Here is a 57,671-nt window from a genome sequence, read left to right on the forward strand (position 1 = left end):
AGGCATGGTATTCCAGTCCTACGCCCTTTATCCGCACATGACGGTCTACCAGAATATGGCCTTCGCGCTGGAAATGGCGAAGGTGCCGGTGAAGGAGATCGACGAGAAGGTGCGTGAGAGCGCAAGGATTTTGCAGCTGGAGAATCTGCTCGATCGCCGCCCGAAAGATCTCTCCGGCGGCCAGCGGCAGCGGGTGGCGATTGGCCGGGCAATTGTGCGCGAGCCGAGCCTGTTCCTGTTCGATGAACCTCTGTCTAACCTCGACGCCTCCCTGCGCGTGCAGATGCGCATGGAGATAGCGGCTCTGCACAAACGCATCAACGCGACTATCCTGTATGTGACCCACGATCAGGTGGAAGCGATGACGCTGGCCGACCGGATTGTGGTGCTCAACCAGGGCCAGATAGAGCAGGTGGGCACGCCGCTTGAGCTGTACGACCGCCCGGCAAACGTCTTTGTGGCGCAGTTTATCGGCTCGCCAAAAATGAACCTGATCCCCGGCGTGCTGACCCTGGGCAACGCCCAGCGCACCGACGTCCTGCTGGAAAACCGCCAGCAAATCACGCTGCCGATCAACGGCGCAGGCGTGCCGGAGGGGCAGGCGGTCAGGCTTGGCATCCGCCCGGAGCATATCCAGATAACGGAGCTGGCGCAGGCGGACATCGAAGGGGAAATTCTGTTCGTGGAGCAGATGGGCAACGAAACGCTGCTCTACGTCAACAGCGGCTACGGTGACGAACCCCTGGTGATGCGCCAGACCACCAGGCTTGCCGTCCAGCCCGACCGGCGCATCGGCCTGCGGCTGCCGCCGGAGAGCTGCTATCTGTTTAACAGCGACGGGCGGGCGTTTGTGAGGATCTGAATGGTGGATGACGCTTCGCTGAAAGTAGGTCGGATAAGCGAAGCGTCATCCGACAAAAAAGGAGATCGCAGTGGAAAAAAAATGGTGGCACAACGCGGTGGTGTACCAGATCTATCCGCGCAGCTTTATGGACAGCAACGGAGACGGCATAGGGGATCTGGCCGGCATCATCAGCAAGCTCGACTACCTGCAGCAGCTTGGCATCAACCTGATCTGGCTTTCGCCGGTCTACCGCTCGCCGATGGACGACAACGGCTACGACATCTCTGACTACGAAGACATTGCCGCCGAATTCGGCACCATGGCGGAGATGGAAAGCCTGATCCGGGAGGCGAAGCGGCGCGATATTCATATCCTGATGGATCTCGTGGTGAACCACACTTCCGATGAACACCCCTGGTTCCTCGAGGCGCTTAAATCCCCGGATAATCCTTATCGTGACTTTTACATCTGGCGCAAACCGGCGGCGGACGGCGGGCCGCCGAACGATTTTCACTCCTACTTCGGCGGCAGCGGCTGGGCGCTGGACGAAGCCAGCGGTGAATACTATCTGCACCAGTTTTCTAAACGGCAGCCGGATCTCAACTGGGACAATCCGCGCGTGCAGGAAGAGGTTCACGCGATGATGAACCGCTGGCTGGCTAAGGGCATCGGCGGGTTCCGCATGGACGTTATCGATCTCATCGGCAAAGAGGTCGACAGGCAGATCATGGCGAACGGCAAAAACCTGCACGCGCTGATCCGCCAGATGAACCGCGCCACCTTCGGCAAAGGCGATTACGTCACGGTCGGGGAAGCGTGGAGCGCCTCGCCGCAGGACGCCCTGCTGTACAGCGCTGAAGACCGTGAAGAGCTGTCGATGGTTTTCCAGTTCGACCACATCAAATCCTTCTGGGACGACGAGGCCGGAAAGTGGCGCAGCAGGCCGTTTGAGCTGGGGCGCTTCAAGGCGGTTATCGATAAGTGGCAAACGGCCCTTGCCGATAAAGGCTGGAACTCGCTGTTCTGGAGCAATCACGATCTCCCCCGGGCGGTGTCGAAATTTGGCGACGAAGGGGAATACCGCGAAGCCTCCGCCAAAATGCTCGGCACCGCGCTGCACTGCCTGAAGGGCACGCCCTATATCTATCAGGGCGAAGAGATCGGCATGACCAACGTGCGTTTCGCCACCATCGAAGAATATCGCGACATAGAAAGCCTGAATCTTTACCAGGAGCGGCTGGCGGGGGGAATGAGCCACGAGGAAATGATGCTCGGCATCCACGCTAACGGACGCGACAATGCGCGCACTCCGATGCAGTGGGACAGCGGCCCGAACGCGGGGTTTACTACCGGTACGCCGTGGATTGTCGTCAACCCTAACTACCCTGAGATTAACGTAGCCGCAGCGCTCAGCGAGCCGGACTCCATTCTCTGGCATTACCAGAAGCTGGTGGCGCTGAGGAAACAGTATCCGGTGCTGGTCTACGGCGATTTCCAGCAGCTGTTTTCAGAGCATCGTCAGGTGTTTGCCTGGCTGCGAACGCTGGAGGACGAGCGCCTGCTGGTCATCAACAACTTCTCCGCCGATCGCCTGACGCTTGCAATCCCGGAGGCCATGCAGGCCTGGCACGGCGAATGTCTGATTAGCAACTATGCGCCTCGGGATCAGCTGGCGGTGAGTATTGAACTGCAACCCTATGAATCCTTTGCTTTACTAATCGGGAGGTAACGATGGCGAACTGGTGGAAAGAGGCGGTGGCCTACCAGATTTACCCGCGCAGCTTTAAAGACAGCAACGGCGACGGCATTGGCGATCTGAACGGCATCACCGAAAAACTCGACTACCTGAAGGATCTGGGCATCGATCTAATCTGGATCTGCCCGATGTACAAATCCCCCAACGATGACAACGGCTACGACATCAGCGACTATCAGCAGATCATGGCTGAATTTGGCACAATGGCCGATTTTGACCGCCTGCTGGCCGAAGTTCACGCCCGGGATATGCGGCTGATTATCGATCTGGTGGTTAACCATACCTCAGACGAACATCCCTGGTTCCTGGAATCCCGCTCGTCGCGCGATAATCCGAAGCGCGACTGGTATATCTGGCGCGACGGCAAAAGCGAGATGGAGCCGAATAACTGGGAGGGGATTTTCAAAGGTTCCACCTGGGAGTTCGACCCGAAAACCGAACAGTATTTTTTGCATCTCTTTACCCGCCGCCAGCCGGATCTGAACTGGGAAAACAAAGAGATGCGCACTGCGGTTTACGACATGATGCGCTGGTGGCTGGATAAGGGCATCGACGGTTTCCGCATCGACGCCATCGCACACCTGAAAAAAGAGCCGCAGTTCGCCGACGTGCCTAACCCGGACGGGCTGCGCTACGCTCCATCGATGCAAAGCCATCTGAATTACGACGGGCTGCTCGACTACGTGGACGACATGAGCCGCAGCGTGCTTTCGCACTATGACATTGTCACCGTTGGCGAAATGAACGGCCTGTATGCCGATCGCGCCGAGGAGTGGGTGGGCGAGCACCGTAACCGGCTGAGCATGGTCTTCCAGTTTGAACATGTGCGGCTGTGGGAGCCGGAAGAGGGGCTGCGCCCGGAGCCGGGCGTGCTGAAGAAGATTTTTACCGCCTGGCAGGAGGCGCTGGAAGGCAAGGGCTGGAACGCGCTGTACGTTGAAAACCACGACCTGACGCGCATTACCTCGCGCTGGGGCGACACCGAACACCACTGGCGGGAAAGCGCCACCTGCATTGCCGCGCTCTACTTCCTGATGCAGGGCACGCCCTTTATCTATCAGGGGCAGGAGATCGGCATGACCAACACCCGCTTCGGCGGAATAGAAGATTTTGATGACGTGTCAGCGAAAAATATGTGGCGGGAGCTGGCGGCGCAGGGCCGAAGCGAAGAAGAGATTATCGCCTTCCTGACCAACACCGGACGCGATAACTCCCGCACGCCAATGCAGTGGAGCAGCTGGCCGAACGCAGGCTTCAGCGACGGCGAGCCGTGGTTCCCGGTGAATCCCAACTACGAAATGATCAACGTAGCCAGCCAGCAGCAGGATCCCGACTCGGTGCTGAACTTCTACCGGGCGCTGATCCAGCTGCGCAGGCAGGAGCGGGCGCTGATTTACGGACGCTACGTTCTGGAACTGGCGGAACATTCGCAAATCTATGCTTATCGCCGCGTGCTGGCGGGTGAGCAGTTCCTGGTGCTGTGCAACATGTCGTCGAAGTCGACGCGCTGGCCGGAGGAAGAGCTGCCGCTAAACGAGGCGCGCTGCCTGCTGGGGAACTATCCGCAGCCAGACGAGGCTTACCGGCTGCACCCCTGGGAGGCGAGGGTTTATAAGTACGGCGGCTGATGAAGGCTGGATTGGGTAAGGCGGATACGCATCAGCGCCATCCGCCAATAATAAGTTGCGCCGTTAATAACCCACGGCATCCAGGCGGAACTGCTTCGCGCAGCTGCCCGGATTTTTTTGTGGGCTGAAAGAGCGGCCGCCCAGCGGGTCGTTAATGGTTTTTGCCCCGAGCGAAATTTGCATCTCCGTCAGGTAAGCCGGATTACCGTTACAGGTGAGCTTCACGGCTTTTACCGCATCGCTGCCCCAGCTGTTCTCCAGCGCTTTATTGAAGGCTTTGCGGGTCACCACTTTGCCGTAGTTCTGCGCCAGAAACTCCCCAAATTTGCTCTCTTTAAACTCGGTATTCAGACGGACCATGGTGCCAAAATAGGCGTTGGGATCGAAGCCAAAGCAGGCGCCGTGTTTGGCGTATTCATAACGTTCTAAACAGGACTGACTGCCCGCGCCGGGCATCACGCCGGACAGCTTAGAGGCCATTTCTACCGACATGCCGGTTTCCGGTGCGCTGCATTTTTGGGAGCCGCGCACTTCCGCCATGTTCGGCACAGGACGAGTCGCGCAGCCGTAGCGCATCCAGCGTTTTGCATCCACGCCCCTGGCCGCAACGGATTTCGGCAGCCCGGCCCACAAACCGTGAACCGTCAGAAACGCTCGCTTATCCGCCTGTTCATGCTGAACTTTGCACTCATCGGGCTCGTTACGGTTGCGTTCGTGCATATTCTGGCAAAAACCTGTCTGCCAGGATAGCGCCAGCACGTAGGTGTCAAAATCACCGTACCGGGCAGGCTGTAACGGGTCTGCCTGAGCGAGCAGGCTGGTAGTGAGCGTAGTGGTCAGAAGCAGGGCGTTGCGCCACGTCGGTTTCATGCGGGTTCTCGTTCCGTTGGGCAAAAATTTCCAGTAAGTGCGCTATTTAAGCATAAAAAAAGCGCCTCAGAGAGGCGCTTGTTGTTCATATTTAATTTAGGGTACCAGGGCTGCGGAAGGTACCAGGATTTCGGTGGCGATAATCACCACCAGCAGGCCAACGCCAATCGGCACGGAGGTCCGTTTTACCACTTCAAACGGCGAGATTTTCGCCATGCCCGCCACGGCAACCACGACGCCGGAAACCGGGGAGATAGTGCGGCCAAGGTTGGATGCCTGGAGCATTGGAATGGCGAGGTACGCCGGGTTAATGCCGGATGAGTGGGCCAGTTTCGGGATCATCTCGACGAAGGCGTAGAACGGCGCGTTACCGGAGCCGGTGGTCATCGCCGCCAGCATGGTCAGCACGACAAGTACCAGCATCAGTATGATACTAGCCGAACCGAAGGAGGTGGCGAGGGTAATCAGGCTCTGGATAAAGCCGATGGTGCTGAGGCCCTGGGCAAACACGCCCGCCGCAACCAGCAGCATCACCACGTTGGCGAAGGCGTCCGCCATGCCTCGATAGCACACTTCCAGCCCGGAGAAGACGTGCTGGGCGCTGAAGCTGCGGCAAAACTCAATGATGGCCGCCAGCAGGATGCAGACAACCAGAATGGCGATAATATGCAGCTGCGGGCCCCATTTACCGTCGAAAATCAGCACGCCGATAATCGGGGTAAACGGCAGAATCGCGTAGAAAGAGGGCGCGGTGGTCTGGATTTCGCTGACGTCGAGCATCTCGTGGCTGATGTGCTCTTTTTTATCCAGGTAGCGCTGCCAGAAGAAGTGCGCAATGGCCATCGCGATAATCGCCGCTACGGAGATCGGCACCGTGGTTTTAAAGGCAAAATCGACCAGCGACATTTCTGCCGCTTTCGCCGCCAGCACCACGTCGCCGGACGTTGGCGAAAGGATAATGGCCGCCGGAGAGGCGCAGATGGCCGCCGCCGCGCCGCGGCTGATGCCCACGTTCACCATGACCGGGAACAGCGTTGCCATCAGCAGCACGCCGAGGCCGGTTGCGGAGGAGACCGCAAGGGACATCAGGCAGGCCACGAAATAGGCGGCAATCATCAGAATATAAGGGGAGTTGATGAACTTCAGCGGCCTGGAGGCCAGCTTCACCACCATGTCGTTGGCGCCAATGTGCGTCATGTAGGCGGCGAAGCCACAGAGCATCATGATCATCATGCCGAGGTCGCCACCGCGGCTCATCAGCAGGATTTTGACGTATTCGACGATATCCGTCGCGGTATAGCCGGTGCTTTCAGCGCTGGCCGGTAGCACCTGATGGCCCATTAAGGCGCTGACGATCAGTAACAGCAGGCCACCGACGAATAATACGCCGGTCGCGGAGTAGCCTTTGATGATGTAGCGGGCTACACCAACGATCACGACAACCCCAATAAGTAGTTCCAGAAAAGTAAGCATAATATCCCCCGTTGCGCTAAGCCGTGCCTGAACGCAACCGCATGCCTGAAAAATAAACAATAGTGACCTTTGCAGCCTTCTGCAAAGCGGTGGAAATGTGCCTGAGTGAAACGGACGTTTTTCTGATGGGGGTCAACTTTCACTGACTCTCCCTGTCAGCGGTGATGCTTTTGCAGGCGACCCGGCAATTATGACATTTAATGATTGATTGTAGTTATTTATTACAGACTGAAATTATGACTTTATCGCGATAAACGTAGCGACAAGATTATGTTTATGTTGCTGATTTGTTAGAGTAAAGGCGAAAGGTAAAGCAATTTAAAATCCCTTTAAAAGCGCAGGTTTTCGGGCCTATACTTTCGGCTCATTTACAGGGAGTCGTATGCTGCCATCCGCATTCTGGTCGACAAGCCGTTTACGCTTTATCAGAAAGCATCTGCTGATGCTGCTGGTGGCGTTCGGCTGGCTTTTTGTCAACAGCCAGCTCGCGGTTGCCTCCCACGACTGCCAGATTGACGTCACGTCCGAAGCGGTAAGCGTTCAGCACAGCCAGCATATGCAGATGGCTGACCACGGCGCGAAGCTGAAAACCAGCGGGGCGCTGTGCGATAAACACTGCCTGCCGGACGTGATGCAAAAAGATAACGGCCACAGCGAGCTGGTCGCTATCCCGGTGGCGGATTCACTGGCGCTGGTCGTGCCTGAGTGCGCACCCGCGCTGGCGCCTGTCGCCACGCTTACCCCCCCAGCCACCGGCCCTCCCGCCACCATCAGGTTCTGTCGTTTCAGAGAGTAGCTCCAGCACAGTCACGGTATCCGGGCGCTTCAGCCCATCCCTTTGACCTGTGTTCTGGAGTTTTTTTATGTCTACGATTTATGCGCGATGGCTCGCGGCCGTCGCGCTGAGCGCTACCTTACCCGCTTTTGCGGCGCAGCTTAGCCTGCAGCAAACCCTCAGCGCCGCCGAGCGCTATTCCGCTGAGCTGTCAGCCAACCGTAATCAGAGCAACGCGCTGAACGCGATGGCGGATTCCGCCCGCGAGCTTCCCGACCCGAAATTGAAATTCGGCATTGAAAACGTGCCGGTGCAGGGAGGAAGCGGCCATCGTTTTACCCGCGAGGGCATGACGATGCAGCGCATTGGCATCATGCAGGATTACGTAAGCGGCGAGAAACGGGATCGCAAAGCCGAAACCATTCTTGCCCAGTCCGCCAGCAGTAAAGCGAAGGCGGAGACGATCCGCGCCACCCTGCAAAGAACAACCGGACAGGCATGGCTTAACCTGGCGTTATCCACCAAAGCGCTGGAGACGGCCCGGCGGCTCGTTGCTGAAACCGAACGCCAGATTGGCGTGCAAAAAGCGACGGTGGCCAGCGGCAGCTCGCTTGCCTCGGGCGTGGTGGATGCCCGTGTGGCGCTGCTGGCGATGAAAGATAAGGTCACGCTTGCCGAACGTGATGTCACCCTTGCTCAGGCCCAGCTGCTGCGGCTGACCGGGGAGCAGATCGATGCGGTAAGCGGCGCCTTGCCGCGCTATCAGCGCCTGCCCGCGGACCCTCAGGTGCTGGAGCAGGGGGTTACCACTCATCCTGAAGTCATCGAAGCCGCGCGGGAAGCCGACGTTGCCAAAGCGCGCTCGGCGCAATCCGCCGTGGCGGCAAAGCCCGACGTTGGCGTGGAGATTTACTACGCCCATCGCGCAGAAGACTACGACGATATGGCGGGAGTGATGTTCACCGTCGACCTGCCGGTGTTCAGGGCGCGGCGTCAGGATAAGGATTACTCGGCGGAGGTCTCCCGCTCGATGGAGGCGAATGACCAGCTGGCGCTGGCTAAGCGTGAGCACGTTGCGCTGGTGCGCAGCCTGGTGGCGGAATACCAGTCCGCCCGGATCCTCTGGCAGCGCCAGCAGCAGGAGATCCTGCCGCTACAGCGCCAGCGCCTGTCCCTGCTGGAAGCCCAGTACCGTGCCGGAAAGAGCACGCTCGCTGACATCCTCGCCGCTCGCCGCACCCTCCTGGATACCGAACTTACCGCCAACAACGCCGAGAAAGCCGTAGCCCAGGCCTGGGCCGCTATCCGCTATCTGACGCCGCAGGAAAACACATTATGAAAACCACCCATCAATTTTCACTGCTGGCGGCGATTATCGTTGCCGCAGGCACCGGTTATTTCACCGGAAAAGCCGCACACCATGAGCCTGCCGCTGGCGTTCAGGCCGAGCGCAAAGTGCTCTACTGGTACGACCCGATGATGCCGGACCAGCGCTTCGACAAGCCGGGGAAATCCCCGTTTATGGATATGGAGCTGGTGCCGCGCTACGCAGATGAAGCCACGAATGAAGGCGGCGTAACCGTCAGCGCCCGGCAGCAGCAGAATCTGGGGATTAAAACCGCCGCTGCTGAACGAAAAGCGCTGGGTTTTCCATTTACCGCGTTTGCCACCGTGACGACGGATGAGCGTCGCGTGCAAACAGTGTCTGCCAGCGCGAACGGGCTGGTGGAGAAGCTCTATGTCAAAGCCCCCGGCCAGTTTGTGAAAAGCAATGAGCCGCTGGTGCAGCTGTGGATCCCGGAGTGGACAGCGGCACAGCAGGAGTATCTTGCCGTTCGCAAACTCGGCGACGCCGCGCTGGCCGCCGCCGCCCGTGAACGCCTGCAGCTGCAGTTTATGCCGCAGGAGGTGATCCGCCTGGTTGAACGCACCGGCAGGCCGCAAGCCCGCATCACCGTGCGGGCCAAAGAGGCAGGCTTTATTAATAAGCTCGAGACGCGGGAAGGTGCGCAGGTCGCGGCAACCGCCCCGCTATTCGAAGTTGCCAGCCTCCAGTCAGTCTGGCTGGTGATTGACTATCCGCAGTCACAGGCGCAGGCCCTGCAGGTAGGCAGCGAGGTTATTGCGCGCTCCGACAGCTGGCCGGGCGAAAACTTTCACGGAAGGGTGAGCGAGCTGCTGCCCGCGATGGAAACGACAACCCGCACGCTTAAAGCGCGCATCGTGCTCGATAATCCACAGGCCAGGCTGAAACCCGGCATGTATCTGACCGTGAAGCTTGCCAGCCTGCAGCCACGGGCCGCCGTGCTGGCCATCCCGGAGGAGGCGCTGATCGAAACCGGCAGCGAAAGCCGCGTGCTGGTAGCTACGGGAGAGGGGCATTTCAGGCCGGTGAAAGTGGTTGCCGGAGCGTCACAGGATGGCTGGGTTGAGATAAAAGAGGGGCTAAACGAGGGTGACAAGGTGGTGACGTCCGGGCAGTTCCTGATTGACTCGGAAGCCAGCCTGCGCAGCGCGCTGGTGCCTGAGAAAATAGTAGAAAAGCCTGCGGCGCAGGTGATGTCCCACGAACACGACCACGGACATTCTATTTCCGACATGCATGACATGGAGGGGATGCAATGATTGCTACGGTGATTCGCTGGTCGTTAAAAAATCGGCTGCTGGTCCTGCTCGCGGCCCTCGGCATGGCCGCCTGGGGGATCTGGTCTTTACAGCGCGCGCCGCTGGATGCGCTGCCGGATCTCTCCGACGTGCAGGTGATCGTGCGCGTTAATTATCCGGGGAAAGCGCCACAGGTGGTGGAAGATCAGGTGACGTATCCGCTGACTACCACCATGTTATCCGTTCCCGGTGCAAAGACCGTGCGCGGCTTTTCGATGTTCGGGGACGCCTACGTCTACATTCTGTTTGCAGACGGGACGGACCTCTACTGGGCGCGCTCGCGGGTGCTTGAGTACCTGAGCCAGGTGCAGTCCCAGCTCCCGGCGGAGGCGAAGGCTTCCCTTGGGCCGGATGCGACGGGCGTGGGCTGGATCTATGAGTACGCGCTGGTGGACCGGTCGGGCAAGCACAGCCTCGCGGATCTGCGGGCACTGCAGGACTGGACGCTTAAATTCGAGCTGAAATCCGTGCCGAACGTCTCGGAAGTGGCGAGCGTCGGCGGCATGGTTCGCCAGTACCAGATTGTGCTCGACCCGCAGCGTATGCGCGCGCTCAACGTCACTCATGAGCAGGTGATTAACGCCGTGCAGGCAGCAAACCAGGAGGGCGGCGGTTCGGTCATCGAGATGGGCGAGGCCGAATACATGGTGCGCACGACGGGCTACCTGAAAAAACTGGACGATTTTAAGCAGGTTGTCATCACCGCCAGGGAAGGCGTGCCGGTGCTGCTGTCTGACGTGGCGAGCCTGCGCCTGGGACCAGAAATCCGCCGTGGCGTGGCGGAATACAACGGCGAGGGGGAAGTTGCGGGCGGCATTATTGTGATGCGCTATGGCAAAAATGCCCTCGATACTATCAATGCGGTGAAGGCCAGGCTCAAGCAGATCCAGAAGAGCCTGCCGCCCGGCGTGGAGATTGTGCCGGTTTATGACCGCTCACAGCTCATAGAAAGCGCCATTGAAACCCTTTCCCACAAGCTGATTGAAGAATTTATCGTCGTTGCCCTGATCTGCGCTTTGTTCCTGTTCCACTTCCGTTCGGCGCTGGTGGCGATGATTACCTTGCCCCTGGGCATTCTCGGCGCGTTTATCGTGATGCATTACCAGGGGGTGAACGCCAACATCATGTCGCTGGGTGGGATCGCCATTGCCATCGGCGCCATGGTGGATGCCGCAATCGTGATGATAGAAAATATGCATAAGGTGCTGGAGCAGTGGCGGCACGACAATCCGGGCAGGCAGCCGGCCCGCGCGGACTACTGGCGTATTTCGGAGCAGGCGGCGGTTGAAGTCGGCCCGGCGCTGTTCTGTAGCCTGCTGATCATTACGCTTTCGTTTATCCCGGTCTTTTCCCTTGAGGCGCAGGAAGGGCGCATGTTCTCCCCGCTGGCCTTCACCAAAACCTACGCCATGGCGGTAGCGGCGGGCCTGGGCATCACGCTGGTGCCGGTGCTGATGGGCTATTTTATTCGCGGCAGAATACCGGATGAAAAAGCGAACCCCATCAACCGCTGGCTTATACAAGCGTACGAACCGCTGCTGGATAAGGTGCTGGCGAGACCGAAAACAACGCTGGGGCTGGCGGGAGCGGTGCTGGTCGCCACGCTGTGGCCGCTGAGCCAGCTGGGAAGCGAGTTTATGCCGCCGCTGGACGAGGGCGATCTTCTCTATATGCCATCGACGCTGCCGGGGATCTCCGCCCGCGAGGCGGGTCGACTGCTGCAACAAACCGACAGGCTAATCAAAACGGTGCCGGAGGTGGCAAGCGTGTTTGGCAAAGCGGGGCGGGCCGATACCGCGACCGATCCGGCGCCGCTGACCATGCTGGAAACCACCATCCGCTTCAGGCCTCGCGACCAGTGGCGGGCGGGTATGACAATGGACAAGCTGATCGGCGAGCTGGATAGCGTGGTGAAGGTGCCGGGTATCGCTAACGTCTGGGTACCGCCGATCCGCAACCGTCTGGACATGCTGGCGACGGGGATCAAAAGCCCGGTAGGTATTAAGGTAAACGGTAATAACCTTGCGGCCATTGAGCGTGCGGCAGAGCAAATTGAGCGGGTCGTTAAGCAGGTGCCTGGCGTGACGTCGGCGCTGGCAGAGCGGCTGGGCGGCGGGCGGTATATCGATATTGATATCGACCGGCGTAAGGCGGCAAGGTACGGCGTATCGGTGAAAGAACTGCAGTCGCTGGTGGCGACAGTAGTTGGTGGGCAGAACATCGGCGAGACGATTGAGGGACGAGAGCGCTATCCCATTAACGTGCGCTATCCCCGCGAGCTACGCGACAGCGTACAGAAGCTGCGGGATCTGCCCGTGGTCACGGCGAATGGCAGCCAGCTTGCACTTTCCGAGCTGGCCAGCGTGTCGATAGCTGACGGGCCACCGATGCTGAAAAGCGAGAACGCCAGGCTGTCTAACTGGATCTACGTGGATCTGCGAGGTCGCGATTTAAAATCTGCGGTGGAGGAGATGCAACGGGTTGTATCCCAACAGGTTACCTTGCCGGAAGGCGTTTCTCTTTCCTGGTCGGGGCAGTTTGAATATCTGGAGCGAGCGTCGGCGAAATTAAAAATTGTCCTGCCGTTTACCCTCGTAATAATTTTCGTGTTGCTTTACGTGACTTTTTCACGCGTCAGCGACGCCTTGTTAATTATGGGGACTTTGCCGTTTTCATTAATTGGCGGCGTGTGGCTGCTTTACTTCCTGAATTACAATTTATCCGTTGCGGGGGCCGTTGGGTTTATTGCTTTAGCAGGGGTCGCGGCGGAGTTCGGGGTAATAATGGTGCTCTATTTAAATCAGGCGCTTGCGAAACATCAATCCCTCGACCCTGAGGGCGGCAGGCCGATGCTTATTCGGGCTATTCACGAGGGCGCGGTGCTGCGCGTCCGCCCTAAGGTGATGACCGTTGCTACCATTATGGCCGGGCTGTTGCCCATCATGTGGGGCGATGGCACCGGCTCGGAGGTGATGCGCCGCATAGCCGCGCCAATGATTGGCGGGATGGTCACCGCGCCTTTGCTTTCGATGCTGGTCATTCCTGCGGTCTATATTTTATTTAAGAATAAAAGTTAAGAAAATTCGCAAATCTCTGCGGGAGGAATGCCTCCCCGGAGATTTTTTAATTGATATTTTCCTGCAGCGATAAGGGGTTATAGAAGGGACTTTACATTACACAGCTTAACTTTAAGAATTTGCACCGGCTCTATTGAAGATTCATTAAGTTAGAATTTGTTAGGCTTTGTCGCTCATTTTTATGCGGTATGAGATTGTGAACCTGACAAATAAATTGATCGTTATTATTTTATTTTTCGTCTCGGTGGCAGCAGCTTCTGACAGCGCTGCGGCTGAGCAGGGATTTTTTAGTAAAAACTGGCAGATTCTTTCTGACAACGTGTCGCAAACCTGGCACGCCCCCGAGCATTACGACCTCTACGTGCCCGCCGTCACCTGGCACGCCCGTTTTGCCTACGATAAAGAAAAGACCGATCGCTACAACGAACGTCCCTGGGGAGCAGGCTTTGGGCAGTCCCGCTGGGATGAGCACGGCAACTGGCACGGCCTCTATCTGATGGCGTTTAAAGACTCTTACAACAAGTGGGAGCCGATAGGCGGTTACGGCTGGGAGAAGACCTGGCGGCCGCTGGCCGACGACAATTTCCATCTTGGGCTTGGTTACACCCTGGGCGCCACCGCGCGCGATAACTGGAAGTATATTCCTGTGCCGGTTTTACTGCCGCTGGCGTCGGTAGGCTACGGTCCGGCTACCTTCCAGATGACCTATATTCCGGGTACCTATAACAACGGGAATGTCTACTTCGCCTGGCTGCGATTTCAGTTTTAAATGCGTTGAAAAAGAAGCGGTGTAGCCAGAGATTTTACCTACCCCGTTGTAGGTAAGCAGAGACGTCTGGCAGGAGGAAAAATTCGCGACTTTTGTCACTTTTTCGCATTTCCGGACTGGACAAAATGCACCGCAATTGTTGTACTGATCCCCGACACAGCATTTGTGTCTATTTTTCATGTAAAGGTAATTTTGATGTCTAAGATTAAAGGTAACGTTAAGTGGTTTAATGAGTCCAAAGGCTTTGGTTTCATTACTCCGGAAGATGGCAGCAAAGACGTGTTCGTACACTTCTCTGCAATCCAGAGCAACGGTTTCAAAACCCTGGCTGAAGGCCAGCGCGTTGAGTTCGAAATCACTAACGGTGCCAAAGGCCCTTCTGCTGCAAACGTAATGCCTGTCTAAGGCGCTACTGGCAGAATATAAAAACCCGCTAAGGCGGGTTTTTTTTCGTCTGTCGTTTACCCGTTGCCTAAACGAAGAGATATGCCTTCAGAAAACAGAGCACCACGAGCGCGCTTAACAATAATGCACTCCCACCCATAACCCGTTCTTTTATCGCCATGCCCGTACCCTCCAGTAAGATGCTACGGATACTGGCAGACAAAGATTAAGCGAACATTAACCCGGCAACGTTTAGTGGCTGGCCGCCAGGGAAACTAACCAGAATGCGATCGCGGTCATCATAAATGAGCCCAGCATGTTCACCAGCACGTTGAGGCCCGCCCAGGCCAGGCGTCCATCCTGAAGCAGGTAAACGACCTCCGCAGAAAAAGTCGAAAAGGTGGTCAGCCCGCCGCAGAAGCCTGTCGTGATAAGCAGTTTCCAGACGGGGTCAAGGTGGGTAAGGCGGCTGAAGGTTGCCAGGCCCAGGCCAATGATAAAAGCGCCGATCAGGTTCGCCGTCAGCGTGCCCAGGGGCAGGGCGCCGTGCACCGGATTGAGCTTCATGCTCAGAAACCAGCGCAGCACGCTGCCGGTTCCACCGCCAATAAAGACTGCCAGGAGGATCTGTAGCACGGGGTTTTCTCACTCTTTCTGTCTCAGAGACCGGGAGTGTAGCGCTCACCCAATCTGTTTTACACCCTATATACTGAAATTAATCATCACCTTTTGGGAAGCGGATATGAAAGTTGCGGTAGGGCAATTTGCAGTTGGCAAGGACTGGCAGGCAAACGCGCAAACGTGCGTGGGGCTGATGGCGCAGGCTGCGTCGGCGGGGGCAGATATGCTGGTGCTGCCGGAAGCGCTGCTGGCTCGTGATGATAACGATCCCGATCTGTCGGTCAAATCAGCCCAGGCGGCGAAAGGGGAGTTTCTGACCATGCTGCTTGCCGAGGCCAACAAAAATGCGCTGACGACAATACTGACGCTTCATGTGCGGACTACCGAGGGCAGAGCAGCCAATACATTGTTTGCTGTGCGCGGCGGTGAAGTGATTGCCAGCTATCAAAAAATCCATCTCTATGACGCGTTCAGCATGCAGGAGTCGCGGCTGGTGGATGCGGGCGCGCAGATCCCCCCGCTGATTGAGGTTGCCGGCATGCAGGTCGGCCTGCTGACCTGCTACGATCTGCGTTTCCCTGAAATGGCTCTGAGCCTTGCCCTGGCGGGTGCCGAGGTGCTTGTTCTTCCCGCCGCCTGGCTGCGGGGCGCGCATAAAGAGTTACATTGGGCCACGTTATTGATCGCACGCGCCCTTGATACTACCTGTTATGTGGTAGCATCCGGTGAATGCGGCAACAGAAACATTGGTCAGAGTAAGGTCGTCGACCCGCTGGGGGTGACGATTGCCGGTGCTGCGGAGGCACCCGCCCTGTTTTATGCGGAACTGGAGAGCCAGCGCGTCGCGGACGTTCGCGCGATGCTGCCGGTGCTTAAAAACCGTCGCTTCATGAATCCCGTGCTGGGCTGATGTTTTTTTAAACAGCGCTTGATTCACCTTGTTACAGATTGCTATTGTGTTGCGCATGCTTTTGTTCGTTAATTAGCTCAGATTATTTTTCGCCGTCCCCGCGGCAAATTGACTTAAGAAGGTAGGTATGGGAGAGATTAGCATTACTAAGCTGCTGGTAATCGGCGCACTGATTGTATTGTTATTTGGCACCAAGAAGTTGCGCTCACTGGGCGGCGATCTGGGTACGGCAATCAAGGGCTTTAAAAAGGCCATGAATGATGACGAAACCCCTGCGAAGCCAGCCACCGGCGCTGAAGTGCCTGCGGAGCGCATTTCGCACAAAGACTGATTCCGCGACGATATTTTGTCCAGGGAATAAAAAAACCGGCACTCAGTGGCCGGTTTTTTATTGTCTCGACGGTCATGTGTAACCGTCTGTAACGAGTTTACTTCACTTCCATGCCTTTAGCCTGCAGGTCAGCGTGATAGGAAGAGCGAACGAACGGGCCGCAGGCCGCGTGGGTAAAGCCCATCGCCAGCGCTTCCGCTTTCATCTCTTCGAACTCATCCGGGCTGACGTAGCGCTGCACCGGCAGGTGATGGCGGCTTGGCTGCAGGTACTGGCCCAGCGTCAGCATGGTCACGCCGTGGCGGCGCAGGTCGCGCATTACCTCAACGATCTCTTCGTTGGTTTCACCCAGCCCGACCATCAGACCCGATTTGGTCGGAATATGCGGATGGGCTTCTTTGAAGCGCTCAAGCAGCTTCAGCGACCAGTTGTAGTCTGCACCCGGGCGCACTTTGCGATAGATACGCGGCACGTTTTCCAGGTTGTGGTTGAAGACGTCGGGCGGCGTAGCGGTGAGGATCTCTAAGGCGCGATCCATACGTCCACGGAAGTCCGGAACCAGCGTTTCAATTTTAATGGTCGGGTTCTTTTCACGGATGGCCGAAATGCAGTCCGCGAAGTGCTGCGCACCGCCGTCACGAAGGTCGTCACGGTCAACGGAGGTGATAACAACATAACGCAGCGCCATGTCGGCAATCGTCTGCGCCAGCTTGACCGGCTCGTTAGCATCCGGTGCAACCGGACGGCCATGGGCCACGTCACAGAACGGGCAGCGGCGGGTACAAATTGCACCCAGGATCATAAAGGTCGCCGTGCCGTGGTTGAAGCATTCCGCAAGGTTAGGGCAGGAAGCCTCTTCGCAGACGGAGTGCAGACCATTTTTACGCATGGCGGCTTTGATACCCTGAATGCGGGTGGAGTCAGAAGGGAGTTTGATTTTCATCCATTCTGGCTTTCTTAACAGCTCCTGGCGCTCGGTGACCACGTTTTTAACCGGGATCAGAGCCATTTTGTCGGCGTCGCGGTACTTAACGCCGCGTTCCATTACGATGGGTTTACTCATATCGTGCGTGTTCCAGTTGCGGATAACGAAGTCAGGCTGATGGAATTCAAGTTAGTGTTATATTTATCAACTATTTTTGAATTTTCGCGCACGAGTATAGCATCACTCCCGGGGCGAAATCAGCCACGCCGTGCAGGAAACGGGGAAAGAATTGTAAATGAGTTGTTGTTTTCTGTGCCGGGGAGGTTAACAACGGCCTGCCAGCCCCCTGCTGCGTCTGCAAGAGGCCTGCTGTCTAGCTGGTCTGGAACTCGTTTCGCACCGCGTCGATCACTTCCTGCAGCACCGTGTCGCGCATGCTGAGCTTATTGAAGTGCAGATTGTAGTCGATGCTGGTCGTCGTAAAGATTGCGCTCTGAATTTCACGCAGCCCGAAGGTCTCTCTGAACATCTCAAACAGCCTGAACGGCATAAAGCCGATCAGATCGCTTGAGCCCAGTACCGAAGCCACGGTCACGAAATTATAGCTGCCAAAGGTAATTTGCCGCTGCGGGAAGTATTCGCTGACAATCTGACGGATATCGCGCAGCAGGTCATCCTGCAGGATCAGGAAGGTGTGGCCAGCCTCGCGCATATCTTCCAGCGTCTGGTAAGACTGCAGCACTGGATGATCCTTACGGCAAACCGCGATGATTCTGTCTTCAAAGAGCTTCTGCGTGGCGATGCTGCGTCCGGTGTGGTGGTTAACGTCAATCAGCATGTCCGTCTGAAACTGAGCAAGCTGTGTTTCGCCCTCGGTCACAGGAATATTGCGGATGAGCAGCTTGGAATTCACGCGCTGAATAACTGAATATATTTTCGGGATCAGTAAAGCGCCCACGGTGGGCTGAGTAGCAATAGTTATCGTACGCTGTTTGCCAAAAGAATTATTAATATCCAGCGCGCTGAGAATGGATTCCAGCCCCTGGCTAATATATTCGTGCAGATGTGCCGCATAGGCCGTGGGGGCAACGCCTTGTCCCTTCCGAATAAAGAGCGGATCGGGAAAAATAAGCCGCAGCTTCTGAATAGACTGACTGATTGCGGACGGTGTTAAGTTCAGCACTTTCGCCGCGTTGACAATGCCTTTATGCACGTAAACGGCTTCGAATATCGTCAGCAAATTGAGATCTACATTACGTAATGTTTTAAAAACTGGATGATTATTCTTATCGTCTCGATCCATGACTTTATTCTCTGATGTTGGGGGGGTACCCATGCTCAGTCTCCAGATTCATTCGCCTGATGAATGGTTTCTCATGCTTGAAGTTTCTAATCGCTTGCTCCAAGTGTAGCAACTCATCCTCTCTGGAGGATGATAATGTCAAAATGAGAGTGGCCTGTTAAACGACCGGGGAGCCTTGAGCAGGTGTAAATGCTCTGTTGGTAGTGTAGCTGAACAAATCATTAAGCAGTGGATGATAATAATTTGGCAATGAAAATGGAATACGCAAATTCCTAAAGTAATGCGGGGAAGAACTGAAGAACGGCTTATTTTTTCATGGAAATCCCCGTATTCACGGGGAGTCATTAATTATTAATATAATCAAAAGGGGGATTATTCAGCAGCGTCATTAAATGTTTAATAAGCAGCGGCTGAATATCCTTAAGTGAAATCTCTTCGCGCAGCGTTTTGACCTGCGTCATCTCAAGCCCGGCATAGCCACAGGGGTTTATGCGCAAAAACGGGCTGAGATCCATATCCACATTCAGCGCCAGGCCGTGAAACGAGCAGCCTTTACGGATGCGCAGCCCCAGCGAGCAGATTTTACGGCCGTCAACGTAGACACCCGGCGCATCGGCACGGGGATAAGCCTCGATACCCAACTCTGCAAGGGTATTTACTACCGTTTGCTCAAGGACGGTCACCAGATCGCGCACGCCAAGCTTTCTGCGGCGCAGATTCAGCAATACGTACATTACCTGCTGGCCGGGCCCGTGGTAGGTCACCTGACCGCCGCGATCGCTTTGAATCACCGGAATGTCGCCCGGTACCAGAACATGTTCGGCTTTCCCCGCCTGCCCCTGGGTAAACACAGGATCGTGCTCTACAAGCCAGAGTTCATCGGCAGTGGTTTCGTCGCGGGTATCGGTAAAGTCATGCATGGCCTGAGAGACAGGCTCGTAAGGTTGACGGCCAAGCTGGCGGATCAGAATGGTATCTTGAGACAAAGTACTGTCTCCGGCTGGAGGTAAAAGAGAGGGGGAGTATATCACAGCGTAAAAAATTTACCCGGCCGGGGCCGGGTAACGGCATTACAGCACCATACGAACGATTTCGATATTGCCCAGCTCTTCGTACAGCGTTTCAACCTGTTCAATATGGGTCGCTGTGATGGTGATGGAAACCGAGTGGTAGTTCCCTTTGCTGCTTGGTTTGACCTGCGGCGTGTAGTCACCAGGGGCGTGGCGCTGCACCACCTCAACGACCAGATCAACCAGCTCCGGCTTCGCGAGGCCCATCACTTTGTAAGTAAACGGAGTCGGGAATTCGAGCAGTTCTTTAAGGTTGGTTTTCATGGTAGCTCCAGCGTGACGGCATTAAAAAATAAACTCCCGCAGCGGTGTGCGGGAGTTGCAGTGATGAACAGTATATGGGGACGTTCTTCACACTTTCAAGTGTTCAATTATTAACCGAACCAGTGGTGGAACATCAGTTTGATGTAGTCGATGATTCGGCTAAAGAAATTCCCTTCCGGCATCTCCTGCAGCACCACTAACGGACGCTGTTCGATGGTTTTGCCATCGAGCTGGAAGTTGATGGTGCCGACAACCTGATTTTTCTGCAGCGGGGCATGCAGCTCAGGCGTGTTCAGCACGTAGCTGGCTTTCAGGTCTTTCATGCGGCCACGTGGAATGGTCAGGTAGACATCTTTGTCTACGCCCAGCGACGCGTGGTCGTTATCACCAAACCAGGCCGGCTCAGAAGCAAACTCTTTACCTGCCTTCAGCGGGGAAACCGTTTCGAAGAAGCGGAAGCCCCAGGTCAGCAGCTTTTTGCTTTCCGTTTCACGACCTTTATAGGTGTGACCGCCCATGACCGCAGAGATCAGGCGCATCTGGCCTTCGGTTGCGGAGGCGACAAGATTATAGCCTGCGGCATCCGTGTGGCCGGTTTTAATACCGTCAACGTTCAGGCTCTTATCCCACAGCAGACCGTTACGGTTCATCTGGCGGATATTGTTAAAGGTGAACTCTTTTTCCTGGTAAATCTTGTATTCGTTAGGCACGTCGCGGATCAGCGCCTGGCCAATCAGCGCCATATCGCGCGCGGAGCTGTACTGTCCGTCAGCGTCGAGGCCGTGGACGGTCTGGAAGTGGGTGTTTTTCAGGCCCAGCGCAGAGACGTAGCTGTTCATCAGGCCAACAAATGCGTCCTGGCTGCCGGCCACAAAATCGGCCATTGCCACGCAGGCGTCGTTACCGGACTGCAGGTTAATCCCGCGAATCAGCTGCGATACAGGGACCTGCATGCCGGGCTTAAGGAACATCAGGGATGAGCCCTTAAAGACCGGGTTGCCGGTTGCCCACGCGTCGTTGCCGACGGTGACCACGGCGTTTTCATCAAACTTGCCGGCTTTCATTGCCTGGCCGATGACGTAGCTGGTCATCATTTTGGTGAGGCTTGCCGGATCGCGGCGCGCGTCGGCGTTGGATTCCGCCAGCACTTTTCCTGAGTTGTAGTCGATCAGGATGTACGCTTCCGCATCAATCTGCGGGACGCCTGGGATCATCGCTTTAATATTCAGGTCGTCAGCATGGGCGGAAGCCAGAGCCGTAAGGGCGAAGGCCGTGGAAAGCGCCAGGCGCTTAACAAAACGTACAGATAGGGCTGTATTCATGATAAGAACAACGACATCCGTGATGGAATTAAAAAAGTGCCTAACTATAGCAAAAGCGTTTTTTACTGGCATCCGTCTTTGCGCATGATTTGTTAATGGTGTTTACACAAATTTACGCGTGGAGGATGCCGGTTAACTTAGCTTACATAGCAGGTGCGTTTGTAATAAATGACTGCTGCTGGGCTTCGCTCATCAGGCGCTGTTGCAGGGCGGCTGCCTCGCTACGGCTGCCAAACGGCCCCAGCTGTACACGGTACACGGCACCATTGCTGGACACCGCGCCGGGAACGCCAAACTGCTGGCTTAATTTTTGCTGCCACTGCGTCGCCCGAGCTTTATCGCTCACCGCGCCAACCTGCACAACATAGCGGCCAGTGGCTGCTGCTGCTGCTGCGGGAGCGGCTGCTGGCGCGGCTGTCTGCGTGCTGCCTTGCACTGAACCCGGCGCAGTTACAGGAGCCGCCTGCGTGCCTGCCGCTACGGGAGCGGCACTCTGCGTGGCAGCCGGGGTGGCCGCTACAGGCGCCGCCGCGGCTGGCGTCGCTTCAGGTTCGTTAGTTTCCACGACGCCTGAAGCCAGTGGCGTTGCCGCCCCAAGGAATCCGCTGCCGCTGACCGGTGCACCGGTTGCGTCCGCTGGCTGCAGCGTCGAATTGCTGATAGCGCGCACGTCGCCCTGAGGCGCATCGGCAGGGGCTGAAGAAACGCTACCCATGCCGGTGTTTAAGTCCGGGCGAGCGGGCAGGGCGTAGGTTTGTTTAGCGATAGTGGTACAGGCCGTACCGGGACCCGACATTGTGCCGTCCTGCGCGACAATAATGGGATCGATACGGACTTTCGTATTGTTCGAGGTATTCAGACGGTCAGCCGAAGCGCGGGAAAGCGAAATCACGCGATCGTTGCCGTAAGGACCACGGTCGTTAATGCGCACCACAATCATGCGGCCGTTAGCGAGGTTCGTGATACGGGCATAGCTCGGGACAGGCAGCGTCGGATGCGCGGCGGTTATCGCCATCGCGTCAAACGGCTCGCCTGAGGCGGTCAGGTTGCTGCCCGGCTCTGCATCATAGATAGCCGCAAGACCCGTCTGGCTGAAATTTGTCGGGTTTTGCACGATCTTGTAGCTTTTGCCGTTATTTTCATAATCCTGATTTACAGAAGGATTTGGCACTTCATAGCGCGGCTCGGCACCGCTAATCTCAACGATCGGGCCGTTACAGACTGCCGGCTGCGGCTGCTGGGGCACCTGCTGTTGCTCGTCATCACCTGACGAACAGCCAGCCAGAATGGCGGCTGCTACAAAAATCCCTGGCCAGTACTTAACCATTGCGCACCTCGTTACACGCTTTTCGACAACATCTTCCTGTGGGTGTGGATCGACATCACGATACCAAACCCGGCCATCAGAACGATCAGGGCTGAACCCCCGTAGCTCACCAGCGGCAACGGCACGCCGACCACCGGTAAGATACCACTAACCATGCCAATATTTACAAATACATATACGAATAAAATTAGCATCAGGCCGCCAGCCATAACCCGGCCAAATGTCGTCTGCGCCCGGGCGGCAATATACAACCCGCGCATGATGAGCAGCAGATAAAGCGCCAGCAGCACCAGCACGCCCACCAGCCCCAGCTCTTCGGCCAGTACCGCAAAGATAAAGTCGGTATGGCGCTCGGGAAGAAACTCAAGCTGCGACTGGGTTCCGTGCAGCCAGCCTTTGCCGCGCAGCCCCCCTGAGCCTATGGCAATTTTAGACTGAATAATGTGGTAGCCCGCACCCAGAGGATCGGTTTCCGGGTCAAGCAGCATCATTACGCGGGCCCGCTGATAGTCGTGCATCAGGAAGAACCACAGAATCGGGATGAAGGCGGCAACCAGCAGCACCGCAACGCCAATCAGGCGCCAGCTCATGCCCGACAGGAAGAGGACAAACAGGCCGGATGCGGCCACCAGGATGGATGTGCCCAGGTCAGGCTGAGCGGCAACCAGCAGGGTTGGCATGAAGATCAGCACCAGCGCGATCCCGGTATTCTTCAGCGTTGGCGGGCAGACGTCGCGGTTAATAAAGCGCGCCACCATCAGCGGGACGGCAATTTTGGCAATTTCGGAAGGCTGGAAACGCACGATACCCAGATCGAGCCAGCGCTGTGCCCCCTTCGAGATGGCGCCAAAGGCATCTACCGCAATAAGCAGAATGATACAAATAATATACAGATAGGGTGCCCAGCCTTCGTACACGCGAGGCGGGATTTGCGCCATGATGACCATGACCACCAGGCCCATCAGGATCTGACCGATTTTACGCTCCATCATCCCCATGTCCTGACCGCTGGCGCTCCAGACGACCAGCGCGCTGAACACCAGCAGGGCGAGCACGGTAATCAGGAAAAGCGGGTCGATGTGGATTTTGTCCCAAATCGACCTTTTGTTTGGATTATCAGTCATGGTTATTGATCCTCAGAGCCGGGTGCGGCGGGCGCCTCAGCCGGCAACTCCGTATTGTTATCCCCTAACATCAGGTGGTCGAGGATTTGACGCATTATTGTTCCCACTGCCGGTCCGACGCCGCCGTTTTCCAGGATGATGGTCACGGCGTACTGCGGTTTGTCGTAAGGAGCAAATGCGGTCATCAGCTTGTGGTCGCGCAGGCGCTCGGCAATTCTGTGCGCGTTATAGGTTTCGTTGGCCTTCAGACCGTAGACCTGCGCAGTACCTGACTTAGCCGCGGCTTTGTACGGCGCGCTGGCGAAGTATTTATGGGCGGTACCGTTCGGACGGTTGGCTACACCGTACATCCCGTCCTTCGCAATTTCCCAGAAACCGGAGTGGATGTCGCCCACCGGCGCTTCTACCGGCTGCTTCCATGGCACCTGCCTGCCGTTTTCCGTGGTGCTCATCAGCAGGTGAGGGACGCGGACGATACCGTCGTTAATCAGGATCATCATCGCCTTGCTCATCTGAATCGGCGTAGCCGTCCAGTAACCCTGGCCGATACCCACCGGAATGGTGTCACCCTGATACCACGGTTTTTTAAAGCGTTTGAGCTTCCAGTCGCGGGTTGGCATGTTGCCCGAGCGCTCTTCAGAGAGGTCGATGCCCGTGTAGTGGCCGTAACCGAATTTGTTCATCCACTCGCCGATGCGGTCGATGCCCATGTCGTAGGCGACCTGATAGAAGAAGGTATCCGCTGACTCTTCCAGCGCCTTGGTGACGTTCAGGCGGCCGTGGCCCCAGCGTTTCCAGTCGCGGTAGCGTTTTTCGGAGCCTGGCAGCTGCCACCAGCCCGGGTCAAACAGAGAGGTGTTGCGGTTGATGACGCCCGCGCTCAGTGCCGACACGGCCATGTACGGCTTAACCGTGGATGCAGGTGGGTAGATGCCCTGGGTGGCACGGTTGATAAGCGGCGTGTTGGGGTCGTTCAGCAGGCCAGAATAATCTTTCGAGGAGATGCCATCCACGAACAGGTTCGGGTTGTAGCTCGGCATCGACACCAGCGCCATAATCCCGCCGGTACGGGGATCTGTCACCACCACGGCGGCACGGCTGCCCGCAAGAAGCGTCTCAATGTAATTTTGCAGCTTAAGATCGATGGTCAGGGTGATATCGTGCCCGGCCTGCGGCGGCACCTCTTTCAGCTGGCGGATAACGCGGCCCCGGTTGTTAACTTCAACCTCTTCATAGCCGGTCTGGCCGTGCAGCACGTCTTCGTAATAGCGTTCGATGCCCAGCTTGCCGATGTCGTGCGTGGCGGCATAGTTGGCGGTTTTTCCGTCTTTATCCAGGCGCTCTACGTCTTTATCGTTAATTTTTGATACGTAGCCGATGACGTGGGTCAGTGCGGAGCCATAGGGGTAATAGCGGCGTTTGTAACCTTTAACTTCGACGCCCGCAAAACGGTACTGGTTAACGGCAAAGCGCGCCACCTGCACTTCCGTTAGGTTGGTTTTAACGGGAATCGAGGTGAAGCGGTGCGAGCGGGCACGCTCTTTTTTGAAGTTGGCGATGTCCTCATCGGTAAGGTCAACCACCGGACGCAGCGCCTCAAGCGTGGCCTGCACATTGTCGACTTTCTCCGGCATCATTTCAATCTGGTAAATGGTGCGGTTGAGCGCGAGGGGCGTGCCGTTGCGGTCATAGATGATCCCCCGGCTTGGTGCGATCGGGACCAGCTTAATGCGGTTTTCGTTCGAACGGGTCTGGTAGTCGGTAAAACGGACGATTTGCAGATTATAAAGGTTGGCGATAAGGACGCCGGTTAGCAGCAAAATGCCGACAAAAGCGACCAGCGCCCGGCGCACAAAGAGCGCAGACTCTGCCGTATAGTCGCGAAAGGAGTTCTGTAGTTTCATCCGCAGGTCTGTTCTACCAAGGTCGTTGTTTACTCACGGTGATAGGGGTGATTGGTCGTGATGCTCCATGCACGATAGAGGCTCTCCGCGACTAACACCCTTACCAGCGGATGGGGAAGCGTTAACGTCGAAAGCGACCAGCTCTGTTCCGCTGCGGCTTTACACGCGGGAGCGAGGCCCTCAGGCCCACCAATCAGCAAACTGACATCACGACCGTCCTGCTTCCAGCGCTCAAGCTGCGTGGCGAGATGCGGGGTATCCCACGGCTGACCGGGGATATCCAGTGTGACGATGCGGTTGCCTTTGCCCGCAGCGGCCAGCATCATTTCGCCTTCTTTTTCAAGAATGCGTTTGATATCGGCGTTTTTGCTGCGTTTTCCTGCCGGGATCTCAACGAGTTCAAAAGGCATATCTTTAGGAAAACGACGCAGGTACTCGGTAAAACCGGTTTGTACCCAGTCCGGCATTTTGGTTCCGACCGCCACCAGTTGAAGCTTCACGCATTAACCCCAGAGTTTTTCCAGTTCGTACAGCTGGCGGCTCTCTTCCTGCATGACGTGCACGATCACTTCGCCCAAATCGACGACGATCCAGTCAGTGGCGGTGATGCCTTTTACGCTCAGCGCATCAATGCCTTCTTTACGGGAAGCTTCTACAACGTGTTCAGCAATGGACATCACGTGGCGGTTGGAGGTACCGGTGCAGACGATCATGCAGTCGGTGATGCTTGATTTGCCCTGAACGTCAATTTTGATGATGTCCTGGCCTTTGAGGTCGTCGATCTTGTCGACGATGAAATCCTGGAGTGCTTTACCCTGCAAGTGTGTTCCCCCTGGGAGAATTAAAGTGTTCGATGTCGCCCGTAGCTAAAGCCAGTATACCTGTCAGGCGTGGCGTTAGTTTCCGAAAAATGGTCATGGGGCGCTCAAGGTGGGCTATCATCCCACCGAGTGGCCTGCTTTGCATCGCCATTTTTGTAAAACTGTTTTTGGTAAGTCATGCATTCGGGCAGGAAATTATGGCAGCGGAGCATAACAGCCTGAGGGGAAGAGTCAATGGCTGACAACTTTAACTCACGCGGGGTTTTGTCAACGCCGGGCATTCTGCACGATTGTTGAGGGTTTTCAGCGTAGCGAAGCCTTCATGAATATCGACGGTGCTCCATGCCCCCTGCTCAATGGAAAAATGCCACAGCGATGCGGCAGGCATATTAAGCAGCGTGGCGAGCATCAGGCTCAGCACGCCCTGATGGCTGACTATCAGAATATTTTCGTTGCTGGCCTGCGACTTTATCTCATCGCAAAATGCCGACACTCGTTTTGCAAAAGCCTGAAAGCCTTCTCCGTTGCCGGGAACCACGTTCTGCCAGTCCGCGCACCAGGCGGCGTAGTTTTCTGCGTCCGCAAGCTGGAGTTCGCTGTGGTGGCGCATTTCCCAGTCGCCGAAGTTCATCTCATTCAGACGCGGGTCGACTATCGCTGGTGTGTTTAGCTGCTGCACTATCAGCTTTGTGGTGTGCTGTGCGCGGCCAAGCTCGCTGCAAAGAATTTTATCGAAGGAAACGGCCTGTAGCATTTTTCCGACGGCCTGCGCCTGGCTTACGCCCAGAGCCGTGAGTTCGGTTTCCGATATGCCGCTATAGAGGCCCGCCAGGTTGGCGTGCGTTTGCCCGTGACGAACCAGCCATAATGTTGTCATGTTGCCTCCGGCATGCCGCAATTAGCGGTAGAGATGGTGCTGGTTGATGTATTCGAGGACGGGTTGGGGCACGAGATCGTCGCATGACAAACCTTGCTCCAGCCGCTGGCGAATCGACGTGGCGGAGATGTCGTACAGCGGAGTTTGTGCCAGGAAAATCTTTCCGGCGGGCGCGCTGTGTAGCGCTTCCGGGCAGGTGGTGACGTGGCTGTCCAGCCAGTTTTGCTGTTCTGCATTATCCATCGCGATCGGATATCCCGGACGCTGGCATACCAGCAGGTGGCATAAATCAAGCAGCGCTTCCCAGCGGTGCCAGCGGTGCAGGCTCAGCAGCGAGTCCTGACCAATAATAAACGCCAGCGGCTGCCGATCGCCCCGTTCGGTGCGAACCTGCTCAAGCGTTTCAACGGTGTAAGAGGGCGTTGAACGCTGAAGCTCGCGGTCGTCCAGGCTGAACAAAGGCAGTCCGGCAACGGCAAGTTCAACCATTTCCTTACGCTGCTGGCTGCTCGCTTCGGGCTGTGGGCGATGGGGAGGAACGTTGTTCGGCATAATCGTCACCTGATGAAGCGCGACCTGTTTTGCCAGCGCCTCAACGGGTTTCAGATGCCCATAGTGGATGGGGTCGAAGGTGCCACCGTAAATGGCGCACAGCGGAAGGCGCGGTTCAGCCATCGATAAAAATTTCCGGCAGCGCTTTGTGGCAAAGCAGCAGCGAAAGCCCTTCCAGATCCGCCCACACCGACTGGCCGTAATCCTGTTTTAACGTCAGCTCAATCTGGCTTAGCAGGCGTACGGCCTGGTAGAGCTGCTCTTCAGAAAGCCTGTTCAGCGCTTCGGTCACCATCGCGCGGCGGTTTTGCCAGACGCGCTGCTGGTCGAACAGCGTGCGCAGAGGCGTGGTCGCCGACTGGCGCTTGAGATTGACCAGCTGCATCAGCTCGCGCTGGATGGTGCGCAGCAAGATAACCGGCTCGCTTGCCTCGAGGCGAAGCTGCTGAAGAATGTGTATCGCGCGCTTGCTCTTGCCGCCCAGAATGGCATCCACCCAGTGGAACGGGGTGAAATGGGCCGCATCGCTTACCGCCTGCTCCACTCGGGGCAGCGTCAGCTTGCCGTCCGGCCAGATAAGGGACAGCCGTTCCAGCGCCTGAGCCAGCGCCAGCAGATTCCCTTCGTAGCAGTAACAAAGCAGCTGGTTAGCCGCATCATCAAGCGACAGATTAAGCTGTTTAGCCCGCTGAGCAACCCAGCGTGGCAGCTGCGCGTGCTCCGGCGTCTGGCAGGTCACGACGACGCTTTTGTCCGCAAGGCTGGTGTACCAGGCGGCGTTTTCCTGCGCTTTGGTGAGCTTGTTGCCGCGCACGATGAGCAGCAGGTCGTCATGCAGCAGGCCAACCAGCGTTTCAAGCTGGCTGTTGATTGCCGCATTTGGGCCGTTTTCAGGAAGCTGGAGCATAAGCGTTTGCCGGGAGGCAAAAAGGCTCAGCGCCTGGCAAACGGCGAAAACCGCCTGCCAGTCCGTACCGGCATCAATTTGTACCGTGTGATGTTCTTCGAAACCGTGGGAAACAGCCGTCTGGCGGACCGCATCCTGGCTTTCCTGCAGCAGCAGCGGATCGTTACCGAGCAGCAGATACGCCGCGCGCAGCCCTTCATTGAGCTGCGCGCGGAGCTGTTCCGGGTACAAACGGATCATTGGCTACTGGTTGTTGATGGCAACGTTGTGGTGACGCGGCCAGAGGTTGCATCCGCAGCCGGTGCCTTTTTAGCAGCGGCTTCTTCAGCTTCTTTGGTTTCGGCAACGTCAGCCGTGTGGACCGCCATCAGTTTACGAATCAGCTGCTGGGCCGAGGTGGCGTACATCTCTTTGATAAGCAGATCCTGCTCGGCATCTTTTGCCAGCGCCGTCAGCGGGTTATCGAAGAACGATTTGTACACTCTCGTGCTGATTGGGTAGATATCGTGGTTCGGGATCAGCACCTGGGCGTTGACCGTCATCACCATTTGATACTCTGCGGTACGACCATCCTGGAAGATCGAGGCGGTATCCTGGCTGTTGGTACTGCTTATGATACGCAGGGATGGAATATCTTTGCGCACGCCAGTACCGGTGTCTTCCACAATGGTTACGCCGTTAAGACGCAGCTGAGAGCGGATTTCACGCGTTAGCGGCCCGTTAGGGTCGCTGGAGTTCAGGATCAAAGTTTTCATTTCACTGGGTACCTGCGTGTTGCCACGCAGGTGAAAACCACACCCGGCGGTGACCAGCACCGCCACAGTAACTAACAAGGTCACAAAGGGATGTCGCACGGTTCCTCCTGCGCTTAGCCCACTACCAGGTTGAGCAGCTTACCCGGAACGTAAATCACTTTACGCACGGTGACGCCTTCAAGATATTTCGCGACCAGATGTTCCTGGCCTGCACGTTCACGAACCTGTGCTTCAGTGGCGTCCGCCGGGACGGTGATTTTGCCACGGACTTTGCCGTTAACCTGAACCACCACCAGCAGAGAGTCTTCCACCATCGCCTTTTCGTCAGCCTGCGGCCACGGCGCGTTGTCGATTTCGCCTTCGCCGCCCAGCGACTGCCACATGTCGAAGCAGACGTGCGGGGTAAACGGATAAAGCATACGCACCACCGCCAGCAGCGCTTCGCCCAGCAACGCACGATCCTGCTCGCTTTCCTGCGGCGCTCTCGCCAGCTTGTTCATCAGTTCCATAATCGCGGCGATGGCCGTGTTAAAGGTCTGACGACGACCGATATCATCGGTGACTTTAGCGATAGTTTTATGAACGTCGCGGCGCAGGGCTTTTTGATCTTCATTTAATGCGGCAACATCCAGCGCCGGCGTAGCGCCACGGCTGGTATGTTCGTAGGCCAGTTTCCAGACGCGTTTCAGGAAGCGGTTAGCCCCTTCCACACCGGATTCCTGCCATTCCAGCGTCATGTCCGCAGGCGCTGCAAACATCATAAACAGACGAACGGTATCCGCGCCGTAGCGCTCAACCATCACCTGCGGGTCGATGCCGTTGTTCTTCGACTTCGACATTTTGCTCATGCCAGCATAGACCAGTTCGTTGCCCTGTGCGTCAGAGGCTTTGGTGATGCGGCCTTTTTCGTCGCGCTCTACGATGGCGTCGGTTGGGGAAACCCAGTTGCGCTCGCCGTTCACGCCGGTGTAGTAGAAGGCATCTGCCAGCACCATACCCTGACAAAGCAGCTGTTTCGCCGGTTCGTCAGAGGTCACCATGCCCGCATCGCGCATCAGCTTGTGGAAGAAGCGGAAGTAGAGCAGGTGCATGATGGCGTGTTCGATGCCGCCGATATAAATATCAACCGGCAGCCAGTAGTTTGCCGCTTTGGAATCGAGCATGCCTTTGTCGTACTGCGGGCTGGTGTAGCGCGCGTAGTACCAGGAGGACTCCATAAAGGTGTCGAAGGTGTCGGTTTCGCGCAGCGCAGGCTTGCCGTCAACGGTGGTTTTTGCCCACTCAGGATCGGCCTTGATCGGGCTGGAGATGCCGTCCATCACGACGTCTTCCGGCAGAATAACCGGCAGCTGGTCTTCCGGGGTTGGCATAACGGTGCCGTCTTCCAGGGTCACCATTGGAATCGGCGCGCCCCAGTAGCGCTGGCGAGAGACACCCCAGTCGCGCAGACGGTAGTTAACTTTACGAACGCCCACGCTTTTAGCGGCCAGTTTGTCCGCGATGGCGTTAAAGCCATTCTGGAAGTCCAGGCCGTCGAACTCGCCGGAGTTAAACAGGGTGCCTTTTTCGGTCATTGCGGAGGCGGACAGATCCGGCTCGCTGCCGTCGGCATTCAGAATAACCGGCTTGATCTGCAGGCTGTATTTAGTGGCAAATTCCCAGTCGCGCTGGTCGTGACCCGGAACGGCCATCACGGCGCCCGTGCCGTATTCCATCAGCACGAAGTTCGCAACCCATACTGGAACGGCTTCGCCGGTCAGCGGGTGAATCGCGTTAATGCCGGTGGCGACGCCTTTTGTCTCCATGGTTGCCATTTCTGCTTCGGCAACTTTGGTATTACGACATTCGTCGATAAATTCGGCAAGCGCAGGATTATTAACCGCAGCCTGCTGCGCCAGCGGGTGGCCCGCGGCGACCGCCAGGTAGGTCACACCCATAAAGGTGTCCGGACGGGTAGTATAGACAGTCAGCTTTTCAGCGCTGTTCTCAACGTCGAAGGTGATTTCCACGCCTTCAGAACGGCCAATCCAGTTACGCTGCATGGTCTTAACCTGATCCGGCCACTGGTCCAGCGTGTCCAGATCGTTAAGCAGTTCGTCAGCGTAAGCGGTGATTTTGATAAACCACTGGGGGATCTCTTTGCGCTCAACTTTGGTGTCGCAGCGCCAGCAGCAGCCGTCGATAACCTGCTCGTTGGCCAGCACGGTCTGATCGTTCGGGCACCAGTTAACGGCGGAGGTTTTCTTATAAACCAGCCCTTTGTTGTACAGCTGGGTGAAGAACTGCTGTTCCCAACGGTAATATTCCGGGGTACAGGTCGCCAGCTCGCGGCTCCAGTCATAGCCAAAGCCCAGCGTTTTCAGCTGGTTCTTCATGTAGTTAATGTTGTCGTACGTCCACGGCGCAGGGGCAGTATTGTTTTTTACCGCGGCACCTTCGGCAGGCAGGCCGAATGCATCCCAGCCGATAGGCTGCATGACGTTTTTGCCCAGCATACGCTGGTAACGTGCGATGACGTCGCCGATGGTGTAGTTGCGGACGTGGCCCATATGTAGTCGGCCAGAAGGATAGGGGAGCATGGACAGGCAGTAGTACTTCTCTTTGCCTTCGTCTTCGGTGACCTCAAAGGTACGCTTCTCTTGCCAGTGTTGCTGGACGGTGGATTCTATCTCTTCCGGGCGGTATTGCTCTTGCATGGCAGCCAGTGGTCCTGTAATGAAAGACAGCTACAAGTTGTAGCCTGTAACGTGTTAGGTTTCAGATCCGCATAGCATAGCTGATATGACAGCGGCAAAACAGCCTTTCGACACCCCGGCCGCCCATTTCTCCTTTGCAGTTTTTTACCTTGCCTGTGGGCAATCTAACAAAGCGATGCCCGATTAAGGTCTACTATTAGAGTAGGTTACATGACCTAAGAATGCAGGATTCTCTTCAAGGAGGCAGGCAGACGATGAATAAGGTGGCGCAATATTACCGTGAACTGGTGGCTTCGCTCACCGAACGGTTACGCAACGGAGAGCGCGATATCGACGAGCTGGTCGCCAGCGCGCGTCAACGCATGAACGAAACCGGGGAGCTGACCCGCACCGAAGTCGACGAGGTCACGCGCGCGGTGCGTCGCGATCTCGAAGAGTTTGCCCGCAGCTACAGCGAAAGCCAGGATGAATTTACCGACAGCGTGTTTATGCGGGTGATAAAGGAGAGCCTCTGGCAGGAGCTGGCTGATATCACGGATAAAACGCAGCTCGAATGGCGGGAGGTTTTCCAGGATCTTAACCATCACGGCGTTTACCACAGCGGCGAGGTAGTGGGGCTTGGGAATTTAGTCTGCGAGAACTGTCGTTTCCACCTGGCGGTCTATACGCCGGATGTGCTGCCGGTCTGCCCGAAGTGCGGGCATAACCAGTTTCACCGTCGGCCGTTTGAACCCTGATAAAACGAGCCTTCCTTGCGGAAGGCTCGCTGTTTTTAGAGCTTAGTGCAGTATTTTGGCGAGGAAGTCTTTCGCGCGTTCAGACTGAGGGTTATTAAAGAAGTCTTCTTTATTAGAATCCTCAACGATTTTCCCTTCATCCATAAAGATCACGCGGTTGGCCACTTTGCGGGCGAAGCCCATTTCGTGCGTCACCACCATCATGGTCATCCCTTCCTGAGCAAGCTCGACCATCACGTCCAGCACTTCGTTAATCATTTCCGGATCCAGTGCCGAAGTCGGCTCATCGAAGAGCATCGCAACCGGATCCATGCAGAGCGCACGTGCGATAGCCACGCGCTGCTGCTGGCCGCCCGAGAGCTGGGCCGGGTACTTATCTGCGTGGGCGGTGAGGCCTACGCGTTCGAGGAGTTTAAGCCCTTTTTTACGCGACTCCTCTTTGTTGCGCCTGAGGACTTTAACCTGCGCCAGCGTCAGGTTTTCAATGATCGACAGGTGCGGGAACAGCTCAAAATGCTGAAACACCATGCCCACATGCGAGCGCAGCTCGGCCAGATTAGTCTTTTTGCTGTTCACCTGGGTGCCATTAACGACAATTTCGCCTTTCTGCACCGGCTCCAGGCCGTTAACCGTTTTAATCAGCGTTGATTTGCCGGAGCCTGAAGGCCCGCACACCACCACCACTTCACCCTTTTTTACTTCGGTTGAGCAGTCGGTTAGCACCTGAAAGTGACCATACCATTTAGAAACATTTTTCAGGGAAATCATGACACTGTCCTTTTCTTCAAGTAGCTGACCAACAGCGAGGCGCTAAGACTGATAACAAAATAGACCAGACCGGCAAACAGGATCATTTCGACCTGGGTTCCGTCACGCTCGCCAATGGTCGAGGCGGTGCGGAAGAAGTCGGCGAGGCTTAATACGTAAACCAGCGAGGTATCCTGGAACAGCACGATGCCCTGGGTTAACAGCAGGGGCACCATGGCCCGGAAGGCCTGGGGCAAAATAATGAGCTTCATGGACTGCCAGTGGGTCATCCCCAGCGCCAGGGCGGCGTTTGACTGCCCGCGTGAAACGCTCTGAATACCGGCGCGAATAATTTCCGAATAGTAGGCGGCTTCGAACATCGAAAAGGCGACCATGGCGGAAATTAAGCGGATATCAGTTTGCGGCGACAGGCCCAGCACTTTTTGCAGGAAGCCCGGCACCACGAGATAGAACCACAGCAGCACCATGACCAGGGGCACGGAGCGGAAGACGTTAACGTAAGCGCTTGCAAACCAGGCGACAGGCTTGAAGGGTGACAGACGCATAACGGCAAGCAGGGTTCCCCAGATGATGCCGAACACCACCGCCGTAACGGTGATTTTCAGGGTAATGACCAGGCCCTGCATCAGATACGGCATGGCGGGAAGAATTGAAGTCCAGTCAAATTCGTACATTATTTGCCTCCCATATTGCCAGGCAGGCGAACCTTACGCTCAACCACATACATGATCAGCATAATGACGGCGTTGATCAGGACGTAGGCGAGGGTTATCGCGGTGAAGGATTCATAGGCGTGCGCGGAGTAATCCAGCAGTTTTCCCGCCTGCGCGGCCATGTCCACCAGGCCGATGGTCGAGGCGATGGCGGAGTTCTTCACCAGGTTCATCATCTCGGAGGTCATTGGCGGCACGATCACCCGGTAGGCGTTGGGCAGCAGAACGTAGCGGTAAGCCTGCGGGAGCGTCAGCCCCATCGCCAGTGCGGCATTTTTCTGACCGCGTGGCAGAGACTGAATGGCAGCGCGCACCTGCTCGCAGACGCGGGCGGCGGTGAACAGCCCAAGGCATATCATCGATGACAGGAAGAACTGCACGTTGGGATCGAGTTCGGATTTAAACCACATGCCGAGGTTTTCGGGCAGCAGCTCCGGCATCACTAAATACCAGGTAAAGAACTGCACGATAAGCGGCACGTTGCGGAAGAGTTCGACGTACAGCGTACCGATGCCGGAAAGCCAGCGGTTAGGAACGGTGCGAAGAATGCCAAACAGCGAGCCGACGAAGAAGGCGATGATCCAGGCGGTGACGGAAAGGGCGACGGTGACCTGGAAACCATTCCAGATCCAGCCCAGATAGGTGGTGTTGCCGAACGGGGCGGGCTGTAGAAAGATTCCCCAGTTCCAGTTTATAGACATAACGTACTCCGAGAAAAATTGAGGGTAGCAAGCAGCGCTACCCTCGAAGATTGATGAGAAGCTTATTTTTCACGCCGGATGGGGAACGGCCATCCGGCGCTTAGTCTGTCCGGGCTTCAGTTCGTCAATCGGGAGGGCGGGTTATCCCGGCCCCTTAGTTCTAATTAGTTCAGTGCTTTGTCGTTCGGCTCTTTGAACAGCGCTTTCATGTCGTCAGAGAGGGCAAAGTTCATATTGATGTTTTTTGGTGGGATCGGATTCATAAACCATTTATCAAACCATTTGGCCGCTTCGCCTGAGGTCTGGGCTTTGGCGATGGTTGCATCCACCAGCTTTTTGAATTCCGGGTCGTCTTTACGCAGCATACAGCCGTAGGCTTCGTGAGACTGCGGCGTACCAACGATATCCCAGTTATCCTGTTTCTTCGCTTTAGCGCGCTCGCCCGCCAGCAGGGCATCATCCATCATAAACGCCACCGCGCGGCCGCTCTCCAGCGTACGGAAGGAGTCGCCGTGGTCTTTGGCGCTGATGATGCGCATGTCCATTTTCTTCTCTTCGTTCAGCTTATGCAGCAGTACTTCAGAGGTGGTCCCGGAGGTCACGACCACCGCTTTCCCTTTCAGGTCAGCGAAGTCTTTAATCGCGCCGCCTTTCTTCACAAGTAAGCGAGTCCCTACTACGAAAATGGTATCGGAGAAGGCTGCCTGCTTCTGGCGTTCGAGGTTGTTGGTGGTTGAGCCACACTCAAAATCGAAGGTGCCGTTTTGCAGCAGCGGAATACGGTTTTGTGAGGTAATAGGGATCAGCTTAACCTTTAAATCTGGCTTGTTGAGCTGCTTTTTCACGGCTTCAACAATGGCGTTTGAGTAGTCCTGTGAGTAGCCGACAACCTTTTGCTGATTGTCGTAATAAGAGAACGGAACGGAAGACTCGCGGTGGCCGACGACAATCACGCCATTAGCTTTGATTTTGTCCAGCGTGCTTTGCGCGCCCGAGGCAGGTTTAGCGTCTTCAGCGTGTGCAAGACCGGCGCTCATCCCCATGACCAGCAAAGCCGGCGCTAGTTTTCTCAATTGCATTTCCAACTCCTTAATATGAGTGCCGGAAACGGCACCGATACCCGATGTGTGTTGTGTATTGTTTTTGTATCAAGCCGAATTAAACGGGCGAAATGTCGCCTTTTGTTAACATTTAACCTAGCTGAATGTAAAGAATTTGCTATGGAAATGTTTATTTTTGCGATGCGCGCCGCACCGTTTAGAGGCAAAAATCCGTCGTTGCACCATGCTGGTGCTGACGATGTCCCCCGATGGTGCAGCCGCACGTGACGGTTAACCGTCACGCCGCGCTACGGCGTTTTAATCAGGCTTGTCGTTGTTTTAACTTAGCAATTGATGTGCCAGAAATGAAAAAGGCCAGCGGGTTAGCTGGCCTTCTGGCTGGAGGGGGGATGGTTAATTCTTTTTGCGACAGCGCAGGCTGACGAGCACGGCACCGAAGGCGAAGACCAGCGTGAGGATCCACAGCGGCCAGTTGCCAAACCGGGCGTAAGGCGTCAGGCCCGTCGTTGGCGTGACCTTCGCTTCCAGCACTTCACGCCTGAACTGCGGGATCATCGCGTCAACGTCGCCGCTGGCGTTAATCACCGCCGTTACGCCGTTGTTGGTGCTGCGCAGCAGCGGACGCCCCAGCTCCAGGGAGCGCATGCGCGCCATCTGGAAGTGCTGCCACGGGCCGATTGATTTACCGAACCAGGCATCGTTAGAAATGGTCAGCAGGAAATCGGTGTCCGGGCGGAAGTTATCGCGCACCTGCTCACCAAGAATGATTTCGTAGCAGATGGCCGGCGTCAGCTTAATGCCGTTAGCCAGCAGCTGCGGCTGGAGATAAGGCCCGCGGCTGAAAGAGGACATGGGCAGATCGAAGAACGGGGCCAGCGGGCGCAGAATAGACTCCAGCGGGACAAACTCGCCGAACGGAACCAGGTGGTTCTTGTTGTAGCGGTCGGTGCTGCCGTAGCTGTATTTATTGCCTTCACCCAGCGTGATAATGGTGTTGTAGGTGTCGTAGCGGTTCTGCTTGTTCAGGCGCGCGTCCACGATACCGGTGATAAGCGAGCTGTGCTTCGAGCGCAGCAAATCATCCATGGTGGTCAGGAACTGCTGCTGGTTGATTTCAAGATCGGGAATGGCGGATTCCGGCCAGATGATCAGCTGGGCTTTTCCCATCTGCGGCTGGGTTTTATCCAGATAGATTTTTAACGTGTTCAGCAGCTGGTTTTCATCCCATTTCAGAGACTGAGGGATATCCCCCTGCACCATAGCCACGTCTACGGTGCGATCTTTTACCGGCTGGAACCACTGGATGCTGCGCAGCGGCCACGGCAGCAGCAGCAGGGCGGCGGCAATAATGGCCGGACGCCATTTGTGCTCATGCAGGGCATAAACAAGCAGGCCGCTGATGATCATCAGCAGGAAGGTGATGGCCTCAACGCCGAAAATGGGCGCCACGCCTTTCAGCGGGCCGTCAATCTGGCTGTAGCCGAACTGCAGCCACGGGAAGCCGGTCAGCACCCAGCCGCGCAGGAACTCTGTCGCCTGCCAGAGCATAGGGGCCGCAATCGCCACGCGCCACCAGGTTGTTTTTGGCCACAGCCTGCTGAGGAGACCGCCAAACAGCCCGGTATAAAGGGAAAGGTAGGCGGCCAGCAGCACGACGAGGAAGACGTTAACGAAGCCGGGCATACCGCCGAACTGCGCGATGCTGACGTAGACCCAGTTGATCCCGCTGCCAAACAGCCCCAGCCCCCAGAAGAAGCCTATCCATGCGCTTTGTATGGCGCGGCGGTTAAGCGTTAATCCTTGCAGACCAGCCAGCGAAACAATGGCAGCGGGCCAGAAATCATAGGGCGAAAAGGCCAGTGTCCCGCAGGCACCAAAAAGCAGCGCCAGCAGCAGGCGAATGCGCTGGCGTTGAAGTTGTAAAGCGATAGCCATCTTTAAATTAATCTTCCAGTTTCGGTTGCGGCGAATCGTCCGGCATTCTGACGTGAACCTGAATAATACGGCGGCTGTCGGCCATCGCGACCTTGAACTGGTAACCATCTATGTCGATGGTTTCGCCGCGCGCCGGCAGATGGCCGAACGCCTGCATCACCAGGCCACCAATCGTATCCACTTCATCATCATTAAAATGGGTGTCGAAGGTGTCGTTAAAATCTTCGATAGAGGCCAGGGCGCGCACCGTCCAGGTATGGCGGCTCAGCTGGCGGAAATCGCTGTCTTCTTCGTCGTCGTACTCATCTTCGATTTCACCGACGATAAGCTCGAGGATATCTTCGATGGTCACCAGACCCGAGACGCCACCGAATTCGTCAATCACAATCGCCATGTGGTAGCGCTGCTGACGGAACTCTTTCAGCATGCGGTCAACACGCTTACTTTCAGGGACTACAACCGCCTGACGTAATACCTTTTCCATGCTAAACGGCTCGGTATCGCTGCGCATAAACGGCAGCAGATCCTTGGCCATCAGAATCCCTTCAATATGATCTTTGTCTTCGCTGATCACCGGGAAGCGGGAGTGGGCCGATTCGATGATGACATCGAGGCACTCGTCCAGCGTCTGGTTGTGTTTGAGCGTCACCATTTGCGAGCGTGGGATCATGATGTCGCGGACGCGCTGGTCGGCAATATCCATGACCCCTTCGAGCATGTCGCGGGTGTCCTGATCGATAAGATCGTTTTGCTCAGAATCGCGGATTAGCGTCAGCAGATCGTCACGGTTTTTTGGCTCACCGTGAAATAGCTGGTTGAGAATAAGGGAGAAAAATCCCTTTTTACTGGCAGGCGTGTCACTGTTTTGTGAGTTGTCGTCGCTCATGGCGTTAGGTTTGTGGCCCCTCGGTTATGGATAGATAACAGGCAGCCTGATATTGCGCTACCTGCACCTTTTACGCTGCCGTCATCATGACGTTAGCGGCTATTCTTTCTCGGCAATGTACGGATCGAGGTAGCCAAGAGCAAGCATTATCTCTGTTTCAAGAGATTCCATCTCTTCGGCCTCTTCGTCCTCTATATGGTCATAACCCAGCAGATGCAGGCTACCGTGAATGACCATATGCGCCCAGTGCGCCTCCAGCGGCTTTTCCTGCTCTTTGGCTTCTTTTTCAACGACCTGACGGCAGATGATTAAATCTCCCAGCAGGGGAAGCTCAATGCCCGGCGGCGCTTCGAACGGGAAAGAGAGCACGTTGGTGGATTTATCTTTGCCGCGGTAGGTCAGGTTCAGCTCGTGGCTCTCTGCATCGTCCACCAGGCGAATCGTGACCTCTGATTCTTCCTGAAACTGCGGGATCACCGCATCAAGCCAGACCTGAAACTGCGCTTCTGTCGGCAGGCCTGCGGTCTCTTCACAGGCAAGTTGTAAATCCAGAATGACCTGACTCATTTGCTCTCCTGAGCGGCGTGGTTAATGGCCATAGCTTCACGCTTGCGCTCTGCGGCAAGCTCATCCTTACGGATCTGTTCGGCGCTTTCCCATGCTTCATAGGCGTTAACGATGCGGGCAACGACGGGATGGCGCACAACGTCTTCGCTGTTGAGGAAGTTAAAGCTGATTTCATCGACTTCGGACAGCACCTCAATGGCATGGCGCAGGCCGGACTTCATGTTGCGCGGCAGGTCAATCTGCGTCACGTCGCCGGTGATAACCGCCTTCGAGTTAAAGCCGATACGGGTCAGGAACATCTTCATCTGTTCGATGGTGGTGTTCTGGCTTTCGTCCAGAATGATGAAGGCGTCGTTGAGCGTACGGCCGCGCATATAGGCCAGCGGTGCAACTTCAATGACGTTGCGCTCCATCAGCTTTTCGACGCGCTCAAAGCCGAGCATTTCGAACAGGGCGTCGTACAGCGGGCGCAGATAAGGGTCGACCTTCTGACTTAAGTCGCCCGGCAGGAAGCCGAGTTTTTCACCCGCTTCTACCGCCGGACGGGTGAGCAGAATGCGCCTGACGTCCTGGCGCTCCAGCGCGTCTACCGCGGCGGCAACGGCCAGATAGGTTTTACCCGTACCTGCCGGGCCAACGCCGAAGGTAATGTCATGGTCGAGTACGTTGGCGATGTACTGGGCCTGGTTTGGCGTGCGCGGTTTAATAACGCCGCGTTTGGTTTTGATATTCACCGCCTTGCCATATTCAGGAACGTGCTCTGCGGACTGTTCCAGCACGCGGATCTCTTTGATGGCAAGATGGATTTGTTCCGGGTCAATGTCCTGGGTTTCACCGCGCATCGGGGCGGTGTCCACATACAGGTTGCGCAGGATGTCTGCGGCGGCGTTCACCAGTATGGCGCGCCCGGTGAGCTTGAATTGATTGTCACGACGGTTGATTTCGATACCCAGCCGACGTTCGAGCTGCTTGATGTTGTCATCAAACGGGCCGCACAGGCTCAGCAAACGGGCATTGTCTGCCGGTTCCAGCGTAATTTCACGTGTTTCGATATTCAAACTTATCCTCTGGGTCACTCAGGGCCGGTTGTCATAAAACAGGAGTGGTAAACGGTTATGCCGTGCCTGCTATCGTCAGGCCATAAACTGATTATTTACGGCGAGTGATATTGGCGCAAGCCTCGGTGTGGATATTTGGGTGGCGGCTTCAGAATGCAAGTGCAAACGATGAAATTGCTCATCGGTTCACCACGTTAGCGAACCGACGAGCAAAAGGGTGCGGGATTACGGCTGATAGAGACCGACGCCGATCTCGTTTTCTTTGCGTGTGCGGGCAATCACTGACTCAGGCGCTTCGATAACGCGCAGCCCCATTTCATCCTCGGTGCGCACGACTTTGCCGCGCAGGGAGTTATTAGTCGCCACTTCAGTGATTTCGACGTCCACAAATTTACCGATCATCTCCGGGGTACCCTCAAAGTTTACCCCGCGATTATTTTCGGAACGTCCTGTCAGCTCCATAATGCTTCTGCGCGACGTGCCTTCTACCAGGACGCGCTGAACGGTGCCGACCATCTTACGGCTCCACTCCATTGCCTGCTGGTTGATGCGGTCCTGCAGAATATACAGACGCTGCTTTTTCTCTTCTTCCGGCACGTCATCGACCATGTCAGCCGCCGGGGTGCCAGGGCGGGCAGAGAAAATAAAGCTGTAGCTGACGTCAAAGTTCACGTCCGCAATGACCTTCATCGTCTGCTCGAAGTCCTGCTGGGTTTCGCCGGGGAAGCCGACGATAAAGTCGGAGCTGATCTGAATATCAGGGCGTGCCGCGCGCAGCTTGCGAATAATCGCTTTGTACTCCAGCGCGGTATGGCTTCGGCCCATCAGATTTAATACACGGTCAGAGCCACACTGAATCGGCAGGTGCAGGAAGCTCACCAGCTCCGGCGTGTCGCGATAAACGTCGATAATATCGTCGGTGAACTCGATAGGGTGGCTGGTGGTGAAGCGAATACGATCAACGCCGTCAATGGCGGCAACCAGGCGCAGCAGTTCAGCGAAGGAGCAAATGCCGCCGTCGTACGAAGCTCCGCGCCAGGCATTCACGTTCTGGCCGAGCAGGTGAATTTCACGCACGCCCTGCGCCGCAAGCTGGGCACATTCAAACAGGATGTCATCACATGGACGGCTAACTTCTTCCCCGCGGGTGTAAGGCACCACGCAGTAAGTACAATATTTATTGCAGCCTTCCATAATAGAAACGAATGCCGTCGGGCCTTCCGCTTTTGGCTCGGGCAGACGGTCAAATTTTTCGATTTCCGGGAAGCTGACGTCGACTATCGGGCTACGGTTGCCGCTGACTTTATTGATCATCTCCGGCAGGCGATGCAGGGTCTGCGGGCCAAAGACGATATCCACATAATGGGCGCGTTGACGGATGAGCTTTCCTTCCTGGGAAGCCACGCAGCCGCCGACGCCGATAATTAAATCGGGATTTTTACGCTTCAGAAGCTTCCAGCGGCCCAGCAGATGGAAGACTTTTTCCTGCGCTTTTTCACGGATAGAGCAGGTGTTAAGCAGCAGTACGTCTGCTTCTTTCGGATTATCCGTGAGCGTATAGCCATGCGTGCTGTTCAGCAGATCGGCCATCTTCGATGAATCGTATTCGTTCATCTGACAGCCCCAGGTTTTGATATGGAGTTTTTTTGTCATCGACTTGCCATTGCTCAGTATTAGCCCGTATTCGAGGCCGCGTATTGTAATGCTTTGACGGGGATGTGACCAGCCTACGAAACCTGGGCGAAAATCCGGTAGAATTAGCTTAGACAAATTAAGGAAATGTTCACTATGGCAATTCAACCAATCGACGTCGCAGTGGTGGGTGGGGGCATGGTCGGCGCTGCCGCCGCGCTGGGGCTTGCGCAAAACGGTTTTCAGGTGGCAGTCGTTGAGCACCAGCCTCCGGCAGAGTTTGACCCAGGCAGCCAGCCGGATGTGCGAATTTCTGCCATCAGCAGCGCCTCCGTCGCTTTGCTGAAGTCGCTTGGCGTCTGGGATGTGATTCGCGCCATGCGCAGCCATCCGTACCGCAAGTTAGAAACCTGGGAGTGGGAAACTGCCCACGTTGCGTTTGATGCGCAGGAGTTGGGCTTGCCCGAGCTGGGTTACATGGTTGAGAACAACGTCCTGCAGATAGCGCTGTGGAAGGCGCTGGAGGCGCATGCCAACGTCACGCTGCTTTGCCCGGCGCAGCTAACGCATATGGCGAGTAAAGAGGGGCGCTGGACGCTGGACTTTGCAGACGGTGAAACGCTGACCGTGCCGATGGTTATTGGCGCCGACGGGGCAAACTCACAGGTCCGCCAGTGGGCCGGCATTGGCATCCACGCCTGGGACTATCGCCAGTCCTGCATGCTAATAACCGTCAAGTGCGAGGAAGCTCCGGGTTACAGCACCTGGCAGCACTTCACGCCGACGGGCCCGCACGCCTTCCTGCCTCTGTTCGATAACTGGGCGTCTCTGGTCTGGTACGACTCCCCGGCGCGTATTCGCCAGCTAAAAGCAATGACGATGCCGCAGCTGCAAAAAGCGATAGCGGCCACTTTCCCGCAGCGCCTGGGCACGGTAATGCCTGTCGCATGCGGGGCTTTCCCGTTAACCCGTCGGCACGCGTTGAAATATACCCGGCAGGGGCTGGCGCTGATTGGCGATGCGGCGCATACCATTCATCCGCTGGCGGGGCAGGGAGTCAACCTGGGCTATCGTGATGTGGATGCGCTGCTTGAGGTCATGCTTAACGCGCGCAGCTACGGCGAAGGCTGGGCCGATGCCGCAATTTTGAAACGTTACCAGACGCGCCGCCAGGCGGATAATTTCCTGATGCAGAGCGGAATGGATCTGTTCTACGCAGGTTTCAGCAATAACCTGGGGCCGCTGCGGGTGATCCGCAATCTGGGGCTGATGGCGGCCGAGCGCGGCGGCGTACTGAAGCGTAAGGCGCTGAAATATGCGTTAGGTTTATAACCGGCAATAAGAGTAGGGCGGGAAACCGCCTGCTTTTAGCCTGACGCAGAAAAGCAAAAAGCCCGCATAAGCGAGCTTTTTGAATGTTGGCTGGGGTACGAGGATTCGAACCTCGGAATGCTGGTATCAGAAACCAGAGCCTTACCGCTTGGCGATACCCCAACGGGGTGCGTTCACAAAAGCAAACGTCTTTTTTTTGGCTGGGGTACGAGGATTCGAACCTCGGAATGCTGGTATCAGAAACCAGAGCCTTACCGCTTGGCGATACCCCAATAATATGGTGGCTACGACGGGATTCGAACCTGTGACCCCATCATTATGAGTGATGTGCTCTAACCAGCTGAGCTACGTAGCCGTACTGCGTTCTTCGATGGCTGGGGTACCTGGATTCGAACCAGGGAATGCCGGTATCAAAAACCGGTGCCTTACCGCTTGGCGATACCCCAATAACCTTGCGCTAAGCACAATATATCGAAGAAAAATTGGCTGGGGTACCTGGATTCGAACCAGGGAATGCCGGTATCAAAAACCGGTGCCTTACCGCTTGGCGATACCCCATCCGTGCAACGCTTAAAATGGTGCGGGAGGCGAGACTTGAACTCGCACACCTTGCGGCGCCAGAACCTAAATCTGGTGCGTCTACCAATTTCGCCACTCCCGCGGCGTAAAAAGAATGGTGGCTACTACGGGATTTGAACCTGTGACCCCATCATTATGAGTGATGTGCTCTAACCAGCTGAGCTAAGTAGCCTTCTTTTTATGCGTCACCTTATCGGCGTTGCGGGGCGCATTATGCGTAGTTGGCCGTACAGCGTCAACAAATTTTTTCCCGAAAAGTGGCTGAAATTGTCTGTTTGACCAGCTTGCGAACAGCTTGCTGGAAATATCAGCAACAATCGGTTATTTCGAAGATTTAACCGACAAAAAGCAGGGTAAAACTGGATTTTATTTTGCAGAAATGGCAACGGGCCCGCAGGCCCGTTTTTGAGTCAGATCCGTCTATTTGTAGGCTGACTGGTGAACGCCTACCGCGCGTCCTGATGGATCGTTCATGGTTTTGAACGCTTCGTCCCATTCAATCGCTTTAGCGGATGAACAGGCTACTGATGGGCCACCCGGGACGCACTCGGCCGCACTCGGCAGCGGGAAAAGCTCTTCGAAGATCTCACGGTACAAATAGCCTTCTTTTGAACCCGGCGTGTTGTACGGGAAGCGGTATGCCGCTGTTGCCAGCTGCTGATCCGTCACCTGACCCGCAGCCACTTCTTTTAATGTATCAATCCAGCTGTAACCCACGCCGTCAGAAAACTGCTCTTTCTGGCGCCACGCCACGCTTGCCGGCAGATAGGATTCAAAGCACTCGCGCAGGACGTGCTTTTCCATTTTACCGTTGCCGCACATCTTATCTTTTGGGTTGATGCGCATCGCCACGTCGAGGAACTTTTTGTCCAGGAAGGGCACGCGGGCTTCCACGCCCCATGCGGACATTGCTTTGTTTGCGCGGGCACAGTCGAACATATGCAGAGCCTGAAGCTTACGCACGGTCTCTTCATGCAGCTCTTTGTCGTTCGGCGCCTTGTGGAAGTAGAGGTAGCCGCCGAACACTTCGTCGGAACCTTCGCCGGACAGCACCATTTTGATGCCCATCGCCTTGATCTTACGGGACATCAGATACATCGGCGTCGAGGCGCGGATGGTGGTCACATCATAAGTTTCAATGTGGTAGATAACGTCGCGAATCGCATCCAGCCCTTCCTGCACGGTGAAGTGGATTTCGTGGTGGACGGTACCCAGGTGATTTGCTACTTCCTGCGCGGCTTTCAGATCAGGGGAGCCGACCAGGCCAACCGCGAACGAGTGCAGCTGCGGCCACCAGGCTTCGCTACGCTCTTCATCTTCTACGCGACGTGCGGCAAATTTCTTGGTAATTGCCGAAATCACTGAGGAGTCCAGACCGCCGGACAGCAGCACGCCGTACGGCACGTCGGACATCAGGTGGCTCTTGACCGCATCTTCCAGCGCCTGGCGCAGCTCGTTCTTGTCGGTGACGTTGTCTTTCACCGCGTCGTAGCTGAACCAGTCGCGCTGGTAGTAGCTGCGGATCTCGCCGTCCTGGCTCCACAGGTAGCTGCCCGCCGGGAATTCTTTAATGGTGCGGCACACCGGCACCAGCGCTTTCATTTCAGAGGCAACATACAGGTTGCCGTGTTCGTCATGGCCCATATAAAGAGGGATGATGCCGATGTGGTCACGGCCAATCAGATAAGCGTCTTTTTCACTGTCGTACAGCACGAAAGCGAACATGCCCTGCAGATCGTCCAGGAATTCAGGGCCTTTTTCCTGATAGAGCGCGAGAATGACTTCGCAGTCAGAGCCAGTCTGGAAATCATAGCGATCGCCATATTCAGCGCGCAGTGCCTGATGGTTGTAGATTTCACCGTTCACCGCCAGCGCGTGGGTTTTCTCTTTGTTATAGAGCGGCTGGGCACCGGCATTCACATCGACAATGGAAAGGCGTTCATGGGAGAGGATCGCTTTGTCGCTGGCGTAGACGCCTGACCAGTCCGGGCCACGGTGGCGCATCAGGCGGGACAGCTCCAGCGCTTTTTTACGCAGCTCGACCGCGTCGGTTTTAATATCCAGAACACCAAAAATAGAACACATAGTACTTTCTCCGTCATGCCTGCCTGAGCGGCTTATTCGTGTTGTTGCAGCGGCCGTATTGTCGTTTTTAGCGGCGCTGTTGCGTTGCATACATCGAATTTGCTCAATCAGCCGTGGGAATGCAAGCCATTTAGCTTATCAACACTAAATACTGCAATGGTCGTTGTCGATTGCTAAAAAAAGAGCAGGTATTCACCATGAAAATTAACGGATCGGCAATAATGTTTGCTTTTTATTGACGGGGGGTGGATATGGGAAAGGATAAATGCAGAAGCGATAACTCACGCCCGGCGGTGCCGGGCGCTGGTTGATTAGATAATGTCGATTTCCGCCACCGACGGGTAAATATAAGAGGGGCGGAACGGCATGGCGTCGATATCGTTCAGCGTAGAGACGCCGGACAGCACCAGGATTGTCTCAAGCCCAGCCTGGAAGCCTGCCAGGATGTCGGTGCGCAGGTTATCGCCAACGATAACGGTCTGCTCGGAATGCGCCTGCATTTTATTAAGCGCCGCGCGGATAATCCACGGGCTTGGCTTGCCGACGTAAAAAGGCTTGCGGCCGGATATTTTTTCGATGCCCGCGCAGAGCGCGCCGCAGGCCGGGTAAAAGCCGCGACCGTGCGTATCCGGATTAGTCGCAATGAAGCGCGCGCCGTTTGCCACGAAGTAGGCCGCCTTATGCATCATCTCCCAGTTAAAGGAGCGGGTTTCACCCACGATGACGAAATCGGGATTGATGTCGGTGATGGTAAATCCGGCTTTATATAACTCGTGGATTAACGCGCCTTCACCAACAACGTAGGCCTTTTTGCCTTCCTGCCGACGCAGGAAATCTGCGGTTGCCATCGCGGAGGTATAAAACACGCTGTCCGGCACGTCGACGCCCGCCGAAGCGAAGCGGTTTGCCAGATCCTGGCCCGTTTGCGAAGGGTAGTTGGTCAGCAGAACCAGCGGTAAACCTTTCTCAAGGATGCCGGCCAGAAACGCATTGGCACCCGGCACGGCGACGTTGTCGTGCATCAGCACGCCGTCGATATCACAAATTACATTCTGGATGGTCATTGACTAATCTGGCCCATATTTAAAGAAGGCGTAACTATAGCGTAATTCACCGGCGAATCCCGTTAACTTTCCAGCAGGCGCTGCAGCAGCATACCGTTGAGCATGGAGCGCTTTACCAGCGCAAACGCGCCGATGGCCGAGCGGTCATCAAGGCGGGAACGGACAACGGGGAGGTTTTTTCGAAATGCTTTAAGCACCTGGGTATTGATGCAGCCCTCAATGGCCGGCAGCAGGATTTTTTCCGCTTCGATAATCTCCCCGGCAATCACCACCTTCTGCGGATTAAACAGGTTAATCGCAATAGAGATGGCTTTACCGAGATGGCGGCCAACGTGTTCGATGACTTCACAGGCCAGTGAATCGCCTTTGTTAGCGGCTTTGCAAATCGCCACGATGTCGCAATCTTCAAGGGTCAGGCGGCTGTTGTAGCCGTTCTCCAGCAGATGGCGAACGCGGCCTTCGATGGCGGCGTTGGCAGCAATGGTTTCGAGGCAGCCGAAGTTACCGCAGTGGCAGCGTTCACCCAAAGGATCGACCTGAATATGGCCTATCTCGCCGACGTTGCCGTTACGGCCGATGAAAATTCTGCCGTTGGAGAGAATGCCCGCCCCGGTCCCCCGGTGTACGCGCACTAAAATGGAGTCTTCGCAGTCCTGAGTTGCACCGAAATAGTGCTCGGCAAGGGCCAGGCTGCGGATATCGTGACCAACAAAACAGGTGAGCCTGAAGCGTTTTTCAAGGCTTTCGACCAGCGCCCAGTTGTTAACCTGAATGTGCGGCATATAGCGAATCACGCCGGTATCCGGCTCGACAAGGCCGGGCAGGATCACCGAAATAGCAATCAGCTCACGAATCTTACGCTGCGACTGTTCGATAAACCCGGCAATGGCATTGAGCAGCGCGTGTTCCAGCGTTTCCTGGGTGCGCTCCGGCAGGGGATAGTGCTCTTCTGCAAGGGTTTTTGCGCTGAGGTCGAACAGGGTGATGGTGGCGTCATGACGGCCAAGGCGTACGCCAATAGCCTGAAAATTGCGGGTTTCGGTAATAATGGAGATAGCGCGGCGGCCCCCGGTGGAGGCCTGCTGATCGACTTCTTTGATCAGGCCGCGCTCAATAAGCTGGCGGGTAATTTTGGTGACGCTGGCGGGAGCAAGCTGGCTCTGTTCGGCGATTTGAATGCGCGAAATGGGACCCTGCTGGTCAATCAGGCGGTAGACCGCCGCACCGTTCAGCTGTTTTACCAGATCGACGTTACCTATTTGAGCCTGTCCGCCAGTCGTCATGCCTTATTTACTCAGTTACGACCTCGTTACCATTAACGATAGTCTTGATGATTTTATAATCGCGGTTGAAGGCCGTCAGGTTGGCGACTTTGCCAGCCTCAATGGTGCCCAACTGCTTTTCCACGCCCATTGCACGGGCAGGGTAGAGTGTCGCCATGCGCAGGACTTCATCCAGCGCAATATTGGCATGCTCAACCAGGTTGCGAACCCCTTCGATCATCGTCAGGGCGGAGCCGCTCAGCGTACCGTTCTCATCAACACACAAACCTTCACGGTAGTATATTGTTTTGCCAGCAAAAATGAACTGTTCAATATTAGCGCCTGCCGGAGCCGTCGCATCGGTGACCAGGCAGAGCTTGTCGCCCTTCATGCGTTTAGCGGTGCGGATATTGGCATAGTCTACGTGCAGGCCATCGGCAATGATGCCGCAGTAAACGTCGGGTTCATCGAAGATTGCCCCTGCAAGACCCGGTTCACGGCCCGTGATATAAGGCATCGCGTTGAACAGGTGGGTAGCGAAGCTGATGCCCGCACGGAAACCAATTTTGGCTTCTTTGGCGGTGGCATTGGAGTGACCGGCGGAAACAATGATTCCGGCAGCGACCAGCTTTTTGATCACTTCTGGCTCAACCATTTCCGGTGCCAGCGTCACTTTGGTGATGACATCCGCGTTAGCGCAGAGGAAATCCACTAATTTTGCGTCTGGTTTACGTACGAAACTTGGGTTGTGCGTCCCCTTTTTCACCATGTTCAGCCATGGGCCTTCCAGGTGAAGACCAAGCGCCTGGTTGTCATACTTAGCCAGGTACTCGCGCATTACTTTCACGCCCTGCATCATCAGCTCGTCGCTGGCGGTGATGAGGGTCGGCAGATAGCTGGTGCAGCCCGAACGTTCGTTCGCCTTCTGCATAATTTCCAGCGTTTCTACGGTCACGGCTTCGACTGTGTCGTTAAACTGTACGCCGCCGCAGCCGTTAAGCTGCACATCAATAAAACCGGGGGCGATGACTGCTCCGCCCATATCGCGAGTTTCGATGCCCGCAGGGAGTTCGGCGAGCGGACAAAGGCGCTCAATCAGGCCGTCAGCGATAACAATCGCGTGGTCATCCAGAATTTCATGGCCGGTATAAATCCGACCGTGGGTTAGTGCAAACATAATTACCCCCGGTTAAAAAGTAGTGCTTAAAGACCTTTAATATTTTCTGCTTCGAGCTCGTTGAAATACTTGAGCGTCTTCACTTTCAGCTCCATGGTGGACGGCTCGTCGCAGACCATGATGGCTTTTGGATGCAGCTGCAGGCAGCTGATAGTCCACATGTGGTTGACGTTGCCTTCAACGGCGGCCTGCAGAGCCTGTGCCTTAACGTGGCCCAGAACCAGAATCATCACTTCTTCAGCATCCAGCAGCGTGCCCACGCCCACGGTCAGCGCGTATTTTGGCACTTGATTCACGTCGCCGTCGAAGAAACGGGAGTTTGCAACGCGGGTGTCGTGAGTCAGCGTCTTGATACGGGTGCGGGAAGCCAGAGAAGAAGCTGGTTCGTTGAACGCGATGTGGCCGTCGTTGCCCACGCCGCCCATAAAGAGGTGAATTTTGCCGTAAGAACGAATTTTCTCTTCGTAGCGGCGGCATTCTGCGTCAACATCGTCCGCGTTGCCGTTCAGCAGGTTGATATTTTCTGCCGGGATATCAACGTGGTCAAAGAAGTTCTTGTGCATGAAAGTGTGATAGCTTTCCGGATGCTCTTTTGGCAGGCCAACATATTCATCCATATTGAACGTGACAACGTTCTTAAAGCTAATCTGGCCCGCTTTATGCATCTCAACAAGCGCTTTATAGGCTTCCATTGGCGTACTGCCGGTAGGCAGACCCAGGACGAAAGGACGATCCGCCGTTGGTTTAAAAGCATTAATACGGTTCACGATATGGCGTGCTGCCCATTTGCCTACTTCTGCTGGGGTAGCCAGGGGAATCAGTCTCATTGTTCACCTCATTAAGAGTTAATTGAAAATGGGTTCGGCGGAATGAATAACTCCCTTTAAGGGTAACCCAGAATGCTGGCGATGCCTGAGGGTTCAATCCGTATCGATTTTTTGGATGATAAAATAAGTTTTGCAGGATAGCCAGTCAGAGGGGGTGGTTTTAACGATATTTGGTGACTAAAGTCACAAAAAACGTGCGTTTAATTTGCGATACGAATTAATTTTTTTCACACTTCACCGTGAGATGTGAATCGTCGTCATCAATGTAATGATGACTATCAAATATAAAGCAGCAGTCATGATGATCCTTTCAGGTGATTCAAGGGGGAAGAGAGTGAATATTCTTGGTTTTTTCCAAAGATTAGGTAGGGCGTTACAGCTGCCAATCGCGGTACTGCCGGTCGCGGCACTGATGCTGCGCTTCGGCCAGCCCGATCTTCTTAATATGCCGTTCATCGCGCAGGCGGGCGGATCTATTTTTGACAACCTGGCTTTGGTCTTTGCAATTGGTGTTGCATCGACCTGGTCCAAAGACAACGCGGGTGCAGCTGCACTGGCGGGCGCGGTTGGCTGGTTCATCATGACCAAAGCCATGGTGACGATTAACCCTGTTGTAAACATGGGCGTCCTGTCCGGTATCATTGCCGGTCTGGTCGGCGGTGCTGTTTATAACCGCTGGTCTGATATCAAACTACCTGATTTCCTGAGCTTCTTTGGCGGCAAGCGTTTCGTGCCTATCGCTACTGGCTTCTTCTGTCTGATCCTGGCGGCTATCTTCGGCTACGTCTGGCCTCCTGTTCAGGAAGCGATTCACGCCGGTGGTGAGTGGATTGTGTCTGCGGGTGCGTTCGGTGCGGGCGTCTTCGGTTTCGTAAACCGTCTGCTGATCCCAACCGGTCTGCATCAGGTCCTGAATACCATCGCCTGGTTCCAGATTGGTGAGTTCCATAACGCGGCAGGCGCAGTCTTCCACGGCGACATCAACCGCTTCTACGCGGGTGACGGCACTGCCGGGATGTTTATGTCCGGCTTCTTCCCTATCATGATGTTTGGTCTGCCTGGTGCGGCCCTGGCAATGTACCTGGCCGCGCCTAAAGAGCGTCGTCCAATGGTCGGCGGTATGCTGCTGTCCGTTGCAATCACCGCGTTCCTGACCGGTGTGACTGAGCCCCTTGAATTCCTGTTCATGTTCCTGGCTCCGGTGCTGTATCTCATCCACGCCTTCCTGACCGGCCTTAGCCTGTTTGTTGCAACGGCGCTGGGAATTCACGCTGGCTTCTCCTTCTCTGCGGGTGCGATCGACTACGTGTTGATGTACAACCTCCCGGCGGCGAGTAAGAACGTCTGGATGCTGGTGGTGATGGGTCTGATCGCCTTCGCGGTCTACTTCTTCCTGTTCACTGCGGTTATCCGCATGTTCAACCTGAAAACCCCTGGCCGTGAAGATGCTTCCGATGAGGCTGTTACTGAAGAAGCAAACAGCAATACCGAAGAAGGCATGGCTGAGCTGGCGCGTAAATACGTTGCCGCAGTCGGTGGCTCTGCCAACCTGAAAGGCATCGATGCCTGTATTACCCGTCTGCGTCTGGCCGTGGTGGATTCAGCGCAGGTTAACGATGCAGCCTGTAAGCGCCTGGGTGCTTCCGGCGTCGTGAAGCTGAACAAGCAGACCGTGCAGGTTATCGTGGGGGCGAAAGCCGAATCGGTTGCTGCCGTCATGAAATCTGAAATTGCTAAAGGCCCAATCGCCGCTGCTTCTGCCGTAAGCGCAGTTAGCCCGGCACCAGCGGCAGTAAAACCTCAGGCTGTTGCTAACGCGGCAACCATCGCGGCGCTGGTTTCCCCGGTTACCGGTGACGTTGTGGCGCTGGAGCAGGTTCCTGATGAAGCCTTTGCCAGCAAAGCGGTCGGCGATGGCGTTGCGGTGAAACCAACCGACAAAATGGTTGTTTCTCCAGCTGCGGGGACCATCGTTAAAATCTTTAACACCAACCATGCGTTCTGCCTGGAAACCGAAAAAGGCGCGGAAATCGTTGTCCACATGGGCATTGATACCGTCGCGCTGAACGGACAGGGCTTTACTCGCCTGGTGGAAGAGGGTGCTGAAGTGGTTGCCGGTCAGCCGGTTCTGGAAATGGATCTTGATTTCCTGAACGCTAACGCGCGCTCCATGATAAGCCCGGTAGTCTGCAGCAACATCGATGACTTCAGCGGTCTGGTTATCCAGGCGCAGGGTTCTGTCGTTGCGGGCCAGACGCCTCTCTACGAAATTAAAGGCAAATAGTTGCTCCTGAGTTAGCATTGTGCCTTAAGCGGCTGGGGGAATTCCCCAGCCGCTTTTTTCTGCCTTCAAATACCGCCCCTTTGCTTTCCCTCTCCTGCGCCCCAATTTATTCAACTAAGGGTTGTTTCAAACGCCTGCTTATAAGATCATGTACCGTTAACGAAAGTTTTGTCTTGAGGAATCCGCGATGAGTGAGGCTGAAGCCCGCCCAACTAACTTTATTCGCCAGATTATCGATGAAGATCTGGCTAATGGTAAGCACGACCGTATCTGCACTCGTTTTCCGCCGGAGCCAAATGGCTATCTGCACATCGGCCATGCGAAATCTATCTGCCTGAACTTTGGTATCGCACAGGATTACCGGGGGCAGTGCAACCTGCGTTTCGATGACACCAACCCGGTAAAAGAAGACATCGAGTACGTTGAGTCTATTAAGCGCGACGTGGAGTGGCTGGGCTTCCACTGGTCCGGTGACGTGCGTTACTCCTCTGACTACTTCGACCAGCTGTTTAATTATGCCGTTGAGCTGATTAACAAAGGCCTGGCGTATGTCGATGAGCTGACGCCGGAGCAAATTCGCGAATACCGCGGCTCGCTGACCGCGCCGGGTAAAAACAGCCCGTACCGCGACCGCACCGTTGAGGAAAACCTCGCGCTGTTCGAAAAAATGCGTAACGGCGAGTTTGCGGAAGGCACCGCCTGCCTGCGTGCGAAAATCGACATGGCATCACCGTTTATCGTGATGCGCGATCCGGTTATTTACCGTATCAAGTTTGCCGACCACCACCAGACCGGCAGCAAGTGGTGCATCTACCCGATGTACGATTTCACCCACTGCATTTCCGATGCGCTGGAAGGGATCACCCACTCGCTGTGTACGCTGGAGTTCCAGGATAACCGTCGTCTGTACGACTGGGTGTTAGACAACATCACTATCCCGGCCCACCCGCGCCAGTACGAATTTTCCCGCCTGAATCTCGAATACGCCATCATGTCCAAGCGCAAGCTGAACCTGCTGGTGACCGAAAATATCGTTGAAGGCTGGGATGACCCGCGCATGCCGACCATTTCCGGTCTGCGTCGCCGTGGCTATACCGCAGGCTCCATCCGTGAGTTCTGCAAGCGCATTGGCGTGACCAAACAGGACAACACGGTGGAGATGGCCGCTCTGGAATCCTGCATCCGTGACGATCTGAACGAGAACGCGCCGCGAGCGATGGCCGTGCTGGATCCGGTAAAAGTGATCATCGAAAACTACCCGCAGGGTGGGGAAGAGACGGTGACTATGCCAAACCATCCGAACAAGCCTGAAATGGGCAGTCGCCAGGTGCCGTTCAGCGGTGAGATCTATATCGATCGCGCTGATTTCCGCGAAGAAGCCAACAAGCAGTATAAGCGTCTGGTGATGGGCAAAGAAGTGCGTCTGCGCAACGCGTACGTGATCAAAGCTGAACGCGTAGAGAAAGACGCGGAAGGCAATATCACCACGCTGCATTGCACCTACGACCCTGAAACCCTCAGCAAAGATCCTGCTGATGGCCGTAAGGTGAAGGGCGTTATTCACTGGGTAAGCGCAGCGCATGCCCTGCCGGTTGAAATCCGCCTCTACGATCGTTTGTTCAGTGTGGCAAATCCTGGCAGCGCGGAAGATTTCCTTGCCACTATTAACCCTGAATCGCTGGTAATCAAACAAGGTTTCGTTGAGCCAAGCCTGCAAATTGCAGAAACTGGCAAAGCGTACCAGTTTGAACGGGAAGGGTATTTCTGTCTCGACAGCCGCTATGCAACCGCTACCAAACTGGTCTTCAACCGTACCGTTGGTCTGCGTGATACCTGGGCAAAAATCGGCGATTAAGTCGTTGCCAGGTCTCTGAAAGCGCCGCATTACGCGGTGCTTTTTTTTGCTTATAAATCAGGATGATAATTATTATTTAGCTTTCGCTTCGCGAATTAATTAGCCATTACATTTCATTTCTTAATGATTCCTCCTTGACCTGAAAACGTAATTATTCTCATTTAAATGCATGAGAGCGCTTTCATTAAGTCAAAAACACCGCAAATTGAAAATTATCAGGCGTAAAACTCTACTGGCGCAGTTTGTTACATATTCACACAGAATATGTGCTCTTCGTCATACTATAGGAATTATCTCTTACAAAGTCGTTGATAATTCGCGTCGCGAAAAATAGTCTTACGCGTAGCAGTAACGCGGGTAATTTTAAAAACCGCTTTTTTAGCCGTCAGGCATTTTAATTTTTTTCGCCGTCAGGTGCTTTCCCACCGGGTGAATATTTATACGTCAAAGAGGATTTCACTATGCGTACGTTTAGTGGCAAACGTAGTGCGCTGGCGCTTGCTATCGCCGGTGTGACAGCACTTTCAGGTATCGTTGTTGCTCCGCAGGCTGCAGCAGAGGGCTTTATTGATGATTCAACGCTGACCGGCGGTATCTATTACTGGCAGCGTGAGCGTGACCGTAAAAATGTAGATAATAATAAATACGAAACTAACCTTTCACATTCCACCTGGAACGCCAACCTCGATTTCCAGTCCGGCTATGCGGCAGACATGTTTGGTCTGGATATCGCCGCCTTTACCGCCATTGAAATGGCTGAAAACGGCGACAGCGGCCACCCGAACGAAATCGCATTCTCTTCTTCAAACCATGCTTACGATGAAGACTATTCCGGTGATAAAAGCGGGATCAGCCTTTATAAAGCCGCTGCCAAATTTAAATATGGCCCGGTCTGGGCGCGTGCCGGTTACATTCAGCCGACCGGTCAGACGCTGTTAGCGCCGCACTGGAGCTTTATGCCGGGTACGTATAAGGGGGCCGAGGCGGGCGCAAACTTTGACTATGCGGATGCCGGTGCGCTGAGCTTCTCCTACATGTGGACCAACGAATATAAATCCCCATGGCACCTGGAGATGGACCACTTCTATCAGAATGACAAGAACACCAAAGTTGAATACCTGCACTCTCTCGGTGCCAAGTATGACTTCAAAAACGATCTGGTGCTCGAAGCTGCATTTGGCCAGGCGGAAGGGTACATCGATCAGTACTTCACCAAAGCCAGCTACAAGTTTGACGTTGCCGGCAGCCCGTTGACCACCAGCTACCAGTTCTACGGTACGCGTGACAAAGTTTCTAACGGCGGCGTGAACGATATTTACGACGGTACTGCATGGTTGCAGGCGCTGACCTTCGGGTACAAGGTTGGCCAGGTGGACCTGCGTCTGGAAGGCACCATGGTCAAGGCGGACGGTCAGCAGGGCTACTTCCTGCAGCGTATGACGCCAACCTATGCATCGTCTAACGGCCGTCTTGATGTGTGGTGGGATAACCGTTCGGACTTCAACGCCAACGGCGAAAAAGCGGTGTTCGCAGGGGCGATGTATGACCTGAGCAACTGGAACCTGGCGGGCTGGGCCGTGGGCGCTTCTTATGTCTATGCATGGGATGCAAAACCAAGCTCAACGCCAACCACGGACGGCTACTATGACGCCGATCGCCGTCTGAAAGAGTCTTCATACAGCCTGGATGCGCTGTATACAGTACAGGACGGGCGCGCGAAGGGAACGCTGTTCAAGCTGCACTTCACCCAGTATGACAACCATTCTGATATCCCAAGCTGGGGCGGTGGTTACGGCAACATCTTCCAGGATGAGCGTGACGTGAAGTTCATCGTTATCGCACCTTTCACTATCTTCTGATGTGATTCCGGGCGTGCGAGCGCCCGGCTTTCTTAAGGATATCGACCATGAAAAAAATAATTATGCTGTCCGCGATCGTTCTGGGACTAACGGCCTGCGCGCAGCCAAATACCGCGCCGGAAGATACAAAATTGAAACAGGCTTACAGCGCCTGCATCAATAGCGCGGAAGGGAACCCGGATAAGATTCAGGCCTGTCAGAGCGTGCTGAACGTGCTGGGCCAGGAGAAAGAGCATCAGGACTTCGCGAAGAAAGAGACCGTGCGGACCCTGGATTATCAGAACTGTATTCAGGCGGCCCACACGGGTAATGACCAGGCAGTGAAAGCGAAGTGTGACAAAATCTGGCAGGAGATCCGCAGCAACAACAAATAGCGTTGTTGGGGCAAAAAAAACCGGTGAGCTTTCTCACCGGTTTTTTTGTCTCTGGGTTTCCCCGAGGGGAGCCAGTCAGAACGGATTACTTGTCGCGGGACTCGTGATAAGTTTCGTCAGTGCGGCAGTCACCTTCGGCGCAGTGGCCATACAGGTAGAGGCTGTGGTTGGTCAGACGGATGCCGTGACGAGCTGCGATTTCACGCTGGCGGGCTTCGATAGAGTCATCGCTGAATTCGATAACTTTGCCGCAGTCCAGGCAAATCAGATGATCGTGATGGTGCTGCTGGGTCAGTTCGAAGACTGACTTGCCACCTTCGAAGTTATGACGGGTAACGATACCTGCGTCATCAAACTGGTTCAGCACGCGGTACACCGTGGCCAGACCAATCTCTTCACCCATATCAATCAGACGTTTGTATAAGTCTTCCGCACTGACATGGTGGTTTACCGGTCCCTGTAACACTTCCAGAATTTTCAAACGAGGAAGCGTGACTTTCAGGCCGGCCTTCTTTAATGCGGTATTGTTGTCAGTCATGCGGAATTTGTCCTGTTGCTTAACGTTTTGCTCGGACTAGTTGAGCGTTAAGATTAATGCGTCTCATTATACACCCTTACGCAGGATGCATATAACCACCACGTCTAAATAGAAACTGTAAGTATGAAGCATAACACAGCTAAAAAATCGTGGCCGAATCGCTATTTGCAGATGTTTTAGCAAATGTGACTCGAGGGATATTGTACAGGGATACCAGGAAAAGTTACAAAATTGTAGCAATTATTTTCATTGGTATTAACTATCAATCAGGCGCAGGCGGGGGACCTGCGCCTCTGTTCATCAGGCGTTGATGATGTCAGCCAGGTGCAGTTCATCAGAGATCTGCTTGGTCCATTTCTGCACGCGCTCTGCGGTCAGCTCTGGCTGGCGGTCTTCATCAATAGCAAGGCCGACGAAGTGATCGTCGT

Annotated in this window: 51 protein-coding genes and 7 tRNA genes (2 of these 58 only partly in view); 17 read left to right on the forward strand and 41 right to left on the reverse strand. The window is 55.5% G+C overall.

Translation table 11 applies throughout. The features are described from left to right. The 3 genes from AAE045_RS07800 to AAE045_RS07810 form a co-directional block, all read left to right on the forward strand. Positions 1-862 carry the 3' portion of a sn-glycerol-3-phosphate ABC transporter ATP-binding protein UgpC gene (locus AAE045_RS07800; protein ID WP_271127389.1) on the forward strand. The gene continues 233 nt to the left of window position 1, outside the view, so only the last 862 of its 1,095 coding nucleotides appear in the window; its start codon lies off the left edge, out of view; its stop codon occupies positions 860-862. A gap of 64 nt (positions 863-926) precedes the next feature. Further along, on the forward strand, positions 927-2,573 hold the full coding sequence (locus tag AAE045_RS07805; protein WP_455547664.1) for a glycoside hydrolase family 13 protein: 1,647 nt from the start codon (positions 927-929) through the stop codon (positions 2,571-2,573). A gap of 2 nt (positions 2,574-2,575) precedes the next feature. After that, positions 2,576-4,228 (forward strand): glycoside hydrolase family 13 protein, encoded by a 1,653-nt coding sequence (locus AAE045_RS07810; protein ID WP_455547239.1) that lies wholly within the window; start codon positions 2,576-2,578, stop codon positions 4,226-4,228. 63 nt (positions 4,229-4,291) lie between these two features. Here the strand turns inward: AAE045_RS07810 and rna are convergent, their stop codons facing one another. Together rna and dcuC are read right to left on the reverse strand one after the other, a co-directional pair. Then, positions 4,292-5,098, reverse strand: coding sequence for a ribonuclease I (gene rna / locus AAE045_RS07815; protein WP_455547240.1), 807 nt, complete (start codon positions 5,096-5,098; stop codon positions 4,292-4,294). 96 nt (positions 5,099-5,194) lie between these two features. Then, entirely contained in the window at positions 5,195-6,571 is a 1,377-nt protein-coding gene (dcuC, locus tag AAE045_RS07820; RefSeq protein WP_455547241.1) for an anaerobic C4-dicarboxylate transporter DcuC, read from the reverse strand. A gap of 382 nt (positions 6,572-6,953) precedes the next feature. Here dcuC and AAE045_RS07825 point away from each other — a divergent pair, with 382 nt between their 5' ends. From AAE045_RS07825 to cspE, 6 genes are all read left to right on the forward strand, one after another. Beyond that, entirely contained in the window at positions 6,954-7,367 is a 414-nt protein-coding gene (locus AAE045_RS07825; protein ID WP_455547242.1) for a DUF2946 domain-containing protein, read from the forward strand. Positions 7,368-7,434: 67 nt separating this feature from the next. Further along, complete coding sequence (locus tag AAE045_RS07830; RefSeq protein ID WP_455547243.1) at positions 7,435-8,685, forward strand: TolC family protein; 1,251 nt, start codon at positions 7,435-7,437, stop codon at positions 8,683-8,685. Further along, positions 8,682-9,971 carry an efflux RND transporter periplasmic adaptor subunit gene (locus AAE045_RS07835; RefSeq protein ID WP_455547244.1) on the forward strand — a complete coding sequence of 430 codons (1,290 nt, stop codon included), beginning with the start codon at positions 8,682-8,684 and terminating at the stop codon, positions 9,969-9,971. Before AAE045_RS07830 ends, AAE045_RS07835 begins: the two co-directional genes overlap by 4 nt. Further along, a complete protein-coding gene (locus tag AAE045_RS07840) occupies positions 9,968-13,087 on the forward strand; it encodes an efflux RND transporter permease subunit (RefSeq protein ID WP_455547245.1) in 3,120 nt (1,039 codons plus the stop codon). The genes AAE045_RS07835 and AAE045_RS07840 overlap by 4 nt, the downstream gene beginning before the upstream one ends. A gap of 181 nt (positions 13,088-13,268) precedes the next feature. Next, the gene (gene pagP, locus AAE045_RS07845; RefSeq protein WP_455547246.1) at positions 13,269-13,856 is read left to right on the forward strand and encodes a lipid IV(A) palmitoyltransferase PagP; all 588 of its coding nucleotides are present in this window, start codon (positions 13,269-13,271) and stop codon (positions 13,854-13,856) included. 195 nt (positions 13,857-14,051) lie between these two features. Beyond that, positions 14,052-14,261 carry a transcription antiterminator/RNA stability regulator CspE gene (gene cspE / locus AAE045_RS07850; protein ID WP_007373839.1) on the forward strand — a complete coding sequence of 70 codons (210 nt, stop codon included), beginning with the start codon at positions 14,052-14,054 and terminating at the stop codon, positions 14,259-14,261. 231 nt (positions 14,262-14,492) lie between these two features. Here the strand turns inward: cspE and crcB are convergent, their stop codons facing one another. Beyond that, entirely contained in the window at positions 14,493-14,876 is a 384-nt protein-coding gene (gene crcB, locus AAE045_RS07855; RefSeq protein WP_455547247.1) for a fluoride efflux transporter CrcB, read from the reverse strand. 106 nt (positions 14,877-14,982) lie between these two features. Between crcB and AAE045_RS07860 the strand changes: the two genes are divergently transcribed. Both AAE045_RS07860 and tatE read left to right on the forward strand, forming a co-directional pair. Beyond that, complete coding sequence (locus AAE045_RS07860) at positions 14,983-15,771, forward strand: deaminated glutathione amidase (RefSeq protein ID WP_455547248.1); 789 nt, start codon at positions 14,983-14,985, stop codon at positions 15,769-15,771. Between the two features lie 127 nt (positions 15,772-15,898). Further along, positions 15,899-16,102 carry a twin-arginine translocase subunit TatE gene (tatE, locus tag AAE045_RS07865; protein WP_455547249.1) on the forward strand — a complete coding sequence of 68 codons (204 nt, stop codon included), beginning with the start codon at positions 15,899-15,901 and terminating at the stop codon, positions 16,100-16,102. A 97-nt stretch (positions 16,103-16,199) separates the two neighbouring features. On the opposite strand, the gene lipA is transcribed toward tatE, so the two are convergent. The 15 genes from lipA to leuS form a co-directional block, all read right to left on the reverse strand. Next, complete coding sequence (gene lipA, locus AAE045_RS07870) at positions 16,200-17,165, reverse strand: lipoyl synthase (protein ID WP_455547250.1); 966 nt, start codon at positions 17,163-17,165, stop codon at positions 16,200-16,202. Between the two features lie 235 nt (positions 17,166-17,400). Continuing rightward, positions 17,401-18,363, reverse strand: a complete 963-nt coding sequence (locus tag AAE045_RS07875; protein ID WP_455547251.1) for a YbeF family transcriptional regulator — start codon at positions 18,361-18,363, stop codon at positions 17,401-17,403. Positions 18,364-18,674: 311 nt separating this feature from the next. Next, positions 18,675-19,316 (reverse strand): lipoyl(octanoyl) transferase LipB, encoded by a 642-nt coding sequence (gene lipB / locus AAE045_RS07880; protein ID WP_455547252.1) that lies wholly within the window; start codon positions 19,314-19,316, stop codon positions 18,675-18,677. 84 nt (positions 19,317-19,400) lie between these two features. Then, a complete protein-coding gene (gene ybeD, locus AAE045_RS07885) occupies positions 19,401-19,664 on the reverse strand; it encodes a DUF493 family protein YbeD (RefSeq protein WP_121267153.1) in 264 nt (87 codons plus the stop codon). Positions 19,665-19,774: 110 nt separating this feature from the next. Further along, complete coding sequence (gene dacA / locus AAE045_RS07890; protein ID WP_455547253.1) at positions 19,775-20,986, reverse strand: D-alanyl-D-alanine carboxypeptidase DacA; 1,212 nt, start codon at positions 20,984-20,986, stop codon at positions 19,775-19,777. A gap of 142 nt (positions 20,987-21,128) precedes the next feature. Next, positions 21,129-22,313, reverse strand: coding sequence for an endolytic peptidoglycan transglycosylase RlpA (gene rlpA, locus AAE045_RS07895; protein WP_455547254.1), 1,185 nt, complete (start codon positions 22,311-22,313; stop codon positions 21,129-21,131). Positions 22,314-22,324: 11 nt separating this feature from the next. Then, positions 22,325-23,437: a peptidoglycan glycosyltransferase MrdB gene (gene mrdB / locus AAE045_RS07900; RefSeq protein WP_455547255.1), complete on the reverse strand. Its 1,113-nt coding sequence runs from the start codon at positions 23,435-23,437 to the stop codon at positions 22,325-22,327. Between the two features lie 2 nt (positions 23,438-23,439). Beyond that, entirely contained in the window at positions 23,440-25,341 is a 1,902-nt protein-coding gene (gene mrdA / locus AAE045_RS07905) for a peptidoglycan DD-transpeptidase MrdA (protein ID WP_455547256.1), read from the reverse strand. Positions 25,342-25,370: 29 nt separating this feature from the next. After that, positions 25,371-25,841: a 23S rRNA (pseudouridine(1915)-N(3))-methyltransferase RlmH gene (gene rlmH / locus AAE045_RS07910; protein ID WP_202303760.1), complete on the reverse strand. Its 471-nt coding sequence runs from the start codon at positions 25,839-25,841 to the stop codon at positions 25,371-25,373. 3 nt (positions 25,842-25,844) lie between these two features. Next, positions 25,845-26,162, reverse strand: a complete 318-nt coding sequence (gene rsfS, locus AAE045_RS07915) for an RsfS/YbeB/iojap family protein (protein ID WP_455427357.1) — start codon at positions 26,160-26,162, stop codon at positions 25,845-25,847. 247 nt (positions 26,163-26,409) lie between these two features. Then, positions 26,410-27,039, reverse strand: coding sequence for an adenosylcobalamin/alpha-ribazole phosphatase (locus tag AAE045_RS07920; protein WP_455547257.1), 630 nt, complete (start codon positions 27,037-27,039; stop codon positions 26,410-26,412). Between the two features lie 21 nt (positions 27,040-27,060). Next, the gene (gene nadD / locus AAE045_RS07925) at positions 27,061-27,714 is read right to left on the reverse strand and encodes a nicotinate-nucleotide adenylyltransferase (RefSeq protein WP_455547258.1); all 654 of its coding nucleotides are present in this window, start codon (positions 27,712-27,714) and stop codon (positions 27,061-27,063) included. After that, on the reverse strand, positions 27,707-28,738 hold the full coding sequence (holA, locus tag AAE045_RS07930; protein WP_455547259.1) for a DNA polymerase III subunit delta: 1,032 nt from the start codon (positions 28,736-28,738) through the stop codon (positions 27,707-27,709). The genes nadD and holA overlap by 8 nt, the downstream gene beginning before the upstream one ends. Next, complete coding sequence (lptE, locus tag AAE045_RS07935) at positions 28,735-29,352, reverse strand: LPS assembly lipoprotein LptE (protein WP_455547260.1); 618 nt, start codon at positions 29,350-29,352, stop codon at positions 28,735-28,737. Before lptE ends, holA begins: the two co-directional genes overlap by 4 nt. A 14-nt stretch (positions 29,353-29,366) precedes the next feature. Continuing rightward, entirely contained in the window at positions 29,367-31,949 is a 2,583-nt protein-coding gene (gene leuS / locus AAE045_RS07940) for a leucine--tRNA ligase (RefSeq protein WP_455547261.1), read from the reverse strand. A gap of 254 nt (positions 31,950-32,203) precedes the next feature. On the opposite strand from leuS, the gene AAE045_RS07945 reads away from it, so the two are divergent. After that, positions 32,204-32,686, forward strand: coding sequence for a zinc ribbon-containing protein (locus AAE045_RS07945; protein WP_455547262.1), 483 nt, complete (start codon positions 32,204-32,206; stop codon positions 32,684-32,686). A 42-nt stretch (positions 32,687-32,728) separates the two neighbouring features. Here the strand turns inward: AAE045_RS07945 and AAE045_RS07950 are convergent, their stop codons facing one another. The 9 genes from AAE045_RS07950 to miaB all read right to left on the reverse strand — a co-directional run bounded on the left by AAE045_RS07950 (position 32,729) and on the right by miaB (position 42,028). After that, complete coding sequence (locus tag AAE045_RS07950; RefSeq protein ID WP_455547263.1) at positions 32,729-33,454, reverse strand: amino acid ABC transporter ATP-binding protein; 726 nt, start codon at positions 33,452-33,454, stop codon at positions 32,729-32,731. Then, the gene (gene gltK, locus AAE045_RS07955; RefSeq protein ID WP_455427365.1) at positions 33,451-34,128 is read right to left on the reverse strand and encodes a glutamate/aspartate ABC transporter permease GltK; all 678 of its coding nucleotides are present in this window, start codon (positions 34,126-34,128) and stop codon (positions 33,451-33,453) included. Before gltK ends, AAE045_RS07950 begins: the two co-directional genes overlap by 4 nt. Beyond that, complete coding sequence (locus AAE045_RS07960; protein ID WP_455427366.1) at positions 34,128-34,868, reverse strand: amino acid ABC transporter permease; 741 nt, start codon at positions 34,866-34,868, stop codon at positions 34,128-34,130. Before AAE045_RS07960 ends, gltK begins: the two co-directional genes overlap by 1 nt. Before the next feature lie 164 nt (positions 34,869-35,032). Beyond that, positions 35,033-35,947 carry a glutamate/aspartate ABC transporter substrate-binding protein gene (locus tag AAE045_RS07965; RefSeq protein ID WP_455547264.1) on the reverse strand — a complete coding sequence of 305 codons (915 nt, stop codon included), beginning with the start codon at positions 35,945-35,947 and terminating at the stop codon, positions 35,033-35,035. Between the two features lie 375 nt (positions 35,948-36,322). Beyond that, positions 36,323-37,864, reverse strand: coding sequence for an apolipoprotein N-acyltransferase (gene lnt / locus AAE045_RS07970; protein WP_455547265.1), 1,542 nt, complete (start codon positions 37,862-37,864; stop codon positions 36,323-36,325). Between the two features lie 7 nt (positions 37,865-37,871). Next, the gene (corC, locus tag AAE045_RS07975; protein WP_455427369.1) at positions 37,872-38,750 is read right to left on the reverse strand and encodes an HlyC/CorC family transporter; all 879 of its coding nucleotides are present in this window, start codon (positions 38,748-38,750) and stop codon (positions 37,872-37,874) included. A gap of 99 nt (positions 38,751-38,849) precedes the next feature. After that, complete coding sequence (gene ybeY, locus AAE045_RS07980) at positions 38,850-39,317, reverse strand: rRNA maturation RNase YbeY (RefSeq protein ID WP_455547266.1); 468 nt, start codon at positions 39,315-39,317, stop codon at positions 38,850-38,852. Continuing rightward, positions 39,314-40,375 (reverse strand): PhoH family protein, encoded by a 1,062-nt coding sequence (locus tag AAE045_RS07985; protein WP_455547267.1) that lies wholly within the window; start codon positions 40,373-40,375, stop codon positions 39,314-39,316. Before AAE045_RS07985 ends, ybeY begins: the two co-directional genes overlap by 4 nt. A 225-nt stretch (positions 40,376-40,600) precedes the next feature. Beyond that, positions 40,601-42,028, reverse strand: a complete 1,428-nt coding sequence (gene miaB, locus AAE045_RS07990; RefSeq protein ID WP_455547268.1) for a tRNA (N6-isopentenyl adenosine(37)-C2)-methylthiotransferase MiaB — start codon at positions 42,026-42,028, stop codon at positions 40,601-40,603. A gap of 135 nt (positions 42,029-42,163) precedes the next feature. Between miaB and ubiF the strand changes: the two genes are divergently transcribed. Beyond that, the gene (ubiF, locus tag AAE045_RS07995; protein WP_455547269.1) at positions 42,164-43,339 is read left to right on the forward strand and encodes a 3-demethoxyubiquinol 3-hydroxylase; all 1,176 of its coding nucleotides are present in this window, start codon (positions 42,164-42,166) and stop codon (positions 43,337-43,339) included. A gap of 87 nt (positions 43,340-43,426) precedes the next feature. Here ubiF and AAE045_RS08000 read toward each other — a convergent pair. From AAE045_RS08000 to nagB, 12 genes are all read right to left on the reverse strand, one after another. Next, a tRNA-Gln gene (locus tag AAE045_RS08000) sits at positions 43,427-43,501 on the reverse strand. A 35-nt stretch (positions 43,502-43,536) separates the two neighbouring features. Then, positions 43,537-43,611, reverse strand: a tRNA-Gln gene (locus tag AAE045_RS08005). Between the two features lie 6 nt (positions 43,612-43,617). After that, a tRNA-Met gene (locus tag AAE045_RS08010) sits at positions 43,618-43,694 on the reverse strand. Positions 43,695-43,710: 16 nt separating this feature from the next. Further along, positions 43,711-43,785 (reverse strand) — tRNA-Gln (locus AAE045_RS08015). Positions 43,786-43,822: 37 nt separating this feature from the next. Then, positions 43,823-43,897: transfer RNA gene (locus AAE045_RS08020), tRNA-Gln, on the reverse strand. An 18-nt stretch (positions 43,898-43,915) separates the two neighbouring features. Then, positions 43,916-44,000, reverse strand: a tRNA-Leu gene (locus tag AAE045_RS08025). A 13-nt stretch (positions 44,001-44,013) separates the two neighbouring features. Further along, positions 44,014-44,090, reverse strand: a tRNA-Met gene (locus AAE045_RS08030). Between the two features lie 248 nt (positions 44,091-44,338). Continuing rightward, the gene (gene asnB / locus AAE045_RS08035; protein WP_455547270.1) at positions 44,339-46,003 is read right to left on the reverse strand and encodes an asparagine synthase B; all 1,665 of its coding nucleotides are present in this window, start codon (positions 46,001-46,003) and stop codon (positions 44,339-44,341) included. Between the two features lie 311 nt (positions 46,004-46,314). Next, on the reverse strand, positions 46,315-47,067 hold the full coding sequence (locus AAE045_RS08040) for an HAD-IIA family hydrolase (RefSeq protein WP_455427375.1): 753 nt from the start codon (positions 47,065-47,067) through the stop codon (positions 46,315-46,317). A gap of 62 nt (positions 47,068-47,129) precedes the next feature. Further along, positions 47,130-48,350, reverse strand: coding sequence for a DNA-binding transcriptional regulator NagC (gene nagC / locus AAE045_RS08045; protein ID WP_455547271.1), 1,221 nt, complete (start codon positions 48,348-48,350; stop codon positions 47,130-47,132). 7 nt (positions 48,351-48,357) lie between these two features. After that, complete coding sequence (nagA, locus tag AAE045_RS08050; RefSeq protein ID WP_455547272.1) at positions 48,358-49,506, reverse strand: N-acetylglucosamine-6-phosphate deacetylase; 1,149 nt, start codon at positions 49,504-49,506, stop codon at positions 48,358-48,360. A gap of 26 nt (positions 49,507-49,532) precedes the next feature. Then, positions 49,533-50,333, reverse strand: coding sequence for a glucosamine-6-phosphate deaminase (gene nagB, locus AAE045_RS08055; RefSeq protein WP_455547273.1), 801 nt, complete (start codon positions 50,331-50,333; stop codon positions 49,533-49,535). Positions 50,334-50,667: 334 nt separating this feature from the next. Between nagB and nagE the strand changes: the two genes are divergently transcribed. The 4 genes from nagE (at position 50,668) to chiQ (ending at position 56,705) form a co-directional block, all read left to right on the forward strand. Continuing rightward, on the forward strand, positions 50,668-52,617 hold the full coding sequence (nagE, locus tag AAE045_RS08060) for a PTS N-acetyl glucosamine transporter subunit IIABC (protein WP_455547274.1): 1,950 nt from the start codon (positions 50,668-50,670) through the stop codon (positions 52,615-52,617). Positions 52,618-52,804: 187 nt separating this feature from the next. Beyond that, entirely contained in the window at positions 52,805-54,472 is a 1,668-nt protein-coding gene (gene glnS, locus AAE045_RS08065; protein ID WP_455547275.1) for a glutamine--tRNA ligase, read from the forward strand. Positions 54,473-54,933: 461 nt separating this feature from the next. Continuing rightward, a complete protein-coding gene (gene chiP, locus AAE045_RS08070; protein WP_455547276.1) occupies positions 54,934-56,331 on the forward strand; it encodes a chitoporin ChiP in 1,398 nt (465 codons plus the stop codon). A gap of 47 nt (positions 56,332-56,378) precedes the next feature. Beyond that, positions 56,379-56,705: a ChiQ/YbfN family lipoprotein gene (chiQ, locus tag AAE045_RS08075; protein WP_455547277.1), complete on the forward strand. Its 327-nt coding sequence runs from the start codon at positions 56,379-56,381 to the stop codon at positions 56,703-56,705. A gap of 85 nt (positions 56,706-56,790) precedes the next feature. Here chiQ and fur read toward each other — a convergent pair whose 3' ends face one another. Together fur and fldA are read right to left on the reverse strand one after the other, a co-directional pair. Beyond that, positions 56,791-57,243: a ferric iron uptake transcriptional regulator gene (gene fur / locus AAE045_RS08080; RefSeq protein WP_202303788.1), complete on the reverse strand. Its 453-nt coding sequence runs from the start codon at positions 57,241-57,243 to the stop codon at positions 56,791-56,793. Between the two features lie 300 nt (positions 57,244-57,543). Then, a protein-coding gene (gene fldA / locus AAE045_RS08085; RefSeq protein ID WP_271131650.1) for a flavodoxin FldA crosses the window boundary here: on the reverse strand, positions 57,544-57,671 show its end. The gene runs 403 nt beyond the window's last position; the window shows 128 of its 531 coding nt (coding positions 404-531); the start codon falls outside the window, past its right edge; the stop codon is at positions 57,544-57,546.

The sequence above is a fragment of the Dryocola clanedunensis genome (assembly GCF_038405435.1).
Classification (GTDB): domain Bacteria; phylum Pseudomonadota; class Gammaproteobacteria; order Enterobacterales; family Enterobacteriaceae; genus Dryocola; species Dryocola clanedunensis_A.

Bases quoted from the DNA above. Each gene is read 5' to 3' on its own strand.
- AAE045_RS07860 (WP_455547248.1), top strand. From the start codon at position 14,983: ATGAAAGTTGCGGTAGGGCAATTTGCAGTTGGCAAGGACTGGCAGGCA.
- AAE045_RS07810 (WP_455547239.1), top strand. From the start codon at position 2,576: ATGGCGAACTGGTGGAAAGAGGCGGTGGCCTACCAGATTTACCCGCGC.
- lipA (WP_455547250.1), bottom strand. From the start codon at position 17,165: ATGAGTAAACCCATCGTAATGGAACGCGGCGTTAAGTACCGCGACGCC.
- tatE (WP_455547249.1), top strand. From the start codon at position 15,899: ATGGGAGAGATTAGCATTACTAAGCTGCTGGTAATCGGCGCACTGATT.
- rna (WP_455547240.1), bottom strand. From the start codon at position 5,098: ATGAAACCGACGTGGCGCAACGCCCTGCTTCTGACCACTACGCTCACT.
- nadD (WP_455547258.1), bottom strand. From the start codon at position 27,714: ATGGCTGAACCGCGCCTTCCGCTGTGCGCCATTTACGGTGGCACCTTC.
- AAE045_RS07920 (WP_455547257.1), bottom strand. From the start codon at position 27,039: ATGACAACATTATGGCTGGTTCGTCACGGGCAAACGCACGCCAACCTG.
- AAE045_RS07950 (WP_455547263.1), bottom strand. From the start codon at position 33,454: ATGATTTCCCTGAAAAATGTTTCTAAATGGTATGGTCACTTTCAGGTG.
- chiQ (WP_455547277.1), top strand. From the start codon at position 56,379: ATGAAAAAAATAATTATGCTGTCCGCGATCGTTCTGGGACTAACGGCC.
- mrdA (WP_455547256.1), bottom strand. From the start codon at position 25,341: ATGAAACTACAGAACTCCTTTCGCGACTATACGGCAGAGTCTGCGCTC.
- dacA (WP_455547253.1), bottom strand. From the start codon at position 20,986: ATGAATACAGCCCTATCTGTACGTTTTGTTAAGCGCCTGGCGCTTTCC.
- leuS (WP_455547261.1), bottom strand. From the start codon at position 31,949: ATGCAAGAGCAATACCGCCCGGAAGAGATAGAATCCACCGTCCAGCAA.
- ubiF (WP_455547269.1), top strand. From the start codon at position 42,164: ATGGCAATTCAACCAATCGACGTCGCAGTGGTGGGTGGGGGCATGGTC.
- nagB (WP_455547273.1), bottom strand. From the start codon at position 50,333: ATGAGACTGATTCCCCTGGCTACCCCAGCAGAAGTAGGCAAATGGGCA.
- AAE045_RS08040 (WP_455427375.1), bottom strand. From the start codon at position 47,067: ATGACCATCCAGAATGTAATTTGTGATATCGACGGCGTGCTGATGCAC.
- AAE045_RS07840 (WP_455547245.1), top strand. From the start codon at position 9,968: ATGATTGCTACGGTGATTCGCTGGTCGTTAAAAAATCGGCTGCTGGTC.
- AAE045_RS07835 (WP_455547244.1), top strand. From the start codon at position 8,682: ATGAAAACCACCCATCAATTTTCACTGCTGGCGGCGATTATCGTTGCC.
- fur (WP_202303788.1), bottom strand. From the start codon at position 57,243: ATGACTGACAACAATACCGCATTAAAGAAGGCCGGCCTGAAAGTCACG.
- holA (WP_455547259.1), bottom strand. From the start codon at position 28,738: ATGATCCGTTTGTACCCGGAACAGCTCCGCGCGCAGCTCAATGAAGGG.
- AAE045_RS07875 (WP_455547251.1), bottom strand. From the start codon at position 18,363: ATGGGTACCCCCCCAACATCAGAGAATAAAGTCATGGATCGAGACGAT.
- AAE045_RS07960 (WP_455427366.1), bottom strand. From the start codon at position 34,868: ATGTCTATAAACTGGAACTGGGGAATCTTTCTACAGCCCGCCCCGTTC.
- ybeD (WP_121267153.1), bottom strand. From the start codon at position 19,664: ATGAAAACCAACCTTAAAGAACTGCTCGAATTCCCGACTCCGTTTACT.
- rlpA (WP_455547254.1), bottom strand. From the start codon at position 22,313: ATGGTTAAGTACTGGCCAGGGATTTTTGTAGCAGCCGCCATTCTGGCT.
- nagC (WP_455547271.1), bottom strand. From the start codon at position 48,350: ATGACGACTGGCGGACAGGCTCAAATAGGTAACGTCGATCTGGTAAAA.
- AAE045_RS07945 (WP_455547262.1), top strand. From the start codon at position 32,204: ATGAATAAGGTGGCGCAATATTACCGTGAACTGGTGGCTTCGCTCACC.
- gltK (WP_455427365.1), bottom strand. From the start codon at position 34,128: ATGTACGAATTTGACTGGACTTCAATTCTTCCCGCCATGCCGTATCTG.
- dcuC (WP_455547241.1), bottom strand. From the start codon at position 6,571: ATGCTTACTTTTCTGGAACTACTTATTGGGGTTGTCGTGATCGTTGGT.
- nagA (WP_455547272.1), bottom strand. From the start codon at position 49,506: ATGTTTGCACTAACCCACGGTCGGATTTATACCGGCCATGAAATTCTG.
- glnS (WP_455547275.1), top strand. From the start codon at position 52,805: ATGAGTGAGGCTGAAGCCCGCCCAACTAACTTTATTCGCCAGATTATC.
- asnB (WP_455547270.1), bottom strand. From the start codon at position 46,003: ATGTGTTCTATTTTTGGTGTTCTGGATATTAAAACCGACGCGGTCGAG.
- corC (WP_455427369.1), bottom strand. From the start codon at position 38,750: ATGAGCGACGACAACTCACAAAACAGTGACACGCCTGCCAGTAAAAAG.
- lnt (WP_455547265.1), bottom strand. From the start codon at position 37,864: ATGGCTATCGCTTTACAACTTCAACGCCAGCGCATTCGCCTGCTGCTG.
- cspE (WP_007373839.1), top strand. From the start codon at position 14,052: ATGTCTAAGATTAAAGGTAACGTTAAGTGGTTTAATGAGTCCAAAGGC.
- chiP (WP_455547276.1), top strand. From the start codon at position 54,934: ATGCGTACGTTTAGTGGCAAACGTAGTGCGCTGGCGCTTGCTATCGCC.
- mrdB (WP_455547255.1), bottom strand. From the start codon at position 23,437: ATGACTGATAATCCAAACAAAAGGTCGATTTGGGACAAAATCCACATC.
- pagP (WP_455547246.1), top strand. From the start codon at position 13,269: ATGCGGTATGAGATTGTGAACCTGACAAATAAATTGATCGTTATTATT.
- AAE045_RS07825 (WP_455547242.1), top strand. From the start codon at position 6,954: ATGCTGCCATCCGCATTCTGGTCGACAAGCCGTTTACGCTTTATCAGA.
- ybeY (WP_455547266.1), bottom strand. From the start codon at position 39,317: ATGAGTCAGGTCATTCTGGATTTACAACTTGCCTGTGAAGAGACCGCA.
- AAE045_RS07830 (WP_455547243.1), top strand. From the start codon at position 7,435: ATGTCTACGATTTATGCGCGATGGCTCGCGGCCGTCGCGCTGAGCGCT.
- miaB (WP_455547268.1), bottom strand. From the start codon at position 42,028: ATGACAAAAAAACTCCATATCAAAACCTGGGGCTGTCAGATGAACGAA.
- AAE045_RS07965 (WP_455547264.1), bottom strand. From the start codon at position 35,947: ATGCAATTGAGAAAACTAGCGCCGGCTTTGCTGGTCATGGGGATGAGC.